The sequence below is a fragment of the Arthrobacter wenxiniae genome, assembly GCF_013376105.1.
GTDB lineage: Bacteria > Actinomycetota > Actinomycetes > Actinomycetales > Micrococcaceae > Specibacter > Specibacter wenxiniae.
In genome coordinates, this window is the sequence record NZ_JAAMFM010000027.1 from 1 (window position 1) to 55,515 (window position 55,515).

Below are 55,515 nucleotides of genomic sequence, written 5' to 3' on the forward strand. Positions count from 1 at the left end.
TGGTTTGTGGCCGCGCGGGGGGCCCCGGGGTGGGGCCCGCCGCGCGGTGCGGTGCTAGCTCAGTGCATCCTTCAGGACGAACTTGCCGCCCTGGATGACCAGGATCTGGAAGCCGCCGCTGCTCAGCGTGTGCTCCGGGGTGAACTTCAGCGGTCCGGAGAAGATCTGGAAGCCGTTGATGCCCTCCAATGCCTTGATGACGGCGGCGCCGTCGGTCCCCTTGGCCTGGGTGACGGCCTCGGCCGCCACGCGGACGGCATCGTAGGACTGCGTCGAATAGGGTCCGGGGGCCGCGCCGAACTTCTTGGTGTAGTCGGCAATCCAGGTCCCGGCGCCCTTGATGGTGTCGGGGGTCTGGGTCATCGTGGCGAACACGCCCTCGGCATTGGCGGCACCGGCAATCTTCACCAGGGACGGGTCGACGCTGCCGTCGGCCACCATGATCTTGCCCTTGAAGCCGGCGGACTTGAGCTGGTTGATGATCAGCCCGCCCTCCTGGTAGTAGCCGGTCCAGTAGAGCATGTCCGGGTTGGCGCCCATGATGTCGTGCACGGCCGAGGAGTAGTCGCTCTCCCCCGCCGTCACGGAGGTGGCCAGGGCAACCTTCAAGGTGCCGTTCGCCTGCAGGTCCTTCTTGGTCTCGGTGGCGATGTCCTTCGAGTAGCTGGTGTTGTCGTCTACCAGGGCCACACTCTTCACGCCGTCCTTGACCATGAACTTCACCGCAGCGGCGGCCTGCTGCGTGCCGGTGCCGTTGATCATGAACACATTGGGCAGCTTCTGGTTGACCAGGTCCTGCGAGTTGGCCGCCGGGATGATCATGGGGATGTTGGCCTTGGCAAAGATGGGCAGCGTGGGCAGCGTGGCGCCGGAGCAGTATCCTCCGACGGAGATGACGGCTCCGTTGGAGACGGCCTTGTTGGCGGCGGCGGCCGCCTGGGTGGGATCGCAGGCGCCGTCTTCCAGGTCCAGGGAGAGCTGGCGGCCCAGGACCCCTCCCTTGGCGTTGATCTCATCGACGGCCATCTGCATGCCGTTCTTCATGTAGACGCCGGTGGGCGCACTGGAACCGGACATGGGGATGACGGCGGCGAGCTTGATGGGGCCCGCGTCAGCGGTTTTGGCGGCCCCGCCGCCGAGGATTCCGCCGCATCCGGTGGTGGCCAGCAATGCTGCGGCCACTGCGCCGACGGCCAGAGCCTTGGGAAGTCGAAGTTTCATTGCCTGCATCTCCTTTGACGTGACAATATGCCGTCGGCGGTCCACATGCGGGCACCCGGACACGGCGGAATTGTTAGATAAATCACACTGCGCAAGTGAGTAAAATATGACATGTCACGGAGGGGCTGTCAACAGTTTCGTCGGCGTCCGGCGCAATCGAGACCCGAGCGAAACATTCCCCGCGGCCGTCGCAGGCCCGCGGGCGGGAGCAGGAACAGGCAGCCACTTTCGCGCACCAGCGGCGGACGGGAATCAAGGCCCGGTGCCCACTCCGCCACCGGGCCTGTCTGCTTCCAAGGCCTAAAGTGGGCGGCATGACCGGGGAAATGATGGATGCGGCGTACATCAGTCACACCGGCGGCGCCGGCGTGATTGAGTTTGGCGCGCTGTCGCTGCCGGGGGTGGCCGGCGGCACCGCGCTGGTGCGGTGGTCATCACCTCCTCAAGCCGGGACGGCCCGGGGAAAGCTGGTCCTGCTCCCCTGGCGCCCCGTTCGTCGCAGGATGTCAGCGCCGCTTTGCGCCACCCACGCGTCTCAGCGCCGTCCGCGCTTTTGCGCCCGGGCCTTCCCGCCGGGCCGGCCGCCGCCGCGGAGGTTCGGGCCGCCGCCCTTGCCGCCGCCCTTGCCGCCGCCCTTGCCAGCGCCCTTGCCGGCCGTCGCATTGCCCGTGCCGCGCGAAGCCTTGGCACCCTTCTTCGGCGCCTCCGCCTGCTTGGCCAGCACGGACGGCTGGCGCGAGCTGTTGGCGCTGCGGCCGCGCACCACGCCGATGAATTCCTCCAGGACGGCGTCGAAGCCGTCCGGCAGCGGCGAATCGGAGTGCAGCCAGGCGAGGCCGATTCCCGATTCCGGGACACCTGTCACCACGCGGGCACGCAATGCCTTGCGGCTGAAGTGGCGGGCCACGGACATCGGCAGGATCAGGATGCCCAGTCCGGCTTCGACCAGGTCCAGGGCTTCCTCCACGGAGGCCAGGGGCGGCAGCGGCTTGCGGGTTCCCGCCTGGATTTCCGTGGAAATGTCACGCCAGGCCGGGAAGTCGTCGGGGTCGGCCAGCAGGTACTCGTCGGCCAGTTCCTCGACGGCAATTTCCTCAAACGCCGCAATCGGGTGGTCCTTGGGCGCCACCACCACGGACAGCTCCGTATAAAGGGGAATGACGTTCAGCCCGGACATGTCCACCGGCAGCCGCACGAACGCCATGTCCGCGTTCCCGGCCCGCACGGCGTCGAGCTGGGTGGATTCAAGCACCGGCTGGGATGTCAGCGCCACGTCCGGCATGCGTTCCTTCCAGCGGTGGATCCATTTTCCGGGCGTCACGCCAGGGACAAAGGTCACGGTTAGTTCGCGGGGTTCTGGCACCTGTTTACCCTAACGCACTGCGTTGTCGGGCGGCAGTGGCCGGTACCCTTGAACCATGAGCATTGAACCGTCGCCCCAGGCCATGAAGTCCGCCACCGCGGCCAGGAAGCTGGGCATCCACCTGCCGGCCGCCCCTGCCGAGTTCCAGGAGAACGCAATCAGCCGGGAGGAATTCAAGGTTTTGCAGGAGAATCCGCCGGCCTGGCTGGAGGAACTGCGCCGCAACGGCCCGCACCCGCGCCAGGTGGTGGCCCAGAAGCTGAACATCTCCGTCGGCGGCCTCAACCGTTCCGACATCACCGAGCCGCTGACGACGGCGGAGATCACCGCGCTGCTGCAGGCTCCCCCCGCGTGGCTCGTGGAGGAACGCGCCGTTTTCGCAAAGGCCCGCGCCGAGGCCAAGCTGGCCAAGGAGCGCGAGGCGGCCCGCCGCCCGAAGGGCTGAGTGCACCCGCCGGTGCCAAAAGGGACGGCGCCTGCGGAATGGGACGGCCGTGGAGCACCGTCCCTTTCCGCAAGCGCCGTCACTTGTCAGGGAGGCCAGGGATTTACGGGTTGTAGACCTGGCTGGTGCGGCTGAGCACCTCGCCCCTGAAGAACTCCGGGTGCCGCTTGTACATGAAGAACATCAGCACGACCCCCAGCAGGATCACGCCGCAGCCGAGGATGAACACCAGGCCCAGCCCGCCAATGTTGGAGCCCGATCCGTAGGACGGGTCCATGGAGTCGTAGGCGGTCTTGAAGAACATGACCAGCAGGATCACCCCGCCCAGCAGCGGCGCCAGGAACTTGCACAGGAAGTTCCGCACCCCGTGGAAGGCTTCGGCGCGGAAGTACCAGACGCAGGCCAGCGCCGTAATGCCGTAGTAGAAGCAGATCATCATGCCCAGGGCGGTGATGGTGTCCCAGAGGGCGTTCTCGGACAGCGACCGGGTGATGACGTAGAAACCCGCGGCGGCGACGGCTGCCGCGACGGTGGCGTAGCCCGGTGACTTGTGGGCGGGGCTGATCCGCCCAAAGCTCTTGGGCAGCGCCCGGTAATGGCCCATGGACAGCAGCGTCCTGGCCGGGGAGACGAAGGTGGACTGCAGCGACGCGGCCGAGGAGCTGAGGATGGCCAGCGACATCAGGATCGCAAACGGACCCATGACCGGTCCCGCCAGCACGGCGAAGATGCTGCCCTGGTTGGCCGGGTTTCCGGCGCCCAGGCCGGTGGTGCCAATGCCCGCAAAGGACAGGGTGGCCAGGGAAACCACCATGTAGATCACCATGATGACCACCACGGTGACGGTGGCGGCGCGGCCCGGGGTCTTTTCCGGGTTCTTCGTCTCCTCGTTCATGGTCAAGGTGACGTCCCACCCCCAGAAGATGAAGATGGACAGCGAGACGCCGGCCGCGAACGCGGAGAACGAACCCACGGCAAAGGGGTTGAACCAGTCGGCGGAGATGGCCGTCGCGTCAAAGGCGGTTCCGTTGGCGACATGGGCGAAGGCCGCGATGGCAAACCAGCCCAGCACGAGCAGCTGGAACGCGACCAGGATGTACTGGAACGCCTTGGTGGTTTCCATGCCCCGGTAGGAAATCCAGCAGGCCCCGGCAATGAACACCAGCGTGGTGGCGATGTTCAGGGGCAGCACGCGGGTCAGGTCCGCCAGCGACGGGTTGGCGAAGATCTGCGCGAGCATCAGGAAAAAGAAGTCCACCGCCACGGCCGCCAGGTTGGACAGCACAATGATGGTGGCGGCAATCAGGCCCCAGCCGCCCATCCAGCCCAGCCACGGGCCGAAGGCGCGCGTGGCCCACGTGAAGGAGGTGCCGGCGTCGGGCATGGCATTGTTCAGTTCGCGGTAGCCCAGGGCCACCAGCAGCATGGGGATGAAGCCGACCAGGAAGATGGCCGGCAGGTGCACGCCCACCTCGGACACCGTGGGCCCCAGCGCCGCGGTCAGCGTGTAGGCCGGGGCGATGCAGGAGATGCCGATCACGACGGCGCCAATCAGGCCCACCGAGCCGGCCTTCAGGCCCTTCTCGCTCAGCCCGCGGTCGCTGGTGGCAACGGGGGCAATTTTGGGAATGGTCATGATCCCGTCCCGTCGGAACTGGTTTCGCGGTGGCGCGCCACGGGCGCGGCCAGTGCGCGAAGGGTGCGGCCGGCTGCGGCGCCGGGAACGGCCGTATTTCTGTGGGTGAGCATCAGGTCCTCCTCAGGACGTCTTTGTCGCTGTGTTGCATGGCATGCGGGCCGGGACCCGGCGGCGGAGCCGGCGGTCAAGCCCCGGCGGTGGAGCCCGGGGCCAGCTCCGCGATGAGCTTCCTGGCGGTGAACTGGCCCATGCGGACGGCGCCGTCCACATGCTGGTAGCCCTCGGCGGCGAGGTCGGAGCAGGACCAGTGGATGGGGCCCACGGGCGTGAGCTGGTCCGGGCCATAGCGGTGCAGGCCGCCGAGGTCGTAGCTGGCCGCGTAGGCGCCGCGGGTCCACTCCTCGGTGCCCCAGTCGGATTCGTAGTACACCACGGGCTCCGCCGCGGCGTCGCCGAGGAACTCGGCCAGGGACGCCGTGACTTCCTTCCGGCGCTGTTCCGGCGACAGGGTGAAGGCGTAGTCGGCCTTTTCGTCGGAGATGAACCCCACCAGGGTGCCGCGGGCGTCGCCGTGGTTGGTGTTGTCGTACACCTCCTGGACCAGCGAGGAGGCGGAAAAGCCGGTGCCGGAAAGCCCGTCCGCACGCCAGAAGGGCGTCTCGTAGACGGCGTGGACCTTGATGACGAAGCCCAGGGACTGGTGCTGGTGCATCTGGTGCTGGCGGCGGGGCAGCGGAGGCTCGAAGGAGACCCGGCTGTACAGGTTCGGCGGGACGGCCATGACCACGCGCCTGGCTGTGACCGTCGCGTTGTCGCTGACCACGGTGGCGAGCCAGCCGCCGTCGGCCTCTTCCCAGCGGACGGTGCGGGCCGGGGAGTTGAGGATGACGTTGCGCCCCAGCTTCTCCGCGATGGCGAGGGACACGCCCTGCATGCCGCCCACCACGCGCTTGTCGAGGATGAAGTTGTCGTCCACCAGGTTCGTGAAGGAGCCTGCCGAGGCGGCCATGAACACGGCCTGCAGCGCCGAAAAGGCGTGGGCGGGCTTGGTCAGCATGCCGCCGGCGATGAACAGGCCAATGTTGTTGCAGGCCTCCTCGTTGCCGGACTGGCTGCGCAGCCAGTGGTGGAAGGAGATGGTGTCCAGCTCGCGGGCCCGGGCGTGGTCCCACGGCCTTTCCGGGTCCATGGCGGCGGCGAGCCCGTCAAGGGTGTCGATGAGCTTGTTCATCTCGGCCTCGGTCTCCGCGTCCACCGGGAACATTTCGCCGGTGTAGCGGGTGCGGGTGCCGTCGGGGGCAATGTAGACGCTGTCGCCGTCGCGGTAGCGGGAATAGGTGTCCAGGCCCAGCTCCTCCAGCAGGCCGATCAGGGCTGTCTGGTCCGGGGAGACCCACTGGCCGCCAATTTCCAGCCAGGCGCCGTCGACCGTGTTGGACCAGGTGCGCCCGCCCACGCGGTCGCGCGCCTCGAGCACGGCCACGGACAGGCCCGCCTTGCCAAGTTCGTGTGCCGCGGTCAGCCCGGACGGGCCGGCGCCAATGATGACGACGTCGCGCTCAATGTTAGGTGTGTTGCCCATGGTTCCCTCTCCTGTGAACCGGCACGTGGGCCGCCTCACTAAATGAATAACGTTCATTTCCATTAGACTGTAATGGACGTCACCCGGAAAGGTAAAGGGGCGGCGCAAAATAAGTTGCGCCGGCCGGCGCAAGGGCAGCGACGGGGGCATCCTTTGACAGGCAGTGCAGGTCCAGGCAGGGCAGGTCCAGGCAGGGCGGCGGGATCGGGCAATACGCCCCTGAAGGCGTCCCCGGCAGGCAATTCCGGCGCCGGCCCGGTGCGACGCCGGGCGGGGCGCCCCTCGCAGGCCCTCCTGGGCCAGGGGCAAATCACCCGGGCGGCGCTGAAGCTGGTGGCGCGCGACGGCTACAAGGCGCTGACCATGTCGGGGTTGGCCAAGTCGCTGAACGTGGCGCCGTCGGCCCTGTACAACCACGTGGCCTCCAAGCAGGACGTGCTGCTGCTGGTGGAGGACGCCCTCATGGGACGCGTGGACGTGTCCGCCTTCGCCCGGATGCCGTGGGCGGAGGCCGTGCGGCTCTGGGCCCACTCGTACCGGGACGTTTTTTCAGCGCACCTGCCCTTGATTCCCGTCATCGCGCTGCTGCCCGTGACGAACGCGCCCCAGACCATCAAGATGTACGAGGCGGTGACCGACGGCTTCCTGCGGGCAGGCTGGCCGCAGGAACGGATTGTCGACGCGATTGTGGCCCTGGAGTCCTTCATCTTCGGCTCCGCGTACGACGCCAACGCTCCTGCGGACATCTTTGCCACGGGCGAACTGGCGGAGGAGGCACCCCACTTCAGCGCCGCCGTCTCGCTCCGGCGCAATCCTGCGGGGCACAACGACGCCGACGCCGCCTTCGCCCTGGGCCTGGACGCCCTGGTGGCCGGGCTGGCCGCGACGCTGGCCGGCTGAGAAGCCGCTGATGCCGGCTGAGGACGTGCCCTCTCGTCCCGACTAGCCACGCCGTCGGCGAATCCCTAGGCTGAAGCTGCAGGCCTTGACCGGCCCGACCAATAAGGAGCAGACCATGGGTTTCAGCATCAGCAACGCCGCACTTCGCCTGGTGTCCGGTGCGTTCATCCTCAATTCCGGCGTAGGCAAGCTCGGCCTGACGCCGGAGCACGCCGCCGGGCTGCAGGCCTCGGCCGCGCGCGTCATCCCGCAGGCCGCAACGCTGAAGCCGGAGCAGTTCGGCCGCTGCCTGAGCTATGCGGAGATCGGGATCGGCTCGGCGCTCCTGCTCCCGTTCGTCCCCACCCGCCTCGCCGGACTGGCGCTCGGCGCCTTTTCCGGCGGCCTCTTCGCCAACTACCTCAAGTCCCCCGGCATGACGGAGCCCGACGGCATCCGCCCCACGCCCGCCGGCACCATCCTGGCCAAGGACATCTGGCTCGTGGGGATCGCCGCGGCCTTGATCTTCCACCGCAAGCGGCGCTAGTCGATGCGTGGGCGGGCCGCCGCGGTAGACTCGCGGAAGGCACGTCCGGCGCCTCCGCCGGCACCATTGTCACCAGGAGCGCACGCTGTCCACCCCACCTTCCCCACCCGCTCGGCACCGGCGGCCCGGCCAGCCCACGCCCGCGGCGGCCAGGCAGCTGGCCAGGGACGGCGTCGTGCTTTACAAGGGCCGGCTGGCGCTCCTCAACAGCACGCTGACGCGGGACCAGGCCACGGCGGCGGACCTGCTGGCGGTCCGCGCCGCCCTCGACTCCTGCGCCGTCCCCTACCTCCTGGTGCGGGGCAACGGACACGTTCCGGTGCTGGCCGTCGACAGCTCCCACCGGCACGCCCTGAAGGCCGCCCTGGTCCGGCACTTCGCCGACGAGCCGTTCTATGCCCGCAGCCTGGGCGCGGGGAAGTCCACCCTGCTCATTGCGGACGGCGAACTGCCCCGGGGACGCAAGGCGCGCATCCTGCGCCTGTTCCGCCCGCGGCTGGAACCGGCCGGCGGCCTCTATTTTGGCGCCTCGGCGGGCGTCCAGCTGGAACTGTGGAAGTTCAAGAAGGGGTGCATCGTGCTGCCGGTCGAGAACTCGCTGACCCGCCGCATGGTCCGGGCCCAGGACGTCAAGCACGGCACGGTGGAACTCCACGGCAAGTCCTGGCCCACCATCGAGGACATGTTTGCCAGCCACGCCTTTGACGTTCCGTTTCCGGTGGACATAGTCTTCAGCTGGGTGGACGGCAGCTCCGAGGACTACCAGGCGGCACGCCGTGCACAGGAGGCGGGCGCCGTGCTGGGCGAGGGCGACGCGCACGAATCCCGGTTCCGCCAGATTGACGAACTAAAATATGCTCTGCGCTCCATATACATGTTTGCGCCCTGGATCCGCACCATCTACATCGCCACGGACTCACCGGCCCCGGCCTGGCTGGGCGACCACCCGCGGATCCGCGTCGTGCGCAGCGCCGAGCACTTCGCGGACCCGTCCGTGCTGCCCACCCACAACTCCATGGCCGTGGAGTCGCAGCTGCACAACATCGAGGGGCTCTCCGAATACTTCCTGTATTCCAATGACGACATGTTTTTTGGCCGCCCCCTCGGCCCGGACATGTTCTTCACCCCGGGCGGGATCACCCGGTTCATGCTCTCACCCAACAGGATCGGCCTGGGCGGCAGCGACGCCTGGCGCAGCGGCTTTGAGAATTCCGCCAGGGTCAACCGGAAGCTGCTGCGGGAGCGGTTCGGCCGCGTGGCCACCCGGCACCTGGAGCACGCGGCGGCACCATTCCGCAAGTCGGTCATGCAGGAACTGGAGAAGGAATTCCCGCAGGAATTTACAGCCACCGCGTCCAGCCGCTTCCGCGCGGCCGGGAACATTTCGGTGACGAATTCGCTCTACCACTACTACGCCCTGTTCACCGGCCGGGCGGTGGAGCATGCCGGGGCCAGGAGCGTCTACGTGGACACCACCACCCGCGCCGGCCTGGGCTCGCTGGCGCGGGTCCTGGCGAAGCGCAACGCGGACTTCCTGTGCCTAAACGACGGACACAACCCGGAGGTGGGCGCCGGAGAACGCCGCGAACGGGTCACGGACTTCCTGGAAAAGTACTTTCCCCTCAAGGCGCCTTGGGAGAAATAGCGTCCGCGCCCTCCGCCGACGCCAGCCCCAGGGCCGCCAGAATGAGCTGCTCGGGACTTTCCGTGCCGGGCTCGCCCGCCGGACCCCGGACTGCCTCCCTGTTGTTGGCGGACACGGCCTCCACCACCTCGCTGCGGTGGATGCTGACGTCCCGCGGGGCGTCGATGCCGATACGCACCCCCTCGCCGCGGCCGCCGTCGAGGATGGTCACCGTGATGTTCCCGCCGATGATGATCTTCTCGCCGATCTTGCGTGTCAATACCAGCATGCAGTTCCTTCCATGGATGTGCTGACGGGTTGAAGAGCTAAAGTTCGGCCGAGGCGGCCGGGTAGCCGTCCACCCAGCCCACCGGAACGCCAAGCTGGTTCACGGTCCCCGGGGTGGCCGTGTCCGTCGAGCCGAGCACTGCCACGGCGTCGGGAGCGGCGTGCCACGACGCCTGCCGGACCCAGGCCTGGGTGTCGTCGGGCTTGTGCGCGGCGTCCACCACCAGCCACAGCTGGTTGGGCCGCACCGAGGACAGCGCCTGCGGGCCGGAGGACCCCTGGTCCCCGATACTGAATGCTATCAACAGCGGCTTGCCGGCCACGGCCGCCAGTGCCTGCACCCGTGTCACCTCCGGGCTGTCGATGAGGACGTGCCCCACCCCGTTCGAGCGGAAGTCCCCGGCGGTGCGCAGCTCGGCCCCGCCGTCGACGGTGCCCGCCATGGCCCACGCGGTGCGCAGCGGATGGTCGCGCAGCCCCACCAGCACCACCAGGTCCCCGGGTGCCGTGCACAATTGCGGCACGCCGTCGGCGTCCCGTCCGTCGCCAACGGGCAGTGCTTCGAGGGGCAAGGCTTCGAGAGGCAGTGCTCCGAGAGGCAGGGCTCCGAGGGACGGGGCTTCGGATGGCCCGGATTCCAGGGCAGGCCGCGCAAGGGCATCGTCGCCGATTCGTTCCGCCATCCGGCCCAGGATCTCGTCAAAGTCGGGTTTCTGGGTGGACACCACCGGGGCGGCGGGCCCGGCGGAGGGGCCGGCCCGGTCGGCGCCGTCGGCATCGGCCAGCAGCTCGGCCAGGCCACGCCTCGCGGCGCCCGGGCGGCGCTGCGGCCCTTCCGCATCGCGGGAAACCCGCGGCCTCGACGCCGGGCGCCCGTCCACCTCGACGGTCACCTCAAACGACGTGGTGGCGCCGATGCCGAACAGCCCGCCCGTCTGGATGCGTTCGGCGCGGATGATCCGGGCCCGGTTGCCGTACGTGTCGAAGAGCTGCCAGCGCAGGCCCTCCATGCTGTGGCCCCTAAGCTGAAATAGACTGGGCACTGCGCACAACTCCTACCGTGTCGATGGTCGGGTTCCCGGCCGTTGCCTCCGTGTAGGAAAGCACGGGGAGGCCCCTGGTGCGCCCGGACACCAGCCGCCAGATGGCCGGCCGCAGGGCTGGGGCGCAGACCAGGACCGGGCTGCGGCCCGCCGTCTCGGCGGCGGTAAACGTCTCCGTCACGGACACCAGGAAGGACTCCAGCCGCGACGGGTCAACCACAATCTGGGTGCCGAGCTCGGACGGGCGCAGGCCCTCCAGCAGGGACTGCTCAAGTGTTGGGTCGATCATCAGCACGGCCAGCGAGCTGCCGTCCAGGCGCCTGTCCGCGATGACCGGACCCAGGCCGGCCCGGGCCGCTTCAATGAGCGATTCCGGGTCGGTGCCCTTCTTCGCCTGCAGCGACAGGGCCTCGTAGATGCGGGGGAGGTCGTTGATGGGCACCTGTTCCTCCAGCAGGCCCTGCAGCACGCGCTGGACCTCGCCCAGGGACAGCAGCCCCGGGACCAGCTCGTCCACAATCGACGGCGAGACCTCCTTGACGCCGTCGGTGAGCACCCGCACATCCTCGCGGCTGAGCAGGCGGGCGGCGTTGGCGCTGACAATGGCGGAGAGGTGGGTGATGAGCACGGACACGCGGTCGATCACGGTGGCGCCGGCCATTTCGGCGCTGTGCCGCATTTCCGCCGGGATCCACTTCCCGGCCAGGCCAAACACGGGCTCCACGGTGGGGGTGCCCGGCAGGGACCCCAGCTGCTCGCCCAGGGCCAGCACCCGTCCCGCCGGGGCCGTTCCCCGCCCGGCCTCGACGCCGGCAATGCGGATCACATAGGTCGACGGCGGCAGCTCCACATGGTCGCGGGTGCGCACCGGGGGCACCACCATGCCCAGCTCCATGGCCACCTTGTGCCGCAGCGCCTTGATGCGGGCCAGGAGGTCGTCCGCGGAGCCGGAGACAAGGTCCACCAGGTCGGTGGACAGCTGGATTTCCAGGGCCTGGACCCGCATCTGCCCCATGATGTCCTCCGTGGTTTCGGCCTGGGGCACGGGCGCCGCCGCCATCAGGGCCGCGGCGGCCGCCTTCTCCTCGCCCGCCTTGACCCGCTGCCCCATGAACAGCAGCAGCCCCCCCACCGCCAGGAACAGGAACACGGGCATGCCCGGGATCACGGACATGATGATCGCGGCGACACCGGACACAAGCAGGGCCGAGCGTGACTGGGTGAGCTGCAGGGCCGCCGTCGTGCCCATGTCGGAGGAGGCGTTGGAGCGGGTGACGATCATGCCCGTGGCCACGGCCATCAGCAGGGCGGGGATCTGGGAGACCAGGCCGTCGCCCACGGACAGCAGCGAATAGGTGTTGACGGCGTCGGTGATGTCCATCCCGCGCTGGAGCATGCCGATGGCGATGCCGCCCACCAGGTTGATGATGATGATGATGATGCCGACTATCGCGTCGCCCTTGACGAACTTGGAGGCACCGTCCATGGCGCCGTAGAAGTCGGCCTCGGCGGACACCTCCACGCGCCGTTCCTTGGCCTCGACGTCCGTGATCAGGCCCGCGTTCAGGTCCGCGTCGATGGCCATCTGCTTGCCGGGCATGGCGTCCAGGGTGAAGCGGGCACCCACCTCGGCCACGCGTTCGGCGCCCTTGGTGACCACCACGAACTGGATGACCACCAGGATCAGGAAGATCACCCCTCCAATGATCAGGTTGCCGCCGACCGTGACCTGCCCGAACGCCTGGATCACCTGACCGGCGTGCGCCTGGCCCAGCACCAGCCGGGTGGAGGCGACGTTGAGGCCCAGCCGGAACAGCGTGGCCACCAGCAGCAGGGACGGAAACACGGAGAAGTCCAGGGGCTTCTTCACAAACATGCTGTTCATCAGCACCAGCAGCGCAAAGACGATGTTGATGATGATCAGGATGTCCAGCAGCATGGCGGGGATGGGGACCACCAGGAGCAGCACAATTCCCACCACGCCCATGGGGATGGCCAGCTTGGAGAAGTTGCGGTTCACGCGGGGATTCCTTTGCTCAGGGTCGGGCTGTTCAGGGTCGGGCTGTAATTGGTGGTGCCCGCGGGGATGGCGGAGCCGTTGGGCAGGATCTGGTGTGTCCCCGCCGCGGAGCCGCGCTTTTTCAGGGCCATGACAAACGCGAGCACGGCCGCCACCTGGTTGTAGAGCTCCACCGGAATCTCCGCGCCAAGTTCACAGGAGCCGTGCAGGGCACGGGCCAGCGGGATGTCCTGGACCACGGGAACCTTCCTGGCCTCGGCCTCGGCCCGGATGCGCGCCGCCACCCGGTCCGCACCCTTGGCCACCACGCGGGGGGCGGACTTGCCCGGCTCGTAGCGCAGCGCCACCGCCACGTGCACGGGGTTGACGAGGACGACGTCGGCGGTCGCCACCGCGCTCATCATGCGGCTGCGTGCCATGGCCAGCTGGCGCTGGCGTCGGGCGGATTTGATCAGCGGGTCGCCGTCGCTGGACTTGTTCTCATCCTTGACTTCCTTCTTGGTCATGCGCGTCTTCTTGCGGTTGCGGCGCGAGACCACGAAGACGTCGGCCAGGGCCAGCAGCAGGCCGGCTGCCACGGCATACTGCACCAGCGCAGCCACGCCGCCGCCGGCCGCGCCAAGCAGCTCCGTGACCTGCAGCCCGCCCGCCTGCAACAGCACGGGCACCATGCCCTGGACAACGGTGTAGAGGACCAGCCCGACGACGGCCGTTTTCAGCAGCGCCTTGGCCCCGTTCCACAGCGCCTGCGTGCCCACCACGTTCTTGATCCCCTTGAACAGGTCAAACTGCTCGAACTTGGGCTTGAACTTCTTGAACCGGATGCCGCCCTGGACGGCGGCCGCCGCCGCGACGGCGGCAACCACCGTGAACAGCATGGGACCGAGGATGCCCGCCAGCGTGCCCAACGCCGTCTCCAGGGCGCGCAGCGCCACTAGCGGGTCGGGGTGCGCTGCCATCCGGGCGGCGGTGAACATCTGGTCCGCCAGGGCGTTCGAGCCACGGGCAATCACGCCGGGAAGCATGATGACGGCCGCCCCGACTCCCACCCATGCGGTCAGGTCCTGGGAACGGGACAGCTGGCCCTTTTCCCTGACCTCCTTCATGCGTCGTTCGGTGGCCTTTTCGGTCCGCTCACCTGACTCAGCCACGGGCACCTGCCCTCGCGAGGTAGCCCAGGACGGTGCTGACCATGGCCGGAACCACATGCCCCAGCCCCATGATGAGCAGGCCGCCCAGGGAAAGAGTGAGCATGATCTTCAGGGGGAAGCCCATGGCAAAGGCGTTCAGGGCCGGCGCCACGCGCGTCAGCAGGCCCAGCCCGGCGTCGGCCAGGAACAGGACCACCAGCAGCGGCCCGGCAATTTGCACGGCGGCCAGGAACATCCCGGTCGTGGCGGTGGCGATGAGTTGTGCGGGGTGCGCCGGATCAATGGCCGCGCCCACGGGGATCGCGTCGAAGGAGCGGGCCAGCCCGCCGATGATCAGCTGGTAGCCGTCGGAGGCAAGGAGCAGCGCCAGGGCGGTGAGCTGGAACAGCCGGGTGAACTGGGCGCCGTTGACCATGGACTGCGGATCGAAGGCCTGGGCCATGGCGAAGCCGCCAAAGGTGTCCACCATGGCACCCGCCGTCTGGATGGCCGCAAACACCAGGTACACCAGGAACCCCAGCGCCGCCCCGGTCGCGACCTCCAGCAGCAGGGCCAGGATGAAGGGGCCGGTGTCGCTGACGGTTTCCGCCACGGGGAGCCGGGCGGCCATGGCGACGGCCAGGCCCAGGGCCAGCATGCCCTTGATGCGCAGCGGGATGGCGTTGTAGGAAAACGGCGGGGCAATGACAATGAACGCCGTGATCCGCACGGCGGCGAGCAGGCAGGTTTCCAGCCAGGCGGGGTCGATCGGGATGTTCATCGCTCAGCCCCTCAGCAGCAGGGGGATTTTGTCGAAGAGTTCGTGCGTGAACGTGACGATCTCGGTGATCATCCAGTGTCCGCAGATCAACAGCGCCAGGGCGACCCCGACCGCCTTGGGCACGAAGGACAGCGTTGCCTCCTGGACCTGGGTGATCGACTGGAGCAGGGAGATGGCGAAGCCGACCACGAGGGCCGTCAGCAGGATCGGGGCGCACAGCTTGGCGGCCACCCAGAGGGCCTGCACGGCAATGTTGAGGACCTCGGAAGTGTTCATGGGCCGCCTCCATAGCTTCTCACCAGGGCGGTGATGATCAGCCCCCAGCCGTCCACCAGGATGAACAGCAGGATCTTGAACGGCAGGGAGATCATGACCGGCGGGAGCATCATCATGCCCATGGACATCAGGGCCGACGCCACGACGATGTCGATGATCAGGAACGGGATGAAGATGACAAAGCCGATGATGAACGCGCTGCGCAGCTCGGAGATCATGAAGGCCGGAATCAGCGTCAGCAGCGGCACCGCATCCGGGGTGGCCGGGTTTTCCCTGCCCGCCGAGCGCGTCATCAGCGCAATGTCCGCCTCGCGCGTCTGCGGCAGCATGAAGTGGCGCAGGGGGCCCGAGGCGGCGTCGAACGCCGCCGCGATGTCCATGTGGCCGCCGAGGTAGGGCTGGACGGCGGCAGTGTTGATGGCCGCCAGCGTGGGGGACATGATGAACAGGGAGAGGAAGAGGGCCAGGCCCGCCACCACCTGGTTGGGCGGAATCGACTGCAGGCCCAGGGCGTTGCGGGTCATGGCCAGGACCACAAAAATCTTGGTGAAGGACGTCATCATCAGCAGCAGCGCCGGCGCCACGGACAGCAGCGTGATCCCAAGCAGGGTGACGATGGCCGAGCTCGGCTGGCCGTCGAGGCCGTTGACCGTGACGTTGACGCCGCCGGTGCCCGGAACCGTGGGGTTGGTGGGCGGGGTCGGTGCAACGGGATCGCCCGGCGCCATGACGGAAAGGGCGTGGGCGGACGCGGAAAAGACCAGCTGGAAGGCCACGAGGGCCGCGAGCAGGAGCCCCAGCATCACCGCCGCCCTGCCCCACCGGCGCAGGGTGACGGAGTCGGGCTTCACAAGTTCAGGCCCTTGCGCACGGCCGCCCCTGCCTGCTGCCAGGTCTTGGGCGAAAGGATGGAGCCGGATAGCGCCTCCTGACGGGGGCGGTGGTGGCGCGCGCGCAGGGCCCGGGACCCGGCGTCGTCCATCCCCCGCGGGCCCATGCCGGCAGCGCGCATGGATTCGTCAAAGGCAGGCTCGTCGACGGGGATGGGCGCCGGGGCGTCGTGGAGGACGTTGATGGAGTGTTCGGTCACGCCCAGAAGGAAGCGGCGGCCGTCCGCGTCGACCACCACCACGGAGGCTTTCTGGCCGACACTGCGCCGGCTGACCACCGCAAGGTCCGCTTCCGCGCCGGCACGGCTGCCCTTGGACCAGCGCTTTTGCACCATCCACAGCAGGACCACCACAACGCCCAGTGAAAGCCCCACCCGCAAGACCAGCAGGAGCGTGTCCACCTAGCCGACCGTCTCCGCGGAGTCCAGGATCTTTGTCAGGCGCACGGCATACTCCTGGTCAACCACCACTACCTCGCCGTGCGCAATGAGGCGTCCGTTGAGCAGGATGTCCGCCGGTGCCCCGGCGGAACGGTCCAGGTCCACCACGTCGCCAGGTTCCAGGCCCAGGACGTTGGCGACAGTCATGCGGGTGCGCCCGATCACCACGGACAGGGCCATTTCGACGTCGTGGATGCGGCCCATCTTGTGGGCGCTGATGTCCGTCCCGCCGCTCGACGGACGGCTTGCCGCCTGGTCGATCCGGATCGCGAACCAGGCAAAGGGCTCGGTCCGGCCCGGTTCGGAGATCCGGAACACGGAGGACTGCGGATCGGTGAAGAGCGCCGTGGAGTCGTCCTGGGCCACGTCGCCGAGGACGCCGGAACCGAGGGTTTCGGCCGCGGCCTCCAGTGCCGGCCGCAGCACGTCCGCGGCGGAGACGGAGGATGAACCACCCGCCGCCCGGATGGCCGCTTCGGTGGCCGTCGGCAGCGAAAGGGCGAGTTCGGCGGAGACCGCTCCCAGGTAGTCGACGGTCAGCGTCGTCATGCCTGAGGTTGGAATTTCCCCGTTGGTGACCGGCCAGGGCAGCGGCTCCAGGGGGCCGTCAGCGGGCAGCAGGCGCGCAAGGGCATCCACGGCTCCGGTGTGAAGTGTTGGGGCGGATGTCACGGGGCACTCTCCTCGATTGAAACTACTTGCCCGGCCTGCCGGGTGCCATGCGTTACGCCAACGGCGCGCGCCACGGGTCGCCCTGCCACGGTCAGGTCAAAGGGCCTGCCGGTGGGATGCCGCAGCGGCAAAACGTCGCCCACGGCCAGGTTGAGTATGGCGCCGGGCAGGACAGGGACCGGGGCGAGGGCCATTTCGACGTCGACGGGGGTTCCTGCCAGATGGCAGCGCAGCTGCCTGGGGGCGTCGGCCGGGCTGCTCATGGGATTGCTGGTGCCCAGCTGGTCAAGCAGCGGGTCGGCGGGGAGCGCGATGGAGGTGTCCCAGGTGGTGTCCCCGACGGTGACAATGAGCGTGGCGACGATCATCAGCGTGTCGGTTGCCGCAGCCTGGGCGAATTGTGAGTTGAAGAGGATGTCGTGGACCGTGGGCGGGGCGGACAGGAGCGACCCGAAGGAATAGTCCAGGTCTTCAAGCGCATCCTGCATGAACTGTTCCACCAGCGAGTGCTCAATGTGCGTGAACTTGCGGTTCGGCACGGGGGCGGACAGGCTGCCGCCCACCATGCGCGTGATCCAGTGGAAGACCGCCTCCGTGGGATATTGAATGACCCCCTTTGCGTCCTGGCCCTTGATGGCGCAGATGACCACCGCGGTCGTGGTCGGCAGGGACGCGGCGTACTCGTCATACGTGACCATGCTGATGTTTTCGGCCACCACCGTCGTCGCGGCGCGGATCGTGGAGGTCAGCAGCGTCCCCCACTGCCTGGCGTACGTTTCAAAGGCAAGCTCGAGGACGCGGCTGTGTTCCCTGGCGAGGGTGGTGGGCCGCCCAAAGTCGTACACTTCCACGGCACGCGCCAGCCCGTTGCCGGGCAGGGCTGGATTGAGTGAAAGTACAGGCACATCAGCCACTATCGGCAGCGCCCGGGATGCCGTTAGGGCTGATTCACCTTTACCTTCAGCGCCTTCGGGATCAGGGCCCGCACGTCCTCCGTCTGCTTGGAAAGGACTACGATGTCCACCCTCCGGTTCAGCTCGCGCAGGGCTTCGGTGGAGTCGTCGTTGACCTGGCGCGAGGCGCCGTATCCGACGGCGCCGATGGTGGATCCCGGGATGTGGCTGTGCTCCACGAGGTAACGCAGCACCCCGACGGCGCGTTCGGAGGACAGCTCCCAGACGGAGGGATAGCCGGTGATGGCGTTGGCCGCGTGACCCTCCACGGAAATTTCCAGCCTGGCCTTTTCCAACACCGGTGCTATCGCCGTCAGGACCCGGTCGGCGCGCACGGACAGGGCCGGGCTGTCGGGCAGGAAGAAGGTCTGGGAGCCGACCAGCTTGACGGTCAGCCCGCGCTCGTCGACGGAAAATTCGACGTTGGCGGCCAGCCCGGCCCGGGCCAGGCGGGCGTGCATCTCATCGCGGAGGGCGGTCAGCTTGGCCACCTCGGCGAGTGCCTTCGCCATCTTGTCGTTGGTGAACGAACCTTCCTTGCCAACATCCTTCGGCGCCACAATCACCCCGGCGGCCGTGTCGATCTTGCCGACATTGACCTGCCCGAATCCGGTGGCCAGGGAGTCCTTCAGCTGGCTGAACTTTGCGTTGTCAACCGACGACATGGCGTAGAGGACGATGAACAGGCACATCAACACCGTCACCATGTCCATGTAGGAGGCCATCCACCGTTCGTCCGCGTGGTGTTCGGGGGAGCCCCGGCGGCGGGACCCGCGGCCGCCCCGTCGCGGTGTCACGCCGCCGACTTCAGGTGGTCGTCGCTCCCGGGCCTGGCCTCCGACTTGGCGCTCCCGCGGCGGTGTTCCGGGACCAGGGCCGTGAGCCGCTCACGCAGCAGTATGGGCTGCGACCCTGCCTGGACGGCGAGGACGCCTTCCATCAGCAGCGTCATCCGGTCCGCCTCAAGCTCCGAGAGCCGGGCAAGCCGGGCGGCGATGGGCAGCCACATGAAGTTGGCGGACAGCAGGCCCCAGAGCGTGGCGACGAAGGCGCTGGCAATCATTGGACCCAGCGTGCTGGGGGTGGAGAGGTTTTCCAGCACGTGGGTGAGCGAGACCACCGTGCCGACAATGCCGATTGTGGGGGCGTAGCCGCCCAGCTGCTGGAAGAAACGGTAGGCGACGCCGTCCGTCTTCATCTTCGTGTCGATGGCGTCGTCAAGCATGTCCCGCAGCTCGTCGCCGTCCGTGCCGTCGGCAATGTTTTGCAGCGCGTCGCGCAGGAAGGCGTCCTCCGTTTTGGCCGCGTCTTCCTCCAGGGAGAGCAGGCCCTGGCGGCGGGCCTTCTCGGCCAGGGCAACCACCGTGTCGATGCTCTCGATGGGCGGGGCCGGCTTGGCGGTGAAGGCCTTGGGCAGGGACTTGAAGGCGTGCAGGAAGTCCTTGGTGGTGGAACCGGCCAGGCCCACGGAAATGGTGCCGACGAAGACCAGCATCATCGGCGGCACCAAGATGATGCTGCCGACCGTTGAACCTTCCATGGTGAGCATGGCGACGAGGGCGCCGAAGGCGACCAGGATGCCTATGAGCGTTGCCGGATCCATGGCCTACTGCCCGCCCGTGATGGTTCCGTCGCCCGGGTCCGACGGGTGGATGACGCTCAGGTGCGACGTCCTCCTGGCCGGTGCCGGAGCCTCGTTGTAGGCGGTGGCGATGACCTGGGCGCGAAAGGCCGCGATCTTTTCAATGATCACCGCCATGGGCTCGGTGACAATGAACCGTGCGCCGTCGGCCATGATGAGGATCGTGTCGGGGGATTCGAAGATACGGGCGATCAGGTCCGGATTCACCGCGAAGTGCCGGCCGTCAAGGCGGGTCACAGTTATCATGGGTTTATCCTTTTCACGGCTTTCATGGTGTCAACCACGTACACCGCCCACTGTCGGCCGTCCCGCCCCGTGCGTTAGGAGCGGGACGGCCGCTGTGGCTACCGCTTGAGCTGGGTCAGCTCCTGCAGGACCTCGTCCGAGGTGGTGATGATGCGTGCGTTCGCCTGGAAACCGCGCTGGGCCACGATCAGGTTCGTGAATTCCTGGGACAGGTCCACATTGGACATTTCGATGTAGCCGCTGGTGAGTTCGCCGAATCCGCCCTGCCCGGCCGCGCCAATGGTTGCGGCGCCGGATGAGGCGGTGGCCCGGTAGCTGGAGGAACCGATTTTTTCCAGGCCGCCGGGGTTGCTGAAGTTCGCCAGGGCCACCTGGCCAATCACCATGTTCTCGCCATTGGTGAACGTGCCCGTCAGGGTGCCGTCGGTGCCCATGCTGAAGGAATCCAGCGTGCCGGCGGCGTTGCCGTCGTGGCTCGTCACGGCCACGGTGCTGGCGCCGGCGTTGCCTGTCAGGGCGGCCAGGTCCACGGTGATTGCGCCGCTGGTCAGCGTGGTGCCGGCCGGGAGGGCTCCGTTGGTGAACGTCAGGGGCTTGGCCGCGCCGCCGTCCGCACTTGCCTCCCACCCGGTTGCCGTCATCGTGAACGTCAACGCAAGGTTGCCCTTGGCGCCCCTGGCGTCAAATGACTGGACGTCGCGGACCACCGTGGCACCCACCGCCGCGTCGCTGGGCAGGTTGCCGCCCAGGACCACCGATTGGGTGGCGGCCGGGGGTGCCACGATGTCCTTGGCGATGCGGATGTCGCCGAGCGCGCCGCTGGAGTTGACCTTCCCGCCCACGGCGGACCAGCCCTGCAGCAGCGCGCCGTCGGGGGAGACCAGCCGTCCCCGGGAATCAAAGTCGAAGGCGCCGGCACGGGCGAAGGACTGCTGGCCGCCCTTGCTGGTGATGAAGAAGCCGTCCCCGGAGATCATCATGTCCGTGGCACGGCCCGTTGCCTGGGCCGAGCCCTGGGAGAAGTTCGTGGAAATGGCGGCGACCTGGACGCCCAGTCCCACCTGGGCGGCGTTGGTGCCGCCGGTTGCGGCCTGCGCGGCCGAGCCGGACCGTGCCACCTGGGACAGCGTGTCCTGGAACTGCACGCTGGAACCCTTGTACCCGGCCGTGTTGACGTTGGCGATGTTGTTGCCGGTGACGTCGAGCATGGTCTGGTGTGCGCGGAGGCCGGAAATGCCTGAATACAATGAACGAAGCATGGGTGGAGCCTTTCTGTGCCGGATGGGTGCTGCGGGTTACGGAGCTGTGCTGCCTGAAGGTGTGGCGGCCGTGGAAGTGACGCTGGAAATGGAGTCCAGCGGCACGCTGAGGTCCCCGACCTTGACCGCGGGGACGCCCAGGGCGAAGGACACGGAATCGGCCACGCCGCTGTGTGCCGTCCCGTTCGCGTCCGTCCACGCAATGTCGCGCCCGATCATGGCCGCGGCCGCGGTGCGCATCTGCAGCGAAAAGTTCTCCGTTGCCGTCTTGTCCATGCTGGTCAGTTTCTCCATGGTGGCCAACTGGGTGGTCTGGGAGATCATCTGGTTCGTGTCCATGGGCGACGACGGATCCTGGTTGCGCAGCTGGGTCACCAGCAGGTTCATGAAGACCTCGGAGTCCATGGCCTGCTTTGGCGTGCGTGCCGCGGCAGTGCTGTAGACACCGTTGGCCGCCGGTGGCGGCAGGCTGCTGGCGACACCGGTGGGCGGGGTGATGGCTTCAGTAGTGATGGTGGGCTCCTGTTCTAAACCGTGATGTCGAGCGATGTCGGGTGCAAGGGGGCCGGGCCTGTCTCGTGGCGGGGCGCGGCCGGTGGTTCCGGGCCTGCCGCGGCGTCCAACGGCCCCTGACCCGCCTGCCCCGTGGCCGGGCCGTTTTGGCCGGCGTCCTGGCCGGCGTGCTGTCCGGCGTTCTGTCCGGGGTTCTGTCCAAAGGCGTGCGCCTGCCCCCCGCTCCCGCCGTTCAGGGACGACGACAGGGTCACGGACGACTGCAGGCCCTGTCCCGCCAGGTCCCGGCGCAGCTCGGTCAGGATCAGGCGCAGCCCGTCCCGTCCCGCGTCTGTCGCGGCCGCCAGTTCGATCCGGACACCGTCGGCGGACAGGTGGGCGCTGACGGTGACCGGCCCGAGCGACGCCGGCACCACCTGCACCGTCATGACCCGCTGCCCGGCCTGCCCCGTGGCCAGCTGGAAGATGGGGCGCGCGAGCTGCTCCGCCAGCGGCGGCGCAGCCTGGTGTGCGGGCGCGGCGGGCGCCGCCTGCGTGGCTACGGCCGCCGGCGGGACCGCCGGCAGGTTGACGCCGGACACAGCCGGGAGCCCGCCTTGCTGACGGCCGTCCTGCTGGCGGCCGTCCGCCGTCTTGTCCCCGCCGTCCTGACGTACGACGCCGGCCGCGGGCGCCAGGCCGGCCGCCCCCGTCGTCGTTGCGGCGGCTGTGGCTGCGGCGGCTGTGGCGGCTGCCGGGCCGCCGGAGGCTGCCGCGGACAGGGCGGCCGCCGCGGGTGCGGCCGCGGAGGGCTGGCCGGCACCCGTCCCGGCTGGGGCGCCGGGCGCCGTGCTCCCGGCTGCCGGGACGGCGGGACCCGGATGCCGTGGCGCGGGCTTTCCGTCGCCGGACGGGGCCGCCGCCCCGGTTGCGGCCCTCCCGGCCGTGCCAAGGTCCGCCGCGGTGGCGGCGCCGGGCGTCACGGCACCCGCGGCGGCATGGCCGGTCCCGGGCACTGCGGGAGCCGGCACCCCGGGAGCCGGCGCGGCAGAATCCGGCGCGGCCGCGGACCCGGCGGACGGTGCGGACCCGGTGGACGGTGCGGACCCGGCTGCGGAAGCAACGGTACCGGCAGCACCAGTACCGGCAGCAGAGGCCCCGGCAGCCACAGTCCCGGCGCCCGGGGCTTTCTGGACGGCTGCGGGCGCGGAACCGGCGGCGGCGGAAATGGACGTGCCGGAACCGGCGGCGCCGGGAACGGACGTGCCGGGAACGGGCAGCCCGCCCGGCCAGGCCAGGGCCGCTGCGGCCGTCGGCACACCGGCCATGGCGCCGGCGTCGGCGTCGGACGTATCGGGCTCCGCCCCCGGGCGGCCGCCGCCCTTCGGTGTGCCGGAATCCTGTGCGGCGGCGCCGGGCGCGCTGCCGCCGCGCGGCTTGCCGTCGCCGCCGCGCGGCTCCCCGGCGGCCGCCCCCACGGCGTCGTCCAGGTGCTCGGAAAAGCTGGGGCCCGGCTGCTTCGCCACCGCGTCGCCCGCACCGCGGCCGGGCGCCCTGGCCGGGGCGGCCGGCAACGGCCCCCCGCCCGCCACGGCGGTCACTCGCCGGCCTCTCGGCGGGACAGGGCCAGTTCATCGAGGAAGCCCTGTTCGGCGTGCAGCTCGGCGGTGGCGTACTCGTCCTGGTGCCGCTCGGCCAGCTTTTCCAGCGGGCTGGCAGCTGTTTTCGCCTCGAGCAGCGCGGCCTGGGCCGAGTCGGCGTCCGACTCCAGTGTCGCGGCGAGGGCCTGCAGGTCCAGCAGCAGGCTGCGCGAGGCGGCCCGCGACGCAGCCGCTGCGGCAAGGGCGGAAGCCGAGGCGGGGTCGGAGCCGGAGTCGGCCAGGGCGCCGCGGGTTGCTGCCAGCCGGCGGCCGTGGGCCGTCCGCCGGGCGTTTGCCTGCCCCAACGCCGCCGCGGCCTGGTCTTCCTGCAGCTTACGCAGGCGGAGAAGTCCTGCGAGCCGGAATGCCTTGGTCATGAAAGCCCTCCAAACAAGTTGACTAGTGAACGCAGTTCTGCCCACGATTCCCCGGCGGAAACCTGGTGTTCAAGATCCTGCTGCAGGAAGCGGTTGATCGGTGCGGCATGCAGCAGGGCCGCGTCCACCAGGGCATTGGTCCCGGCCTGGTAGGCGCCCACGTCGATCAGGTCCTGCGCGGCCCGGCGCGCGGCCATGACGCGGCGCAGCGTGGCCGCGTCGGCCTTTTGTTCCGGGGTGCACACCTTCGAGGCCACGCGGGAGATGGAGCCAAGGGCGTCGATGGAGGGAAAGTGCCCGGCGACGGCCAGTTTCCGGTCCAGGACCACGTGCCCGTCCAGGATGGAGCGCACCGCGTCGGCGATGGGCTCGTTGTGGTCGTCACCGTCCACCAGCACCGTGTACATCCCCGTAACGGAGCCGTGCATGTCCGTGCCGGCACGCTCCAGGAGCCTGGCCAGCACGGAAAAGGTCGACGGCGGGTACCCTCGGGTGGCGGGCGGTTCGCCGGCGGACAGCCCGATCTCGCGCTGGGCCATGGCCACGCGGGTGAGCGAGTCCATCATCAACACCACGTCGGCGCCGGTCTCGCGGAAGGACTCGGCGATCCGGGTGGCCGTGAACGCCGCACGCAGCCTGACGAGCGCGGGCTCGTCGCTGGTCGCGACCACCACAATGGACCTGGCCAGGCCCTCGGGGCCAAGGTCGTCCTCCAGAAATTCCCGGACTTCGCGCCCACGCTCGCCCACCAGGGCAATGACCGAGACGTCGGCGTCGGTGCCCCGGGCGATCATGGACAGCAGCGATGACTTTCCCACGCCGGATCCGGCGAACAGGCCCATCCGCTGCCCCCGCCCAACAGTTGTCAGGGTGTCCACCACCCGCACGCCCGTGCTCAGGGGGATGCGGATCCGGGCCCGGTCCATGGAGTTGGGTGAGACGTTCGCGGCCGGCACACCGGGGCCCGCGGCCAGCGGCCCCTTGCCGTCAATGGGCCGGCCCAGCCCGTCCAGAACCCTGCCCAGCAGGCCCCGGCCCGTGGGGACCAGCAGCGGTTCAATCCGGGCCCGGACCAGATCGCCCTGCGCCAGCCCCTCCATGCGGCCGAGCGGCATGATGGTCAGGGTGTCCCGCCCGACGGCGACCACCTCGGCGTCGGTGTTCCGCCCCCCGGGTTGGGAGCCGGTGATGGTGACCAGCCCGCCCACGGCGCAGCGCAGGCCCCTGACCTGCGCGGTCAGGCCGATCACTGCGGACACCACCCCCACCCGTTCGGGGGCGGCGGCGCGCAGGGCGGCCTCCAGGCGGGCGGCGCCGTGCCCTGTCAGCGCGACGGGCCAGGCGGTGCTCATGCGGGGTCCTCCAGCAGGGCCTGCCGGGCGCGGTCCAGCGCGGCGGACAGGCGTGCGTCCAGGTAGCCGTCCGCGTATTCGACCACCGCGTCGCCGGGGGCGGTGCCGGGGTCGGCCACCGGATCCAGGCCGGCGTCCGCCAAGGCTTCCGTGCCGATGGCGGACAGGTCCGCCGGGTTCAGCCGCACACGGGGCGGGCCGGGCGCATCCTGCACCGCCTGGACACGGGCCAGGATGCCCTTGGAACGCGTGTCGCCGTCGTCGAGCTCCCTGCCCAGCACCGCCTCGGCCAGGGTCAGGGCGCAATCCAGGAGCGTTTGTTCCGCCTCCGCGAGCACGGGCGCCGTGCGGGCCGCCAGCGCGGCGGCCGCGGCGGCCAGGGCGGCCTGCTGTGCCGCGGCACGCGCCCGAAGGTCGGCCAGCAGGGACTCGTGCGCCGCCTCGAGCTCGGCACGCCGGAGGGCCCCCTCCTGACGGGCGCGGTCCTGGCCCGCCGCGTAGCCCAGGGTGTGCCCGCGCCGGTAGCCGCGGTCCACCGCCTCGGTCCGGAGCCGGGACTGTTCGGCGGTGGGCACGGCGGGGAACACGAGGGGTTGCAGGGACTCAGGCCGGCCGGTATATGCCGTGGGGCTAGTAGACATAGTCGTCATCGTCCGCATCCCCGCGGTGCACGGAAATCTCCCCGGTCTCCTCGAGTTCGCGGATGATCCGGCCGATGTCGGCCCGGGCCTGCTCCACGTCCGAGGCCCGCACCGGGCCAAGCGCCTCAATTTCCGCGTCGAGGAGGACGCGGTTGCGCTCGGAAATGTTGCTGCGGATGGCGTCCTGCACGGTCGCGGGGGCGCCTTTCATGGCCAGGGCCAGCGCACCGGCCTCCTTGCCGCGCAGGGCCTTCTGGATGTCCTGGCTGTCAAGCTTGACCAGGTCCATGAAGGTGAGCATCCGCGAGCGCACTTCCTCGGCCAGGACGGGGTCCCGCTCGGTGAGTTCGTCCAGCAGGGCACGCTCGGTGACGGCGTCAGAGCGGTTCAGGATGTCCACCAGCGGCTGGACGCCGCCGATCACGGCCATTTTGTCGCGCGTGCCCACCACAGTCAGGGCGCGCTGCTTCAGGGCCCGGGCCAGGATCCCCACAAATTCAGGCGTGGCCGGCCCCATCGTGGCGATGGCCTGCGCCACGTCGGTGCGGACGTCGCCGGGCAGCACGGCCAGCGCGGCGGAGGCCCTGTCCGGGCGCATGTGCGCCAGCACCAGGGCGATCGTGGCCGGCAGCTCGCCTTCGAGCAGGCCTGCCAGCTGGCCGGGATCGGCGTCGTCAAGGAATTCGAAGGGCTTGCCGGCGATCTTGGTGGAGAGCCGGTTCATGACCCCAGCGGCGCGTTCGGCGCCAAAGGAGGCCTCGAGCAGGCCGGCGGCGTAGTCGCGCCCGCCCAGGGCGGCATGCCGCCCGCTGGTGACGAGGTCGTGGAATTCGTCAACCACGGAGTCGGCCACGTCCGCCTGGACGCGGCGCATGTTGACGATCTCGGCGGCCACGGCTTCGGCCTCGGCCTCGGTCAGGTGCGCCATGACCGCGGCGGCCGCGGGCTGGGAGAGCTGCATGAGCAGTGCGGCGGCCTTCTGCACGCCGGTCAACTCCTTTGTCTCGCTCACACGCCGGCCTTCTCGTCCATGAAGGAGCGCAGCAGCGCCGCGGTGCCTTCCGGGTCCTTGGCGGCCAGCGCGTTAAGCGATTTCCGCTTGGTGGAGGACTCGCTTGGTTCGCTGATGGGCAGCAGCACCGGTTCCGGGATGGCCGGCAGGGCGCTGGTTTGCGGCGACACGGTGACCAGCGGATCCAGCTGTCCCAGCTCGTCCTTGCGCTCACCCAGGTCCACCAGCCGGCGCACCTGCCGGCGGTTTTTCCGGGCATACAGCACCAGGGCCAGCAGCAGCAGGAGCAGCGCGCCCGCGGCGATCAGCAGGTTCTGCACCGTCTTGGCCGTGGCGGCGGAATTCGCCTCAGCCGTGGCCGCGTCGAGCGCGGCCTTGGCGGCGTCGGCCTGCGCGGTGGAGAAAGGCACCACCTTGAGGCTGACGACGTCCCCGCGGGTCCTGTCAATGCCGGCGGCGGCCGCCACCATGTCCGTCAGCGTGGCCGCATCCACCTTTTTCGCCGCGTTGGTGTCCACGGCAACGGCCAGGGACTGCCTTTGCAGGGTCCCGGCCGGGATGCTGGTGTTTGCCGTGGTCTTGTCCACGGCGTTGTTTTTCGTGGTGGTGGTCGATTCGTTCGTGCCGGCCGACGACTGGCCGGAGGGGACGGCGATGTTGTCCGGGCCCAGCACGCCGGCGCCGGTGCCGGCGCCCCCGTTGGACTTGTTGGTGCTGGAGGACTCGTTGAGGGCGGGTGCGCCGGTGGGCGAGGCGAATGATTCCTTCACCACCTCGGAGGAGGACTTGTCCATGGCAGCCGTCAGCGAGACTGTGGAGTTGCCCGGCCCGAGCACGCGGTCCAGCATCGCCTGGACGGCCGACGTCGTCCGCCTTTCGTATTCCGTGGCCTGCTTGTCCGCCCCGCCGCCCAGGGCGGTCCCCGCCGCGGAGAGGACATTGCCCTTGGCGTCCACCACGGAGACGTTGGCCGGCGTCAGGCCCTCCACGGAGGAGGAGACGAGGTGCACCACGGCGTCCACCTGGTCGGGGGAAAGCTGGCCCGAGCCGGAAGACTCGACAAACACGGAGGCGGTGGGGTCTGCCTTCGTGGAGCTGAAGACGGTGCTTTCCGGGATGGCCAGCTTGACCGACGCCATCTGCACGCCGTTCATGGCCATGACGGTCTTGGCCAGCTCCCCCTCCATGGCGCGCTTGTACGTGACATTTTGCTGGAATTCCGAGGACGTCACGCCCATCGTGTCCAGCAGCGAGTACCCGGCGGTGGTGGCGGCCGGGAGCCCTGCCCCGGCCGCCTTGAGCCGTTCGTCATAGACCTTGGCGTCGGGGACCAGGATGGTGGTGCCGCCGTTGGTCAGCTGATACGGCACATTGTCCGTCTTAAGCTGCGCGACGATTGCGCTGGCGTCGGCCGCGGCCACGCCGGAGAACAGGGGCGAGTAGGTGGGCTTGGTCAGCCAGGTGCCCAGGGCCACGGCGCCGAGCACCAGGACTGCGATGCCGATGACCGCCAGGGTGCGCTGGGCCGTGGTGAAGCCCTTCAGCGTCCCGGAGGCGCGGGCCATGGCTTGCGAAAGGACCGGTGGCATCAGGCCTGCATCCGCATGATCTCGTTGAACGCGTCGACGCCCTTGTTGCGCACGGCGGCAACAAGTTCCAGCGTCACCTGCGCGCGGGCGGCGGCGATGGTGGCGTTGTGGATGTCATCCAGGTTGCCGGTGACGGCCTGGACGGCCAGCGTCTTGGCATCGCTGGAGAGTGCCTGGACATTGTCCAGCGCCCCCGCCAGGGCGGCGCCGAAGCCGGTGCCGCCGGTGGCCGCAGGGACCTGGCCGGCGTTGTGCACATAGCCGGTGGCTGCCGTTGCCTGCACGCCGATGATGGGTGTGGGGCTCATGGGTTATTTTCCAATCTGCAGTCCGGCTTCATACATGACCTTGGCGCGGTCCACGACGGCCGCATTGGCCTGGTAGCCGCGCTGGGCCATGATGAGCTGGCCCATCTGCGAGGCCAGGTCAATGTCCGGGTAGCGCACATAGCCCTTGGCGTCGGCCAGGGGGTGGTCGGGTTGATAGACCATCCGGCCCTGGGCATTGCCGAACGCGGCGCCGGCCACGTAGACGCCGGAGTTCCCCTGGCCCGCCTCGGCCAGCACATAGCGGGCACGGAAGGCGTCGCCGCTGGTGGCCGTCACTGTGTTGACGTTGGCAAGGTTGTCCGAGACGGCGTCGAGCCACTTGCGGTGCAATGTCAGGCCTGTTGCGGCGATCCCAATTGCGTCGGTCATTACTGTGTCCTCAATGCCGTGCGCATGGAGGTGAACTCGCCGTTGACGGCCTGGGCCGCGAATTGGTAGCGGAGCGTCGTCTCGACGTTGGAGAGCGTCTCGGTGTCAAGGTTGACGTTGTTGCCGTTGGTCTGCGTCGGCTCCAGGGACAGCGCCGTGGTGGCCGTGACATGGCCGTCGCCCGCCTTCACGGAGGCGGCCAGGGCGTCCTCAAACATGACGCGCTTGGCCCGGTATCCGGGCGTGTTGACGTTGGCAATGTTGTCGGCGATCGCGTTTTGGCGGTCGGAGAGGGAATTGAGGGCGCTCGTCAGCGCAACGGTGACCACGGAATCCAGCACAGCGTACTTCCTCCACGAAACGGGCCGGTCCATGGCCTGGTGACGAGCAGTCCGTGCTCGAGTGCAACTATCGGCAGCCCTTTCGCGCATGTAAGGTGTTTCGTGCAGCGCATTTTTCGTGCGCGCGGCAGGTTACCCGGTCACATCGACGTACACGGAACGGGGCTGCGCCCGCACTGGCTGCGCGCGAGCCAGAAGCTCTGCAGTCTCCCTCACGGCCGCGCCCAGGAGCTGGGCCGCCTCGGCCTGTGCCGCCGCCAACCGCCGGGCACGGGCAGCCAGCTCCACTGGCAAGGGGCCCGGATCGGCGGAGGGCACCCACGAGGCAGTGTCGTGCTGGAGCCCGGCGGGCTCGGCACGGGCCAGTACGCAAGCCAGTGCCACATCGGCTTCCAACCTTTCCAGCAGCACGGGCCAGATGCTCATGCCAGGGCCGCCTGGTTTGACAGCTGCGGGGCAGGAAGGATTGTGGAGGGTGCCGCCGCAGCCTCATGCCATGTCTGGCGCAGTGGTTCCAGCAGCTCAATGCATTCGCGGGTCAGCTTCACGTTGCGGTGGATATTGGCGTACATCAGTGCCGTCCCGGCGTAGTTGTAGATGCCCAGCAGGTTCCCGGCGCCGTCCCACATTCCGGTATTTAGGGAACCGGCCAGTTCGGCGATGATGTCCTGGGCGTGGACCAGCATGACATGCGCAGTCTGCCAGTCCTGCGACTCCTGGGCGTCCTGTGCCCGGGAGAGGTCCAGCAGCAGCCGGTCATAGAGCATGGTGAGCAGGCGTGCAGGGGAGGCGGAGAGAATCGCCTCGCGCTGGTAGCTGTTCAGGGCCCGGGCTTGGTGGAGCGTCACTTGGAACTCTTTCCGTTGGCGGACAGTGCGTCAAGCTGTGAGTTCAGCCAGCTTTGTTGAGACTGCAGCTTTCCCAGCTGCACCTCCATGCTGTTGTACTGCGCCTGCAGCGTGGACCTTTTCGCTGCCAGGCGGCCATCCCAGTCGGAGATCTGGCTGTTGAGGCTGTCAATGGTTTTTTGTCCGCCCTGGATCCGCTGGGTCAGCGTCCCGTTGACGGGATCGGAGACGGACGCCGCGGCCGCCGCAACCCTGCCCGTGATGGTCTGCAGCGCCGTGGTCACGCCGCCGGGGTCCTTGGCGTAGGCGGCTGCGAACGCGGCCGGATCGAACGTGATGTCCCCGTCCTTGGTGGTGTTGATGCCGATGCCCGACGGCGATTGGCCGGCCACCGGGTCTGACACGGCCCCGTACAGCCTGTCCCGGGCCATGGTGACGCTGCTTTGGCCCGTGAACACGCCCCCTGTGACCGTGGAGGAGCCGTTGGCCCCGACCGTGGTGGAAACGGCTGTCCCGGACTTGATGGACCCCAGCAGGGAACTGATGCCGGCAACCAGGCTCCCGGCGGCGGCGGAGACCTTGTCCGTGTCACTGGCGACGCTCACAGTGGCGGGGGTGTCGGTGCGGGCGTTGACCGTGATGTCCAGGCCCGGGGCAATGCCGGTAAAGGTGTTGCTGGCGGAGGTGATGGTCGTGGCGGCGGCAGTGCCGGCCCAGAGCGTTACCTGGGCATCCTGGCCCTGGCTGAGCACAGCGGATGTGGCGGCGTCGGTGAGCTTGGGGGCCGTGCCGCCGTCCACCTCGGCTGCATTGCCAAAATAGGCTGTGAAGGCGGCGGCTGCGCCCGTCTGGCGGGAGGTCAGCTGAAGCCGGTAGGTGGTGTTGCCGTCGGTGTCCTTGCCGGCGGCGACCGTCACGGCTGAGATCCCGGCGTCGGAGTTGTTGATGGCCAGGGCCATGTCGTCCAGGGAGGCGGATCCGGCCGTGACCTCGGTCTTTGTGCCGTCGGCCTTGACAAAGGTCATGGAGGTGCCGGGCGCAGCCGCCATGGCTGCGCTGACCACCGAGTGGGACTGGGCCAGCTGTGTGACGCTCAGGTCCAGGCTGGTGACGGAGGCACCGGAGGACGCGGAGGCTGTGATGGCGGGGGAACTGGATGCGGCCTTGACGAGGGCCAGCCCGCCGGGCTTGGTGAGGTCGGCAGCCTTCGCGGCCAGGGAGGCGAAGCCGGCGTTCACCGTTTGCATGGCCGCCATGAGCGCGGTTTGGGTGCCCGCCTGGCTCTTTAGCTGGGTTTGCGGGCCGGCCGCCACTTGGATGAGGGAGTTGATGATGGACGCCGTGTCCAGGCCGGACACCAGCCCGTTGATGCCGAGGGTCATGGCGTGGCTCCTGAGGTCGGTGGATTCTTGCGGACCGGCGGGCGGACAGGCGCACTGGCCTGCCCGCCCGCCGCCGGGTCACGGCCCGGATATGCCGGGCCGTGAGAGTGTCGGCCTAGCCAAGCAGCTTCAGCACGGACTGCGAGCTCTGGTTGGCCTGGGCCAGCATGGCAGTTCCTGCCTGGGAAAGGATGTTGTCCTTGGTGAACTTCGCCATTTCGGAGGCCATGTCAACGTCTGTGATGCTCGACGCGGCGGCGGAAAGGTTTTCCTGGCCGACGTTGAGGGTGTCTATGGCCGAGTTGAGGCGGTTCTGCACGGCACCGATGTTGGAGCGTGCTGCCGAGACTGCCGCGATCTTCGTGTCGAGCAGGTCGATCGCCTTCTGCGCCCCCACGGAAGTGCTGAAGTCCAGCCCGACAACGCCACTGCCGACAGCAGTGCCTGTGGAGTCGACGAAGCCACCCTTGGCGTCCGCGCCGGCTGCGTCCGTAGCCTTCACGGTGCCGCCGTCCTTGGCAGTCACGACGACACCGATCCCCGCGCCATTGCCGTCCTTGACGACCGTGGCCGAGAAGCTCGCAGAGAAGTCCGCGTTCTTGTTCAGGTCCGCCGCGAAGGCATCGACGTTGGTGTAGGTGTTGGCGGAGAGGTCGACCGTGGCGGTCTTGGAGCCTCCGGCCGTCGAAGAGGTGAAGGAGTAGCTGGCGTTCAGGCCTGACGGTGCTCCGGTGCCGGTGTCGAACGCCGCCACGTTGAACTGCGTGCCGGTAGAGGATGCCTTCAGGCCTGAAGCCATCGAGGAGAGGTCGACGCCGGAGAGGTCCATGCTGATCTGGTTGGACTGCCCGGACCCGGCACCCACCTGGAATTTCAGGTTCGCCGAGCCGTCCAGCAAATTGATGCCGTTGAAGTTCGTGGACTTGCCAAGGCGGTCCAGTTCGTCGGACAACTGGCCGGCCTCGGTGGAAATGGCCGTGCGGGCCGCAGTGTTGTTCGAGTCGTTACCGGCTTGCACGGCGAGGTCACGCATGCGCTGGAGGATGTTCTGGGCCCCGTTCAGACCGCCTTCAGCTGTCTGGATGACGTTGATGCCGTCCTGGGCGTTGCGCGCTGCCACCTGGTAGCCGTTGACCTGGGACTTCAACCCCTGGGAGATGGACAGGCCGGCCGCGTCGTCGGCGGCGCGGTTGATGCGCAGGCCGCTGGAGAGCTTCTCCATGGATGAAGACAGGGCCTTCTGGGTGTTGTTGAGGTTGCGGTAGGCGTTGTTGGCCGCGGTGTTTGTATTGACGATCATGCCCATGATGTGAATCCTCCGTGAGTGTGGGTACGTAACTGGCCGCCCATCCGTGGGCAACTGCCAGCAACTCTCGGCAACTCTTTCCGGGCCGTTAGGAGCTTGGGTCCGCCAATTCCGCGAACCCTGCCTCTCCGGCTGTGCTCAGCCCAGCGCCGGCATGGTCCGGGCCACGCCATCCCGGGCCAGGCCATCCCGGGCCGTGTGGCCCAGCACCCTCGTGGCGCCGCCCAGTGTGCGTGCGCCCAGCTCGGTGAGGTATTCCTCGCGGCGGGAGGCGGCCACGCGGGCGTGCGGCGCGGACCCCGCATCCGCCGTGGCCAGGTAGTGGCGCTCAATGCCGTCCCGCAGCAGCCGCATCGCCTCGGTGCGCTGCTGGGACACGGCGGAGTGGCTGGAGCCGAGCTCCTCGGACAGGTCCTTGACGCTGCGGTCGCCGTAGTAGATCTGCTCCACGATGTAGCGCATCTTTTCCGGCAGCGCCGCAACTGCCGCGCCCAGGAAGTCCTCGTGCTCGGACTGCAGCACGGCCTCCTCCGGCGTTTGTGACGTTGCCGCGACCATTTCCGCGATCACGTCGCTCAACGGCGTGACGCTGCGGGCGGCGTCGAGCTGGGACGCCTCGACGGTGGCGCGGTCCACGCCCATGGCAGCGGCCAATTCGGCGGCGGAGGGCAGGCGGCCCAGGGCAGCGGACAGCGTTTCCTGCATGACGGCAAGCTCGCTCATGCGTGACCTGGCACCCCGGGTGGCCCAGTCCTCGCGCCGCAGCTCATCGGCGAAGGCACCCTTGATGCGGCGCCGGGCGTAGGCCCCGAAAGGCACGCCAAGGCTCGCGTCAAAGGACTCCGCGCACTGGATGAGCGCAATGGCGCCGACCTGCGTAAGGTCCGGCCTGGACAGGTGACTGGCGCGCATGCAAATTTCAGAAACCAAATACCCAACCAGTGGCAAATTTTGCACCACAAGTTGGTCGCGTTCTTCGCGATTCAAAGTATTTCCCCCTCGGCAACTTATGACAGAACGTCGCAACCGACACCCCCCCAGGTGTGCCACATGCGAATATCACAAGTGACACTTCAATGTAAACCACATTGGCAAGGGGTTGCAGTCCCCGGGTAGGCTAATTTCATATCGATTTGGCAACATTTATGTCTCAGTTCGCCGGAGTTCAGGGGCCTCCCAGCCAAAACGTGTAGGACTGGGCCTTACGGAACGTACAGGGTGCGCCGATAGGTTAGTGGAGACACCCTTCGGCCCGTTGAAAGGACCTATCACGTGGGGCCTGAAGAATTAACCACCCTGCTGTGGCGCGAACGCGAGCTGCTGGACCTGCTGGTCTTCAAGCTGGATGAGGAGCATTTGATCCTCCAGTCCGGCAAGACGCGCTGGCTGGACCATGCCACCCGCGAAGTTGAGCACGTCATGGACCGCCTCCGGGCGGCATCGCTGGAGCGGACGGCCGTGGCGTCCTCCGTCGCCGTCGAATGGGGCCTGGCGGACAACGCGACCCTGCAGGACCTCGCCGCCGCAGCCGCGGACGGACCCTGGGGCGAGATCCTGTCCGCCCATTTTGCGGCGCTGACCACGCAGGTGGACCAGCTCCGCAGCCTGCGCGACACCAACCTGCAGTTTCTGCGCGCCGGCCTGCGCTCCGCGCAGGAAACCGCTGCCGGGCTGGCTCCGGATGCGGGCACCTACAACCATCTGGGACACACCCGCCAGGATGCGGGCTCACGCTTCCTGGACCAAAGCGTTTGAGATGCGTAAGGACACACGTTGAGTACTTTTAGCGGCCTCACCACGGCACTGTCCGGACTGAACGCGGCCCGGACCGGGCTGAACGTCGTCGGACAGAACCTGACCAACGTCAACACCGCCGGCTACACCCGCCAGCGGGCGGACCTGGCCTCAGTCGGCGCCCCGGCCAGCGGCTCGCTCTACAGTTCCGGCGTCAAGCCGGGCCAGGGCGTCGCCGTCTCCGGCATCGCCCGCCTGGGCGACGCCTTCCTGGACGCACGGGTGCGGACCGCCTTCTCGAGCGCCGGCTACACGAATGTCCGCGCCAACGCCGTCAGTGACATCCAGGCCCGCATGAAGGAGCCGGGGACCGACGCCGTCTCCGGCCAGCTGACATCCTTTTGGGCATCGTGGCAGGCCGTCAGCAACACCCCCGGCGACGCCGGCCCCGCGGCCACCCTGCTCCAGGGTGCCACAACCCTGGCCCAAAGCATTGGGGACGGGTACAGGGGCCTGGACACGCAGTGGTCGCAGACCCGGTCCCAGGCGGACATGCTGGCCGGTGAAGTGAACTCCACGTCCGCCCAGGTGGCCGACCTCAACGACAAGATCCGCTCGTCCGCCGCATCGGGGGTTCCCAGCAGCGCGCTCATCGACCAACGCAACACCCTCACGGCCAGGCTCTCCCAGCTGGTGGGAGGCACCGTGCGGGACCTGCCCGACGGCGGCAACGAGATCCTGCTCGGCGGCAACGTCCTGGTCTCCGGCAGCCAGGTCAACGCGGTGAACGTCACGGGTCCCACCAGCATGGGCGCCGCCAACGTGTCCGGCGCCGGCCCCGTCCAGCTGGAATGGGCCAAGCGGCCCGGCATGCCCGTTGACCTCGACGGCGGCCAGCTGGCAGGCACGCTCTCAGTGCTGGCCCCCGCCAACGGCGGGACTGGCGGAGTGATCGCGGAGACGGCCGCCGAATACAACCGCCTGGCGGCGAACCTGGCCGACCAGGTCAATGCGGTCCACACCACCGCGTACACGGCCGACGGCACCCCGGGAGGACCATTCTTCAGCTACACGCCGGGGCAGGCAGCCGCCACCCTGGCCGTCGTCCCCAAGGACGTGACCGGCGTTGCCGCCTCCGCCAGCAACGTGAATGGCAACGACGGGTCCATGGCGGACAAGATCTCCCAGCTTGGCATCGGCCCCGGCTCCCCCGATGCGCAGTGGACCAAGACCGTCCTGACCACGGGAACGGCGGCCCGCACGGCCCTGCAGCAGGACGTTGCGGCCGGCACTGCACTGACCAACGCCGTGACCGTCCAGCAGTCCAACGCCTCCGTGGACATCGACGAGGAAAACGTCAACCTGCTTGCCTACCAGCATGCCTACCAGGCGGCGGCCCGCGTCATGACAGCCATTGACGAGTCGCTGGACGTCCTCATCAACCAGACCGGAAGGGTGGGACGCTGAGAATGATGACACGGGTCACCATGCAGACCATGGCCGCCGCGGCGCAACGGAACCTGCAGGCCAGCTCCGCCAAACTGGCACAGTTGCAGCAGTCCGCCACGGACCTTAAGACGTTCTCCAACGTCTCCGACAACCCCGCCGCCGCCGCGGACGCGATGGCAGTCCGCGCCCAGCAGGCCGCGGCCGCGCAATACGGCCGCAACATCTCGGACGGGTCCGCCTGGCTGACCACGGCGGACAACGCGCTGGCCAGCGCCACAACGCTCCTGCAGAACGCCAAGGACCTGACCCTGCAGGGCGCCAACGGCGCCATCAACCAGGACGGGCGCGATGCCATCGCCGCGCAGCTCGACTCCATCGGCAAGGACCTGCTGAGCAAGGCCAACACCCAGTACATGGGCCGGAGCATCTTTGCCGGCAACTCCAGCGCAGGCGCGGCCTATACGGACGGGAATCCGCCGGTCTACAACGGGGACGCCAGCACGGTGGAGCGCCGCATCAGCCCCAACACCACCATCCAGGTGGACGCCAACGGCGCAGCCATCTTCGGCCCCGATAAGAACGGAGATTCTGTGTTTGGGCTTCTGAAGACGATCGCGGACACGCTGCGCGGCGGCGGCGACGTCTCAGCGCACATCGACGCCATGGACAAGGCCCTCAGCACCGTCATCAACGGCAGCGCCGAGGTCGGCGCCCGGCATGCGCAGCTGCTGCGGGCGCAGGACGCCAACGCGAACGCCGTCGTCGACCTGGAAAACCAGCGCTCCGGCATCGAGGACCTGGACCTGTCCAAGGCCTACCTGGACGTCAAGACCCAGGAAGTGTCCTACCAGGCGGCTCTGGGCGTGACGGCAAAGGTGCTCCAGCCCACGCTCATGGACTTCCTGCGATGAGCACCACCGCGCCGCAGCTCCCGTCCGCGCTTCACTTCACGGCGCCCCCGCCGGGGCTGGAGCCGCGCGTGGACTTCACCTTGGCCGCGATTGAGGGCGCCACGGGGCTGTTTTCCCTGACGGCCGCGGACGCCACGGTGCGCCTCTTCGTCCTGGACGCTGCCGCGCACCTGCCGGACTACGCCCCCCGGCCGGACCCGGCCGACGTCGAACGCCTGGGCACCGCCGCGCCCTCGGTGCTCGTGGTGGTGAACCCGGGCACGCAAAGCACTGTCAACCTCGCCGCCCCCATCCTGCTCAACGCCGGTACCGGAGCCTGCCTGCAGGTCATTCTCGAGGGCCCGCAATGGCCGCTGCGCGCGCCGCTGAACGCCGCCTGACATGGCAAGGGTCCCGACAGGCCCGACCGCCGGCGGTCGGGCCTGTCGGGACCCTTGAACGGCGGCTAGTTCAGGTAGCCGTTCGGGTTGAGGACGTACTTGGTCGCGGCGCCGGCGTCAAACTCGGCATAGCCGCGCGGCGCGTCGGTCAGTGGGATCGCCTTGGCGTTGACGTTCTTCGCGATGTGCACCTTGTCGTGCAGGATCGCCATCATCAGGCCCCGGTTGTACTTCATGACCGGGCACTGGCCCGTGGTGAACGCGAGCGACTTCGCCCAGCCGGTGCCCAGGCTCAGCGACAGCGAACCCTTTTGCGCGGCGGCGTCGATGCCGCCCGGGTCGCCCGTGACGTACAGCCCGGGGATGCCCAGGGAGCCGCCGGCGGCGGTGATGTCCATGAGCGAGTTGAGCACGGTTGCCGGCGCCTCGTGGCCCGAATCCGAACCGTGGCCCTTCGCCTCAAAGCCGACGGCGTCCACGGCGCAGTCAACCTCCGGGACACCCAGCAGCTGCTCGATCTGCGCCCCGGGATCACCCTTGGTCAGGTCGATGGTTTCGCAGCCGAAGGCTCGGGCCGCAGCGAGCCGGTCCGCGTTCATGTCACCGACAATGACGACGGCGGCCCCCAGCAGGTGCGCCGACGTCGCCGCGGCGAGGCCCACGGGGCCGGCCCCGGCAATGTAGACGGTGGAGCCCACGCCCACGCCGGCGGACACGGCGCCGTGGAAGCCGGTGGGGAAGATGTCCGAGAGCATGGTGAGGTCCATGATCTTCTCCAGCGCCTGGTCCCGGTCAGGGAACTTCAGAAGGTTCCAGTCGGCGTAGGGCACCAGGACGTATTCGGCCTGGCCGCCCACCCAGCCGCCCATGTCGACGTAACCGTAGGCGCTGCCCGGGCGGTCCGGGTTCACGTTCAGGCAGATGCCGGTCTTGCGCTCCTTGCAGTTGCGGCAGCGGCCGCAGGAGATGTTGAACGGCACCGAGCAGATGTCGCCCACCTTGATGAATTCGACGTCCGGGCCCACCTCGACCACTTCGCCGGTGATCTCGTGGCCCAGCACCAGGTCGGTCGGGGCGGTGGTGCGGCCGCGGACCATGTGCTGGTCGGAGCCGCAGATGTTGGTGGCGACGGTTTTGAGAATCACGCCGTGGGGCACCTTGCGCCCCACATTGGCCGGGTTGACGCCTGGTCCGTCCTTCAGTTCAAACGTCGGGTAGTCGATCTCAATGATCTCGACCTTTCCCGGTCCCTTGTAGGCAACAGCCTTGTTTCCTGACATGGAATGCTTCCTTCCTCGCACTTCGGGCAGCCAGGTCTGGCAGCCCGATTCCACAAGAACCCCCCGGCGCGCACCAAAAAAATCCGTGGCAGCTTCGTCACCAGTGTCCTGGTGCGCGAATTTCACTGGAAAAATCCGGGGTTGTCGCCAGCCTAGTCCGGAAGGAAGGAATATGTAAGGGGACAGCGTTTCGGGGTCCCGGGGAAGCGTCGCCCAGTCCGTTGGAGGTGACAACACGTCCCACGCGGCGTCACCTCCAGCGGCGAGCGAGCCGTTCACAGCACGTCCGGCAGACCTTTGACGTAGGCCGCCTGGCCGCCGTGCTGGACGCAGTCGTTCACAATGCTGACAAGGCGCACCCCAAGTGTCACGGCAGGGTTCCAGCGGCTGTCCACCACCCGGTCGAGGTCGGCGTCGGCCAGCCCGCGGACGTAGTCAAGGCTCTGGCCCAGGACCGCCTCGTGGTATTCGCGCAACAAGTCCGTGGAGTCCACCCGCACCCTGTCCACCTGCGCCGCGGAGTGGCCGTAGCCGGTATCGGCCGCGTCCAGCGCGAAGCCGAACCTGCCGGCGTAGCCGCCGGAATGCCACACGGACGGCATGCCAGCCGCCGCGGCAAGCTGTTCGTCCTGGCCGCGGCTCAGGTGCCACACCAGCCAGGCGACGGAGTTGCCCGTCCCGCCGGGGCGCCAGTTGATCCGCGCGACGTCCATCCCATCCAGGACGCCGTCCACAATGTCGCCAATCCGTCCGAACGCATCCACCAGCAGCTGTGAAGACTTCATGGGTGCCATGCTTTCACTGCGGGATGGGCACGTCCAGTGTCCGGGTGCCGGCTTCTGCCCGACCTGTTACAGCGGCAGGCCCGCGCCCGGCTTCAGGTTCTTCATGACCAGGGTGGAACTGACGCGCTGCACGCCGGGCAGCACTGTCAGCTCGTCGTCGAAAAACTGCTGGTACGCCGTCAGGTCCTCGGCCATGACCCGCAGGATGTAGTCGGGATCGCCGAAGAGGCGCTGGGCGGAGGTGATGTGCGCGTTGGCGCTCACCCGGGCCTCAAACTCATCCACCGTTGCCCGGTCAACCCGGGCCAGGGTGACAAACACCAGGGCCTCAAAGCCCAGGCCCACCGCCGCCGGGTCGATGACGGCACGGTACCCGCTGATGGCGCCCGTAGCCTCCAATTCCTTCAGACGGCGGTGGCACGGAGCCACCGTCAATCCCACCTGGGCGGCCAGCGCCGTGGCGGACATGCGCCCGTCATTTTGGAGCCTGCGCATAATTTCTCTGTCAAGATCGTCAATCACGGCAAAATCTTATCGCACCATGGTGCTAATTCGATAAAATCGGTAAGCACTTTTGCCGTCCCATTGCCTAAGATTGCTCCCATCACCAACGTCGACAGGAGCACCCGTGGATCCGCAGGCACTCATTGGCTTCCTCATCATTGCCTTCGCACTCACCTGCACGCCGGGTCCGGACTGGGCATACTCCATCGCCGCGGGCCTGGGCCGGCGCAGCTTTGTGCCCGCGGTCGCGGGCCTGTGCAGCGGTTACGTCCTGCACACCATCCTGCTCGCCGCCGGGATCGCCGCCGTCATGGCTGCCATTCCCGCCCTGCTGCTCTGGCTGACTGTGGCCGGCGCGGTGTACCTGTTGTGGCTTGGGTTTGTGACCGCGCGGTCCTGGCGCAGCGCCGGGCTCAGCGCTGCCGGTTTCAGTTCTGCCGGTTTCAGTGCTGCGGGCCCAGGTCCGGCGGGGCCGCTCAGCGGGCCCGCCACCGGCCCCGGCGGCCGCCGCGCCTTCCTTCAGGGCGTGGGCACGAGCGCCGTCAACCCGAAGGCGCTCCTGTTCTTCGTGGCCCTGACCCCGCAGTTCATCCGGCCGCACGCCGCATTTTCCGTCCCCGCGCAGTCGGCCGTCCTGGGCCTGTCCTTCGTGGCGTGCACGGCCGTCATCTACACGCTGGTCGCGGCCGGTTCCCGGAAGCTTCTTCGTTCCCGCCCCGGCGGGGCCCGCGTCATCACGCTCTGCAGCGGCGTCATCATGCTCGGACTGGGCACCATGCTTCTGGCGGAGCAGGCAGTCCCGGTGGCGGACGCCGCCGGCCGGCTGTTCGCGCACGGCTGACGCCCCCGGCGACGCGGAAACGTGGCCTTCACCCGGACGCCTGCGAATTACCCCTGCGCCGCCCGCCAGGCGGCCAGTTCGGCCAGGAGCTCCTCCTTCCGGGCGTCCCGGGCGAACGAGGACCGGATGGAGTTGCCGGCCAGCCGTTCCAGGGTGTCCGCGTCAAAGCCGAACTCGTCCACCAGCGCCGCAAAGTTCGCCCCCGCGTAGCCGCCAAAGTAGGCGGGGTCATCGGAATTGATGGAGACGTTGAGCCCGGACGCGAGCATCTGAGGCAGGGGGTGCGCGGCCAGGGTGTCCACGGCGCGCAGCCGCACATTGGACAGCGGGCACACCGTCAGCGGCACCTGCCCGGTGGCCAGCCGCTCGACGAGCCGCGAATCCTCCACGCAGCGAATGCCGTGGTCAATGCGTTCCGCGCCGAGCAGGTCCAGCGTGTCCCACACGTAGCTGGGCGGGCCCTCCTCGCCGGCGTGGGCCACGAGCCGCAGACCGGCGTCCCGAGCCCGGTCAAAGAGCCGGATGAACTTCGACGGCGGATTGCCCACCTCGGCCGAGTCGAGCCCGATCCCGATGATGGGCGCGTCCATGGCCAGGAGCTGTCCCAGCACGTCCAGGGCGTCGTCTTCGGGCCGGTCGCGCAGGAACGCGGCGATCAACCCGGTGGTGATGCCAAACTCGTCAAAGCTGTCCGCGAGCACCGAGGAGATGCCGGCGACCGCCGTCGTCAGCGGGATGCCGCGCGCCAGGTGGGCCTGGGGGTCAAACATGACCTCCGCGTGGCGGACGCCGGCTTCCCGGGCCCGGCCCAGGTAGGCGCGGGTCATGTCCGCGAAGTCGGCCTCGGTGACAAGCACGGCCATGTTGGCGTAGTAAAGGTCGAGGAAGGATTGCAGGTCCGTGAACTGGTACTGGGCCCGCAGCCCGGCCAGGGTGGGGTGGGGCAGCACCTTGCCGTTGCGGGCCGCCAGCTCCAGGATCAGCTCCGGTTCGAGCGTGCCTTCGATGTGCAGGTGAAGCTCGGCCTTGGGCAGGATGGGGGCGCCGTCGGGGGTTTCCATGTCCGCCAGTCTACGGCGGCGGCCCCACCGGGCGGGCCGCCGCCTCCGGTGCGTCCGACGATTTAGGCTTCGGGCGGTTCGGAACGCGACAAATGCCGCCGCGTGTTGCAACATGGCATGTAACAGCCCTTTGGAAACCTTTGAGCTCAACGAAACTGGTTCACTTCAATGACAACTCCGCTCACCCCGCCCCCCGAGCCCGACGACGCCCTGGTCCTGACCCCTCCCGAGGCGCCGGAGATCGTGACGCCGGAGCAGGCGCCGGGCATGATCCCGGTCGAGGCCGCACGCCAGGCTGAAATCAACGTCCAGGCCAAGGAGTTCATCGCCGGCATCGCGGCCCTGGACGCGCGCAGCCCGGAGTTCAGCCGCAGGGTGGAGGGGCTGTCGTCCCTGGCCGCGCCGGCCATGAGGTCCTCCGCGGACACCTCCAGCCGCATGCTGGAACGCTCCGCCACGTCCGTCTCCAGCGCCAAGCGCAGCGGCAACAGCGCCCAGGCGCATGTGGCCCAGACCCTGGGCGAGCTCCGGGCCACGGTGGAATCGCTGACGCCGAACAACGCGGACCTCGGCGCGGGCCGGAAGATCCTGGGCATGATCCCCAAGGGGAACAAGATGGCCAAGTACTTCCAGCGCTACGAGTCCGCCCAGGGGCAGCTGGACGCCATCATCAAGTCGCTCATGGCCGGCCAGAACGAGCTGGGGACGGACAATTCCGACCTCGCCCACGAAAAGGTGCAGCTGTGGGACACCATGCAGGTCCTCAGTGAAACGGCCGTCTATGCCAAGGCGCTCGACGACGCGACCGCGGACAAGATCGCCCAGCTGCGCCGGTCCGGGCAGGAGGAGCAGGCCCAGGCACTGGAGGCCGACGTCCTCTTCCCGATCCGCCAGCGCCACCAGGACGTCCTGACGCAGCTCTCGGTCTCCGTCCAGGGCTACCTGGCCATGGACCTGATCCGCAAGAACAACCTGGAGCTGATCAAGGGGGTGGACCGCGCCCGGACCACCACCATCTCCGCCCTGCGCACCGCCGTGATCGTGGCCCAGGCCCTCGCGAACCAGAAGATGGTGCTGGACCAGATCGACGCCGTCAACACCACCACGAACAACATGATCCTGCAGACCTCGGAGATGCTCAAGGACCAGACGGTGCGCATCCACCAGCAGGCCGCGAGCTCCGGCGTCAGCGTCGAGACCCTGAAGAAGGCGTTCGACAACGTCTACGCCACCATGGACGCCATCGACTCCTTCCGGGCGACGGCGGCGAAGAACATGGACGGGACGGTGCACGCCCTGGAATCCGGCCTGGAACAGGCCAAGCCGTACCTGGACCGCTCACGGAAGGCGGAGGACGGGGAGAAGTAGGCCCCGGCGGCCGCACTCCGGCGGCAGGCCCCGGCGATTCAATTCAAGCCAGCCCCAACGACTGTGCTTGAATGACGAAATGACACCCGAAGCAGCCGATGCGACAGCCACGGCCTCCAAGCTGGCTGCAATTTCGTGGATCGCCGACAAGTCCCGCCCCTCACGGCCCGCACTTGCGGCCCTGGCCGGGCAGGATCGCTCAACCGGGCGCAACGGCGTCCGCGTCGCACCCCTGTTTGTGGTCTCGCCGGACAGTCAGGGGCGAAGGGTCATAGCCGTCGGAAACATGCAAATCCTGGTCGAGGCGGACAGCGGCGAAGTCGCGCTGAAGGCGGGCATTGCGGCACTTTGGCTCGAAGGGGCACACGCACACCGGTTCACGGCCGTGGATCCCGACGACGTCGGGTCCTTCCCCCTGGCGAACAGCGCGCTGGCTGGCGTGCTCCAGAAATTCACGGTTCCTGGCGGCTCCGCCGATGCCTTCGACCAGCACCACCGTGCGGCCCAGATCGCCAAGGACATTGCCGAGGCGTCCCGCAACGCGGTGGCCGACCTTCGCGAAGTGCGGTATCAGGTGGAGACGCAGCTGGTTGCCAGCAGTTCTTCGAAGCCCTCGGCAGTCGGGCACACATCGGTGGTGGAAAGCCTCCTGCAGCGCAATATTGTGTGCAGCCGCGCATCCGACCAGGCGCGCGAATGCCTCCGGGAGGGCCTGTGGGTGCACGTGACCGACCCCGAGGCCTATCACGCCTACCGCCGCCTGCAGGAGCCCGCGATCATCAATCCCGCGGCCCCGGCCACCGCCGGGACGCGGACGTGGATGCGGTTGCACGACGCCGGAATGCGCCAGTGCCAGGAGCTCCGCCGGCAGCTCGAGGCCGAGTCATCCTCCATCAGGGATCTGCTCACGTCGGCCGCCAGCATTTCGAGTTCGCGCGAAGCGGACTCCCAAAGCCGCTTCAACCTGCTGGTGGCGGTCATTTCGTTTGCCTTGGGCGTGCCGGCGCTGGTGCTTGCAGTCTATGGGGCCGACCTGATCATGCCGCTCACCACGGGGCAAAGGACCTGGGCGTACGTTCCCGTCCTTTCCGGCCTGGTCATCGCCGCCCTGCTCACGTACTTCAGGGCCCCCAAGGGCGAGCACCGGCTCACGTGGAGAATGGGCGCAGCCGGCATCCTCGCCGTCATCGTGCTGTTGATTGTTGCCGGACTCATTGCCGCATCACTCGGGCCGCGCAATTAGCCCCTGCCGCCCCGCCCGCCCCAGCCACCATCCCTGAAAGCAGTCACAGTGCACAGCCGCCGCAGACCCCGCGCCACCGATTTCATGAGGTCCTCTGTGCTGGCGTCCGTCCTCTTGGTGGCCACGGCGTGCGGCGGCGCCCCGGCGCCCGTGGCGGCACCGCCGTCGTCCTCCCCCAGCTCCCAAAACCCGGAACGCCCGACGCCGGCACCCACCTCCCAGCCCGCCCCCGCCCGGGCGCCGGCCTCCCCGACGGCCAAGGCCCCTGCTCCAAGCGCCAGGGCGGCCGTGCCCGCAGCCAACACCGGGCCGGCCTTCGCCGCCAGGGCGCTGGACGTCCTGGCCGGGCTCCCCGTCAAGGGCCGTGCGCCGAAAACGGGCTACAGCCGGGCGGAATTCGGCCCGGCCTGGGCGGACGTGGACAGGAACGGCTGCGACACCCGCAACGACATCCTGGGCCGCGACCTGACCGCCAGGACGTACAAGCCCGGAACGCGGAACTGCGTGGTGCTCACGGGGGTGCTGGCGGACCCCTACACGTCCACCGTGATCGACTTTGTGCGCGGGCCGAACAGCGCCGCGGTGCAGATCGACCACGTGGTGGCGCTCAGCGACGCCTGGCAGAAGGGCGCCCAGCAGCTGTCCGTGCAGGAACGCACGGCCTTCGCCAACGACCCGCTGAACCTGCTGGCCGTGGACGGGCGCACCAACCAGCAAAAGGGCGACGGCGACGCCGCCACCTGGCTGCCGCCGAACAAAGGCTACCGCTGCGAGTACGTGGCGCGGCAGATTTCCGTCAAGGCAGCCCACCGGCTGTGGGTCACGCAGGCCGAACACGACACCATGGCACGGATCCTGCGCAGCTGTGGCGGCATCCGGGTGCAGGCCGCCCCCACAGCTGCGGCGCCCGCGCCCGCGCCCAAGCCCGCACCCGCGCCCGCGCCCAAGCCGGCACCGGCCCCCCTGGTCCAGCCGCCGTCGAACGTCTTCTACCAAAACTGCGCGGCCGTCCGGGCGGCCGGGGCGGCCCCCATCCGGAGCGGCGATCCGGGCTTCCAGTCCAAGTTTGACCGCGACGGCGACGGGATCGGCTGCGAATAGCGACCCGGCTGCGCCAAGGCCTTCCATGAGTCTCGTCGCCCACTGGAAACTGCTGCCGGAATGGCTAAAATTAAGCCATGGCCCCCAGCGGTGAGCAGCCGGTGACCCCGGCACTGTGGATCCGCCACGACAGCGAGATTCTGCCGTTGTGGTGGGACCGGCTGTGCTCGCAGATAGGACCCCAACCGGCCTCGCGCTACGCCTCCGGACTCTTCGACAGCGACCGCCGCCGGCCCATCGCCCAGTGGTACAACCCGGCCCTCGGGGCCGCGCTCCTGGTGGCGATTGAAACCGGCCCGGAATGGCCCGTGCAGCGCTTTGCCGTCTTCTACGCCCCTCCGGGCGGCGGCTTCACCAAGATCCACATGGACAACCACGAGTGGTTCACCCGCACGCCGCAGAAGTCGCCCACCGAGGATGAGGCCTTCGCCGCCGCCATCGCCTCGGCCGAAGCCTTCCTCCAGGTGGAGATGGACTTCATCTAGCACCCGAAAGCTAGCACCCGAAAGCTAGCACCCGAAAGCTAGAACCCGAACGCCATCCGCGCCGCCAGAAACACCATGACGAGTGCGATCCCGCCGTCGAGCACGCGCCATGCGGCCGGCCGGGCAAACACCGGCCGCAGCAGCCTGGCCCCGAAGCCGAGCGCACTAAACCAGAGCACGCTGCCCAGCGCCGCGCCGGCGCCAAACCACCACCGCAGTTCGCCGTGCTCGTTGGCCAGCGTGCCCAGCAGCAGCACGGTGTCCAGGTAGACGTGCGGGTTCAGCCACGTCAGTGCCAGCACCGTGGCAAGCACGGCCCTGGGGCCCGGCGCGCCCTGCTGCCCGGAGGCCGTCAGCGTGCCGGGGTGGAAGGCGCGCCGGGCGGCGAAGGCGCCGTAGGCCAGCAGGAAGGCCGCCCCTGCCAGCCGGATCACCACCACCACGGCCGGCACCGCCCGCACCACCTCGCCGATGCCGAAGATCCCGGCGGCAATGAGGACGGCGTCGCTGACCATGCACACCAGGACCACCAGCCCCACGTGCTCGCCTCGGAGCCCCTGGCGCAGCACGAAGGCGTTCTGGGCGCCGATGGCGATGATGAGGGCCAGCCCGGCGCCGAGGCCGGTGCCCGCCGGGGCGAGGATGTCCAATGGAGTCACACCCATGAAACTACTAGGCTGGTGCAATGCAGTACAGCTAATTATTTTTAGGATACATAAGGAAATCTAATGTTGAATTTTCAGACTGAGCAGCTGCGCACCTTCCTGGCCGTCCTGGAACACGGCACCTTTGACGCCGCGGCCGGTGCCCTGCACGTCAGCGCCTCGGCCGTCTCCCAGCGCATCAAGGCCATGGAACAGGCGGCCGGCCAGGTGCTGCTGCAGCGCACCACCCCCATCCAGGCCACGGTGCCGGGCGCCGTGGTGCACAGGCTTGCCCGGCAGCTGCGCCAGCTGGAGGCCGACGCCGCGGCGGAACTGGGCGTGGCCGGCGCCTCCTCGGCGCCCATCCCGGTGGCCGTCAATGCCGATTCGCTGGCCACCTGGTTTATCGACGCGCTGGCCGCCGTGCCGGCAGGCTCGGGGCTGACCTTTGAGGTGCTGCGCGAAGACGAGCAGCATTCCGCCGGCCTGCTGCGGTCCGGGGAGGTCATGGCTGCCGTGACGGCCGCGCCCGACCCCGTCCAGGGCTGCTCCGTGGTGCCGCTCGGCGCCTTGCGCTACCGTGCCGTGGCCTCGGCCGCCTTCCTGCGGCTGTGGTTCCCCGGCGGTTTCAGTGCCGGGAAGCTGGGCGACGCGCCCACCATCCAGTTCGACCGCAGCGACACCCTCCAGTCGCACTTCCTGGCCTCCGTGACGGGCGGCTCCCCCGCCGGCCGGCAGCACTTCATTCCGGACACCTTCCAATTCGCCGCCGCAGTCCGCGCCGGGCTCGGCTGGGGGCTCATGCCACAAGCGCACTGCGCGGGCGGGCTGCGCGACGGCAGCCTGGTGGAGCTCGTGCCCGGCCGTGTCACCGCGGTCCCGCTGTACTGGCAGCGCTGGAAGATCCGGTCCGCCGCCCTGGACCTCCTGAGCGCCGCGGTAAGGACAGCGGCCGCTGCCGCCCTTTCGTAGCCTTCGGCGCCGGAGGCGGCCTGCGACATGGCGCACGGCTCCCCGTGGCGGACTTGTCACGGCCCCAATCCGCCCGCATCATTACAGATGAAGCAACCGCCAGGCCGCCCCAACCCAAGGACCCACGCATGACTTCCCCCAGCACGGCCCGCCGCAACCAACTGGTGCTGGTGGCCGGCCAGCTCCTGTCCGGGGTGGGCGTTGCCTCCGGCATTTCCGTGGGCGGCATCCTGGCCGCCCAATTGGCGGGCACGACGGCGGCATCCGGCTTTGTGCAGACCGCCTCCACGCTGGGCGCCGGGCTGGTGGCGGTGCCGCTGGCCAACCTGGCCGTACGCGCCGGCCGCCGCTGGGCGTTGAGCACCGGCCTCGCGCTGGGCGCCGTGGGAGCCGCCCTGGTCCTCCTGGCCGCGGGCCTGGGCCAATTCTGGCTCATGGCCGCGGGCATGCTGTTCTTCGGCGCAGCAAGCGCATCCGGCCTGCAGGCCCGGTACGCCGCGGTGGACGGCGCCCCTCCCGAGAAGGCCGGCAGGGCCATGGCGATCGTCATCTGGGCCACCACCGTGGGCTCCGTGGCCGGCCCCAACCTGTCCGAACCCGGCCGCCTCCTGGGCATCCGCCTTGGCGTGGTTCCCCTGTCCGGACCGTTCCTCTTTTCGCTCGTCGCGTTTGTCACGGCCGCGCTCGTCATCGCCACGTTCTTCCTTGGCACCCCCCACCCGGCCGAGGCCCATTCCGGCTCCCGCCCCGCCCCCCAGCCTGGGGACGCAGCACCGCCGGACGACGCCGGGCACCCGGCTGCCGCCGTCGTCGTCCGCCCCCCGCGGGGCAGCACTCCCCGGCGGCACGGGGCCTGGGCCGCCCTGCGCCTGGCCTCCCGCAACCCCCGCGCCCTCTCCGCCCTGGCCGCCGTGACGGGCGGCCACATGATCATGGTGGGCGTGATGGTCATGACGCCCGTGGCCATGGACGCGCACGGCCACTCGCTGGAGATCATCGGCATTGTCATCAGCGTCCACATTTTGGGCATGTACGCCGCCAGCCCGGTGTTTGGCTGGCTCGTGGACCGGGTCGGCGCGGGGCGCGTTGTGGGGCTGGGTTGCGGTATTTTCCTGGCGGCGATCGGGCTCGGCGCGGCCGTCTCGGACAGCAGCGATCCCGTGTTCATGTCCGTCGCGCTCGCCACCCTGGGCCTGGGCTGGTCCGCCTGCCTCATCGGCGGCTCATCCCTGCTCACCCAGTCGGTGCCGGAGGACATCAGGGTCCCGCTGCAGGGCGCCAATGACATGATGATGAATTTCGGGGCCGCCGGCATGGCCGCCGTGGCCGGGCCCGTGCTGGCCGGCGGCGGCTTTCTCTGGGTCAACCTGGTGGCCCTGGCCGTCCTGGTCCCCATGGTGGTCCTGGGGCTGCGCGCCCGCGGCACCGCACCGGAGGCCACCCCCGTGGACATGGTCGCAGCGGACTGAACGCCGGCGGAAAATAGTTGTCCACAGATGTGGCGTTTGGTGGTCCTGACTGCCCGCTTGTCAGTGCCTTCTTATAGAATCGAGGTACGGAGAAGATGAAGAAATCGAAATAATTGACGGATTTATATTCGTAAAATGGTTCACTGATGATCAGGGCGGGTGGGCAGCGTGGCGGCACCGGAGTGGTTGGAGCAGGGATCCGGCAGTGCGGTCCCCGTTCCCGCCCGCAAAGACCAGCCCGGCCGCGGCGACCAGGCCGCCCGAGTGAACCGGCCCGCGTCGGCCCCGGAGCCGACGTCGGCGGTGCCGGAGGGGTTCGCGGGGGCCTCGTTGTCGTCTGGGGAGGGGTGTTCCGTGCTGATTTCCACGGCCGGACTCCTCCTGGAGCAGTGCGCGGGCGCGTTCGATCCCATGGTGCTCGCCCAGCTGGATGCTGCGCTGGCCCACGAACTCGCTGCCGATGCCCGCCGGCGGGCCGACGACGCTGCTGAACGGCTCGAACAGCAGATCCGGACCGGGTCCGCGGCGGCGAATCTGGCTGACCTGGCCCAGTACGCCTCCGCCGCCAAGGGAACTGCCACAAAGGCGCAGGTCCAGGCGGCGGCAGCCACGGAGGTCGTCCTCGCCCTGGGCGGCGCTCTCGGCCGCACCGCCGCCTGCACCACGGACAACCCGACCGGCCCCACGGACAACCCGACCGGCCCCGGTACCGCCGCAGAGGGCTACGACGCTGCCGTGGTGGACAAGGTGGACCCCGCCGCCCTCGTGGACGTGATAGCCCGGTTGGAGGAAGTGAAGAATGCAGCGGCAGCGGCGCAGGCCCAGGCGGAGGCCGTGTTTGTTGCCCAGCAGCAGCTGGTCCAGGCCCGGGCCGGAATGCCGCGCGAGAAGATCGGCCGGGGCGTGGCGGAGCAGGTGGCCCTCGCGCGGCACGAGTCGCCCTGGCGTGGACGGCAGCTGTGCGGGCTCGCGTATGTCCTGGTCCGGGAAATGCCCCTCGCCATGGCCGCCTTTGGCGTCGGAACCCTCAGCGAGTACCGGGCTGGAATCCTCGCCCGGGAGACAGCATGTCTTTCGGCCGGGCACCGCGCTGCGGTCGACGCGATGGTTTGCGGTGACCCGGAACGGCTTGCCTCGATGGGAAGCAGGGAACTGGCGGCTGCCGCGAAGAGGGCAGCCCTGTCCCTGGACGCGGCCGCAGTCGCCAAGCGGTTCGCGCGCGCCGAATCGGAACGCTTCGTCTCCCTGCGCCCCGCCGCCGACGGGATGACCCTGCTCACCGCACTGGTCCCGTTGCGCCAGGGCGTGCGGATCTACAACCTCCTGACCAAGGTCGCGGACGGCGCCAAGGCGGCAGGGGACGAACGCGGCAAGGGCCAGCTCATGGCCGACGCCCTCCTCCACCGCCTGGTCAGCCACACCCCCTGCACCGAACACTCCGGCGGCGCGAACGCCACACGCGGCACCGATGGCACCGGCGGCAAGCTGGCGGATGCGGTTGCCGAAACGTCCCCTCCGGGCCGGGTCCGGATGTGCACCACGGTGTCGGAGCCCGACCTCGCCCTGCAACTGGTCATGACCGACCGTGCCCTCTTTGACGGCGCCAGCGACCCCGCCTTGCTGGTGGGCTACGAGCCCATCCCGGCGCCTGCCGCTCGCGCACTCGTCAGCGGCACCGGCAACAACGCCGACGACGCATTGACCGGCGGGTCGAACAGCGAAGGTGGCACCCGCACCGGGAACGACGACGGCATCGGTCCTTCGGGCGGGAAGCGCCCGGGCGGCGGGTCCCCATTTTCGCCCAGGGTGTGGCTGAAACGGCTTTTCACCCACCCGGAAACGAACGCGTTACTGGCCATGGACTCCAAGGGACGGCTTTTCCCGGAGGGCATGAAGGAATTTCTGCGCCTGCGCGATCAGACCTGCGCCTCCCCGTACTGCGACGCGCCGATCCGCGACTACGACCACATCAAGTCCTGGGCTGCCGGCGGGGAGACCAGCGTAGCGAACGGCCAGGGGCTTTGCAGGGCCTGCAACCAGGCCAAGGAGGCACCCGGCTGGACCGTCACGACCGGCCCAGGCACGCCTCCGCCTCGCACCATTCCGCCTGGCGCCGCTGGCTCCGAGGGAACCGCCGGGCCCAACGGCGCGGCCGAACCCCAGACCATTGTCACCACACCCACCGGCCACAGCTACGTCTCCACCGCCCCGCCGCTGCCCGGACCCGTGGGCAGCCAATTCAGCCGGCTCCGCACCCGGCGGCGCTGAGGCGGCATTGCCTGCCCAGACGGGCCGCCCGCAGGCCCGCCCGTCACAGCACTACACGGCACTACACAGCACAGCAGGAAAGTGTCGACTACACACCCACAATGTGCCGCAACGCCGCGTCCAGGGATTCGTGCCGGAACCTGTATCCGTCCTTTGCAACTTTTGCGGAGGAGACCCGCTGGTCGGCGAGCGCCAGTTCCTTGGCGCCCTGCCGGCCCAGCAGCAGCCGGGGCCCCAGGGCCGGCACCCTGACCGCCGACGGCCGGTGGAGGACCCCGCCGAGAATGCGGGCATACTGTTCGGCGGTCACTGGGTGCGGGGCCACGGCGTTGACGGGCCCAACCAGCGACTCCGACAGGACGGCGTGGGCAAAGATCCCGGCCACGTCGTCAATGCCGATCCAGCTTTGCCACTGCTCCCTGCCCAGCGGCCCGCCCACGCCGGCCAGGTAGAGCGGCAGCAGCCGCTGCAGCACCCCGCCGCCGGCCGACTGCACCACGCCCGTGCGCACGTTGACCACCCGCAGCCCGGCGTCGGCGGCCGGACGGCAGGCAGCTTCCCAGTCCAGGCACACCTGTGCCAAAAAGTCGGTGCCCGCGGGGTCGGTCTCCTCCAGGGCGCGGGAGGACGGCTGGCCAAAGTGGCCTGCGGGATGGTGGGGCGCCGCCCCGTAGTAGCCGACGGCGGAGGCGCTCACCAAGGTGCGCGGAACGCCGTCGGACGCCAGCTGGGCAAGCTTTTCGCTCAGCAGCGACGTCCCCTGGATTCGGCTGCGGTAGATGGCGTCCTTGGTCTTGGCCGTAAAGCGGCCGCCGATGGGATGCCCGGCGAGGTTGACCACGGCATCGCAGGCGGCCAGTTGGCGGGCATCCAGCGTTCCAGTGGAGGGGTCCCAAAAGATCTCCCCCGGACCTCGCGGCGTACGGCGCACCAGCTTCACCACTGTGTGCCCGCCGCCGCCCAGCAGTGCGCACAGCTGCGTGCCAATCAACCCGGACGCGCCGGTCACGGCGATGGTGAGCGCGCGTCCGCCATGCTGGCGGTGGAAGTCCAGCTCGCCGGAAAGCTGGCGGGCCCGGAAGTCAAACATCCGCCCGAGTTCGGCCTCCAGGCGGCGCACCGCCCACGCGCCGGCGGCCACGGGCGGCAATTCGTAATCCACCGTGTCCGTCATGAGGGTGCTGCCGGCAACAGGGCCATCGGCAAAGTCATGCCTGTGCGTCCAGCTGGTCAGGGGCCCGCTGGTCATGACGTCGGTGAACCGCTCCCCCGGCACCAGTTCCGTGTGCAGGGCCTCCCAGCGCAGCTGCGGCCGCACCGCATTGAGGCCGCGCAGCCTGGCCGGAAGCAGCCCCTGGACCGTGCCCGACGCGGCACCCAGCCACAGGCCCGCCCCGCCCGGGGCACCCACGCCCATGGCCGCCGTCGAGCCCGGCTCAATCCCCTGGCTGGGCTCGGCCAGCACCATTCCAAAGAACGACGGCGTGAGCCTCACCAGGGCGCCGGGCCGGGCAAACCACCGGAAGACGTCGGCGCGCGGGAAGGGAAGTGCGGTGGTTCGGCGAAACGTGTGCATGGTTCTCCCGCTGATTGGGGCCGGCATCATGGGCCTGCCGACAACTCCTGCCGCCTTCCACGTTACCCGGCCCTGAACCCGTGCGGGCAGCCTGCCGGGGGACCAAAGGCGGCGTCCACGCCGGACACGCGGCCGGGCGCCCGGCCGGGCGCCCGGCCGGACTCCAGCCATTCGAGCAGCTGCCGCACCGCCGTCTCGGGGCCTTCGGCCACCACCTCCACGGTGCCGTCGGCCCTGTTCACGGCACTTCCGTCCAGCCGCAGCTCGCGCGCCTTGCGGGCCGTGAGGTAGCGGAATCCGACCCCCTGGACGCTGCCGTGGACCACGGCCGCCAGCCGGACGGGCCTGCCTGCTGCACCTGCGTCTGCCATGGCGTGTCCTTCCCTGTTGGCCATATGCTCCCACAGGTCGACGCCCGCGGGGGAGGGCAGCCGGCCATTTTGTCGGTCCCGCTTGCTAGATTCAAGGGACTGCAAGCCAAACCGCCGGAAGGTGCCGCAATGTTTTTCCTCCCCTCCCCGCCCGGCATTCCGGACGACGGCGGCAGCCCCTTGATTTTTTCGGCCTCCGACCTCGTGGTGGCCAGTGAATGCGAATACCGCACGCTGCGGATCCTGGATGAGAGGCTGGGCCGGGCAGACAAGCCCGGCTTCCCTGAGGACCCCATGCTGCGCAGGGCCGCCGAGCTCGGCGACGTCTACGAGGAAAAGGTCCTGCACGAGCTCATCGCCCAGCACGGCCAGTGGGACCCGGCCACGGGCCGGGGCGTGAAGGCCGTGGAGCGGGCCGCCGACCCCGACGGCAGTCCCGCGGCACCCACCTGGGACGGCTTGGCGGCGAAGCGGGAAGAAACGCTGGCTGCACTTCGGGGCGGGGCCGACGTCGTCTTTCAGGCAACGTTCTTTGACGGATCGTTTGTCGGTTTTGCCGACTTTCTGGTGAGGCAGGATGACGGCTCGTATGCGGTGTGGGACACCAAGCTGGCCCGGCACGCACGGGTCAGCGCCCTGCTGCAGCTGGCCGCGTACGGCGACCAGCTGCAAAGCTACGGCATTCCCGTGGCGCCCGTGACCACCCTGGTGCTGGGCGACCGCAGCCGCAGCGGCCACCCGATGCGCGACCTGCTGCCGGTGTTCCGCGAACGCCGCGGCAACTTCCTGGCCCTGGTGTCCGGCCACCGGAGCCAGCCCCGGCCGGTCGCGTGGCTTCAGGACGGCATCAGCCATTGCGGCCGCTGCGACTACTGCGCCGAGCAGGTCCGGGAGCACCGCGACCTGCTGCTGGTGAACGGCATGACCGGTGCCCAGCGCCGCAAGCTCATGGCCCAGGGCGTCGCCACCATTGACGCCCTCGCCCGGATGCGCCCGGACGCCGCCACTGGGCCGCTGGCCCGCCTCCGCGACCAGGCCCGCATGCAGCTGGGGCTCGATCCAGCCGACGGCACGCGGACCTTCGCCAAGGACGGCAGCGGGCACGCAGTCAGCTACAAGGTGCTCCGGGACAGCGTCAGCCGACTGCCCGACGCCAGTCCGGGCGACATCTTCTTTGACTTTGAGGGCGACCCGCTGTGGCAGGACCCCGTGACCGAAAAGTGGGGCCTCGAGTACCTGTTCGGCTCCATCGAGGCGCCGGTCCCGGGGACGGACACCCCTCCCGTGTTCAGGCCGTTTTGGGCACATTCGCGCCTCGAGGAACGGGCGGCGCTGCTCGACTTCATCGCCTACGTGGAGGCGCGCCGGGCGGTCCATCCGGACATGCACGTCTACCACTATGCGCCCTACGAAAAATCGGCCCTGCGCAACTTGTCCGTGCTGCACGGCGTGGGGGAAGACGCCATCGACAACTGGCTGCGCACCGGCCTGCTTGTGGACCTGCTGGACACGGTCCGCCAGTCGGTTCGCATCTCGGAGGACTCCTACTCGATCAAGAAGCTGGAACCGCTGTACATGGGCGACCACCTCCGCAGCGGGGACGTGAAGGATGCGGGCGCCTCCGTGGTGGCCTACGCCCTCTACTGCGCCGCGCGCGACGACGGACTGGCCGGGGACACGGCCAGGGCCAAGGAGGCGCGGCAGATCCTGGCGTCCATCAGCGACTACAACGAGTACGACTGCCTCTCCACCCTGCGCCTGCGGGACTGGCTGCTGGGGATAGGCGCGGCCGTCCAGGTCCCGGCGTGGACGGCGGGCAGCGGGAAGCTGGACATTCCCGAGGCGAAGGAAGGCGGCTACGAGCCCACGCCCGAGGAACTGCTGCTGGAGGCCTACCTCAACGGGCTGGCCATGGAAAAGGGGCACGTCCTGACGGCTGACGAGAACGCCGTCGCCATGGTGGCCGCGGCCGCCAGCTACCACCGCCGCGAGGACAAGCAGTTTTGGTGGGGCCATTTTGACCGGCTCGAAAAACCCGTGGACGCCTGGCCCGAGGAACGCAACATGCTTGTCATCCAGGACGCCGAGGTCGTGAAGGACTGGGACAAGGCAACGCCGCGGGCCCGGACCCTGACCCGGACCCTGCGGATTTCCGGCTCGGCCACGGAAGGCTCGGACTTTCGGCCCGGAACGCAGTGGTTCGGCATGTTCAACGCCCCGCTCCCGGAGGGGATGGCGGAGGAGGGCGCGGACCCGTCCCGGCGTGGCGGCCTGTTCAACCTCACGGTGGTGGAGGACTGCTCCGATCCCTCCACGCCGGAGCTGACATCCCTCCTCGTGACGGAAAAGTCCAGCCAGAGGGTGCCGGCCCACCACCAGCTGCCGATGGCGTTGACGCCGAACAAGCCTGTGGCCACCAGGAGCATCCGCGAGGCACTTTCCACGCTGGCCGCCA

The 55,515-nt window shown here is 68.9% G+C and carries 58 protein-coding genes (1 of these 58 only partly in view); 17 read left to right on the forward strand and 41 right to left on the reverse strand.

The window, feature by feature from the left end; all coding sequences use genetic code 11:
- Positions 1-54: 54 nt before the first annotated feature.
- Together G6034_RS15070 and G6034_RS15075 are read right to left on the reverse strand one after the other, a co-directional pair.
- Positions 55-1,221 carry a branched-chain amino acid ABC transporter substrate-binding protein gene (locus G6034_RS15070; RefSeq protein WP_218063954.1) on the reverse strand — a complete coding sequence of 389 codons (1,167 nt, stop codon included), beginning with the start codon at positions 1,219-1,221 and terminating at the stop codon, positions 55-57.
- Positions 1,222-1,756: 535 nt separating this feature from the next.
- Positions 1,757-2,584, reverse strand: coding sequence for a substrate-binding domain-containing protein (locus tag G6034_RS15075; RefSeq protein WP_343038086.1), 828 nt, complete (start codon positions 2,582-2,584; stop codon positions 1,757-1,759).
- An 82-nt stretch (positions 2,585-2,666) separates the two neighbouring features.
- Between G6034_RS15075 and G6034_RS15080 the strand changes: the two genes are divergently transcribed.
- Complete coding sequence (locus G6034_RS15080) at positions 2,667-3,029, forward strand: DUF5997 family protein (protein WP_176635988.1); 363 nt, start codon at positions 2,667-2,669, stop codon at positions 3,027-3,029.
- A gap of 103 nt (positions 3,030-3,132) precedes the next feature.
- On the opposite strand, the gene G6034_RS15085 is transcribed toward G6034_RS15080, so the two are convergent.
- Together G6034_RS15085 and G6034_RS15090 are read right to left on the reverse strand one after the other, a co-directional pair.
- Complete coding sequence (locus G6034_RS15085; protein ID WP_176635934.1) at positions 3,133-4,665, reverse strand: APC family permease; 1,533 nt, start codon at positions 4,663-4,665, stop codon at positions 3,133-3,135.
- A 187-nt stretch (positions 4,666-4,852) separates the two neighbouring features.
- Positions 4,853-6,250, reverse strand: a complete 1,398-nt coding sequence (locus G6034_RS15090; RefSeq protein WP_246296047.1) for a flavin monoamine oxidase family protein — start codon at positions 6,248-6,250, stop codon at positions 4,853-4,855.
- A 219-nt stretch (positions 6,251-6,469) separates the two neighbouring features.
- Between G6034_RS15090 and G6034_RS15095 the strand changes: the two genes are divergently transcribed.
- The 3 genes from G6034_RS15095 to G6034_RS15105 all read left to right on the forward strand — a co-directional run bounded on the left by G6034_RS15095 (position 6,470) and on the right by G6034_RS15105 (position 9,321).
- Positions 6,470-7,150, forward strand: coding sequence for a TetR/AcrR family transcriptional regulator (locus tag G6034_RS15095; protein ID WP_246296049.1), 681 nt, complete (start codon positions 6,470-6,472; stop codon positions 7,148-7,150).
- A gap of 115 nt (positions 7,151-7,265) precedes the next feature.
- Complete coding sequence (locus tag G6034_RS15100; RefSeq protein ID WP_176635937.1) at positions 7,266-7,676, forward strand: DoxX family membrane protein; 411 nt, start codon at positions 7,266-7,268, stop codon at positions 7,674-7,676.
- An 85-nt stretch (positions 7,677-7,761) separates the two neighbouring features.
- The gene (locus G6034_RS15105) at positions 7,762-9,321 is read left to right on the forward strand and encodes a stealth family protein (protein ID WP_176635989.1); all 1,560 of its coding nucleotides are present in this window, start codon (positions 7,762-7,764) and stop codon (positions 9,319-9,321) included.
- Here G6034_RS15105 and G6034_RS15110 read toward each other — a convergent pair.
- The 29 genes from G6034_RS15110 to G6034_RS15250 all read right to left on the reverse strand — a co-directional run bounded on the left by G6034_RS15110 (position 9,299) and on the right by G6034_RS15250 (position 33,668).
- The gene (locus G6034_RS15110; RefSeq protein ID WP_176635938.1) at positions 9,299-9,589 is read right to left on the reverse strand and encodes a carbon storage regulator; all 291 of its coding nucleotides are present in this window, start codon (positions 9,587-9,589) and stop codon (positions 9,299-9,301) included. The two genes, G6034_RS15105 and G6034_RS15110, sit on opposite strands and share 23 nt — an antisense overlap.
- Positions 9,590-9,626: 37 nt before the next feature.
- The gene (locus G6034_RS15115) at positions 9,627-10,598 is read right to left on the reverse strand and encodes a hypothetical protein (RefSeq protein WP_218063955.1); all 972 of its coding nucleotides are present in this window, start codon (positions 10,596-10,598) and stop codon (positions 9,627-9,629) included.
- A gap of 10 nt (positions 10,599-10,608) precedes the next feature.
- Positions 10,609-12,618 (reverse strand): flagellar biosynthesis protein FlhA, encoded by a 2,010-nt coding sequence (locus G6034_RS15120; RefSeq protein ID WP_218063959.1) that lies wholly within the window; start codon positions 12,616-12,618, stop codon positions 10,609-10,611.
- A 29-nt stretch (positions 12,619-12,647) separates the two neighbouring features.
- Positions 12,648-13,802 carry an EscU/YscU/HrcU family type III secretion system export apparatus switch protein gene (locus G6034_RS15125; protein WP_176635940.1) on the reverse strand — a complete coding sequence of 385 codons (1,155 nt, stop codon included), beginning with the start codon at positions 13,800-13,802 and terminating at the stop codon, positions 12,648-12,650.
- Complete coding sequence (locus G6034_RS15130; protein WP_176635941.1) at positions 13,795-14,562, reverse strand: flagellar biosynthetic protein FliR; 768 nt, start codon at positions 14,560-14,562, stop codon at positions 13,795-13,797. Before G6034_RS15130 ends, G6034_RS15125 begins: the two co-directional genes overlap by 8 nt.
- Positions 14,563-14,565: 3 nt before the next feature.
- Positions 14,566-14,838: a flagellar biosynthesis protein FliQ gene (gene fliQ / locus G6034_RS15135; protein ID WP_176635942.1), complete on the reverse strand. Its 273-nt coding sequence runs from the start codon at positions 14,836-14,838 to the stop codon at positions 14,566-14,568.
- Positions 14,835-15,641, reverse strand: coding sequence for a flagellar type III secretion system pore protein FliP (gene fliP, locus G6034_RS15140; protein WP_176635990.1), 807 nt, complete (start codon positions 15,639-15,641; stop codon positions 14,835-14,837). Before fliP ends, fliQ begins: the two co-directional genes overlap by 4 nt.
- Before the next feature lie 44 nt (positions 15,642-15,685).
- A complete protein-coding gene (gene fliO, locus G6034_RS15145) occupies positions 15,686-16,129 on the reverse strand; it encodes a flagellar biosynthetic protein FliO (RefSeq protein ID WP_176635943.1) in 444 nt (147 codons plus the stop codon).
- Positions 16,130-16,840, reverse strand: coding sequence for a flagellar motor switch protein FliN (gene fliN, locus G6034_RS15150; RefSeq protein ID WP_176635944.1), 711 nt, complete (start codon positions 16,838-16,840; stop codon positions 16,130-16,132).
- Positions 16,837-17,745 carry a flagellar motor switch protein FliM gene (locus G6034_RS15155; RefSeq protein WP_343038089.1) on the reverse strand — a complete coding sequence of 303 codons (909 nt, stop codon included), beginning with the start codon at positions 17,743-17,745 and terminating at the stop codon, positions 16,837-16,839. Before G6034_RS15155 ends, fliN begins: the two co-directional genes overlap by 4 nt.
- Before the next feature lie 32 nt (positions 17,746-17,777).
- The gene (locus tag G6034_RS15160; RefSeq protein WP_176635945.1) at positions 17,778-18,590 is read right to left on the reverse strand and encodes a flagellar motor protein MotB; all 813 of its coding nucleotides are present in this window, start codon (positions 18,588-18,590) and stop codon (positions 17,778-17,780) included.
- On the reverse strand, positions 18,587-19,396 hold the full coding sequence (locus tag G6034_RS15165) for a motility protein A (RefSeq protein WP_176635946.1): 810 nt from the start codon (positions 19,394-19,396) through the stop codon (positions 18,587-18,589). The genes G6034_RS15160 and G6034_RS15165 overlap by 4 nt, the downstream gene beginning before the upstream one ends.
- A 3-nt stretch (positions 19,397-19,399) precedes the next feature.
- On the reverse strand, positions 19,400-19,681 hold the full coding sequence (locus G6034_RS15170; RefSeq protein ID WP_176635947.1) for a flagellar FlbD family protein: 282 nt from the start codon (positions 19,679-19,681) through the stop codon (positions 19,400-19,402).
- Positions 19,682-19,779: 98 nt separating this feature from the next.
- Positions 19,780-20,940 (reverse strand): flagellar hook protein FlgE, encoded by a 1,161-nt coding sequence (locus G6034_RS15175; RefSeq protein ID WP_176635948.1) that lies wholly within the window; start codon positions 20,938-20,940, stop codon positions 19,780-19,782.
- Positions 20,941-20,976: 36 nt separating this feature from the next.
- The gene (locus G6034_RS15180; RefSeq protein ID WP_425485534.1) at positions 20,977-21,489 is read right to left on the reverse strand and encodes a flagellar hook assembly protein FlgD; all 513 of its coding nucleotides are present in this window, start codon (positions 21,487-21,489) and stop codon (positions 20,977-20,979) included.
- On the reverse strand, positions 21,468-23,033 hold the full coding sequence (locus G6034_RS20195) for a flagellar hook-length control protein FliK (RefSeq protein ID WP_176635950.1): 1,566 nt from the start codon (positions 23,031-23,033) through the stop codon (positions 21,468-21,470). Before G6034_RS20195 ends, G6034_RS15180 begins: the two co-directional genes overlap by 22 nt.
- Complete coding sequence (gene fliJ, locus G6034_RS15190) at positions 23,030-23,449, reverse strand: flagellar export protein FliJ (protein ID WP_176635951.1); 420 nt, start codon at positions 23,447-23,449, stop codon at positions 23,030-23,032. The genes G6034_RS20195 and fliJ overlap by 4 nt, the downstream gene beginning before the upstream one ends.
- Positions 23,446-24,801: a FliI/YscN family ATPase gene (locus G6034_RS15195; protein ID WP_176635952.1), complete on the reverse strand. Its 1,356-nt coding sequence runs from the start codon at positions 24,799-24,801 to the stop codon at positions 23,446-23,448. The genes fliJ and G6034_RS15195 overlap by 4 nt, the downstream gene beginning before the upstream one ends.
- Positions 24,798-25,442 carry a FliH/SctL family protein gene (locus G6034_RS15200; protein ID WP_176635953.1) on the reverse strand — a complete coding sequence of 215 codons (645 nt, stop codon included), beginning with the start codon at positions 25,440-25,442 and terminating at the stop codon, positions 24,798-24,800. Before G6034_RS15200 ends, G6034_RS15195 begins: the two co-directional genes overlap by 4 nt.
- Complete coding sequence (gene fliG / locus G6034_RS15205) at positions 25,432-26,454, reverse strand: flagellar motor switch protein FliG (RefSeq protein ID WP_176635954.1); 1,023 nt, start codon at positions 26,452-26,454, stop codon at positions 25,432-25,434. The genes G6034_RS15200 and fliG overlap by 11 nt, the downstream gene beginning before the upstream one ends.
- Positions 26,451-28,043: a flagellar basal-body MS-ring/collar protein FliF gene (fliF, locus tag G6034_RS15210; RefSeq protein WP_176635955.1), complete on the reverse strand. Its 1,593-nt coding sequence runs from the start codon at positions 28,041-28,043 to the stop codon at positions 26,451-26,453. Before fliF ends, fliG begins: the two co-directional genes overlap by 4 nt.
- Positions 28,043-28,351, reverse strand: coding sequence for a flagellar hook-basal body complex protein FliE (gene fliE / locus G6034_RS15215; RefSeq protein WP_176635956.1), 309 nt, complete (start codon positions 28,349-28,351; stop codon positions 28,043-28,045). Before fliE ends, fliF begins: the two co-directional genes overlap by 1 nt.
- Positions 28,352-28,354: 3 nt before the next feature.
- Positions 28,355-28,741, reverse strand: coding sequence for a flagellar basal body rod protein FlgC (locus G6034_RS15220; protein ID WP_176635957.1), 387 nt, complete (start codon positions 28,739-28,741; stop codon positions 28,355-28,357).
- Positions 28,741-29,082, reverse strand: coding sequence for a flagellar basal body protein (locus tag G6034_RS15225; RefSeq protein WP_176635958.1), 342 nt, complete (start codon positions 29,080-29,082; stop codon positions 28,741-28,743). Before G6034_RS15225 ends, G6034_RS15220 begins: the two co-directional genes overlap by 1 nt.
- Before the next feature lie 132 nt (positions 29,083-29,214).
- Positions 29,215-29,508, reverse strand: coding sequence for a hypothetical protein (locus G6034_RS15230; RefSeq protein ID WP_176635959.1), 294 nt, complete (start codon positions 29,506-29,508; stop codon positions 29,215-29,217).
- On the reverse strand, positions 29,505-29,930 hold the full coding sequence (gene fliS / locus G6034_RS15235) for a flagellar export chaperone FliS (RefSeq protein ID WP_176635960.1): 426 nt from the start codon (positions 29,928-29,930) through the stop codon (positions 29,505-29,507). Before fliS ends, G6034_RS15230 begins: the two co-directional genes overlap by 4 nt.
- The gene (gene fliD, locus G6034_RS15240; protein WP_176635961.1) at positions 29,927-31,312 is read right to left on the reverse strand and encodes a flagellar filament capping protein FliD; all 1,386 of its coding nucleotides are present in this window, start codon (positions 31,310-31,312) and stop codon (positions 29,927-29,929) included. Before fliD ends, fliS begins: the two co-directional genes overlap by 4 nt.
- A gap of 115 nt (positions 31,313-31,427) precedes the next feature.
- A complete protein-coding gene (locus tag G6034_RS15245) occupies positions 31,428-32,618 on the reverse strand; it encodes a flagellin N-terminal helical domain-containing protein (RefSeq protein ID WP_176635962.1) in 1,191 nt (396 codons plus the stop codon).
- 138 nt (positions 32,619-32,756) lie between these two features.
- Complete coding sequence (locus G6034_RS15250; RefSeq protein ID WP_425485533.1) at positions 32,757-33,668, reverse strand: sigma-70 family RNA polymerase sigma factor; 912 nt, start codon at positions 33,666-33,668, stop codon at positions 32,757-32,759.
- Positions 33,669-33,890: 222 nt separating this feature from the next.
- Here G6034_RS15250 and G6034_RS15255 point away from each other — a divergent pair, with 222 nt between their 5' ends.
- Genes G6034_RS15255 through G6034_RS15270 form a run of 4 tightly spaced genes read left to right on the forward strand, consistent with a single transcriptional unit; the run spans position 33,891 to position 37,092 of the window.
- The gene (locus G6034_RS15255) at positions 33,891-34,373 is read left to right on the forward strand and encodes a flagellar export chaperone FlgN (RefSeq protein WP_176635964.1); all 483 of its coding nucleotides are present in this window, start codon (positions 33,891-33,893) and stop codon (positions 34,371-34,373) included.
- An 18-nt stretch (positions 34,374-34,391) separates the two neighbouring features.
- Complete coding sequence (gene flgK, locus G6034_RS15260) at positions 34,392-35,819, forward strand: flagellar hook-associated protein FlgK (protein WP_176635965.1); 1,428 nt, start codon at positions 34,392-34,394, stop codon at positions 35,817-35,819.
- 2 nt (positions 35,820-35,821) lie between these two features.
- On the forward strand, positions 35,822-36,712 hold the full coding sequence (gene flgL / locus G6034_RS15265; protein WP_176635966.1) for a flagellar hook-associated protein FlgL: 891 nt from the start codon (positions 35,822-35,824) through the stop codon (positions 36,710-36,712).
- Complete coding sequence (locus tag G6034_RS15270; RefSeq protein ID WP_176635967.1) at positions 36,709-37,092, forward strand: flagellar assembly protein FliW; 384 nt, start codon at positions 36,709-36,711, stop codon at positions 37,090-37,092. The genes flgL and G6034_RS15270 overlap by 4 nt, the downstream gene beginning before the upstream one ends.
- A 65-nt stretch (positions 37,093-37,157) precedes the next feature.
- Here G6034_RS15270 and fdhA read toward each other — a convergent pair whose 3' ends face one another.
- The 3 genes from fdhA to G6034_RS15285 all read right to left on the reverse strand — a co-directional run bounded on the left by fdhA (position 37,158) and on the right by G6034_RS15285 (position 39,679).
- On the reverse strand, positions 37,158-38,372 hold the full coding sequence (gene fdhA / locus G6034_RS15275; protein WP_176635968.1) for a formaldehyde dehydrogenase, glutathione-independent: 1,215 nt from the start codon (positions 38,370-38,372) through the stop codon (positions 37,158-37,160).
- Between the two features lie 275 nt (positions 38,373-38,647).
- Positions 38,648-39,157, reverse strand: coding sequence for a mycothiol transferase (locus G6034_RS15280; protein ID WP_176635969.1), 510 nt, complete (start codon positions 39,155-39,157; stop codon positions 38,648-38,650).
- 66 nt (positions 39,158-39,223) lie between these two features.
- On the reverse strand, positions 39,224-39,679 hold the full coding sequence (locus G6034_RS15285; RefSeq protein WP_343038092.1) for an Lrp/AsnC family transcriptional regulator: 456 nt from the start codon (positions 39,677-39,679) through the stop codon (positions 39,224-39,226).
- Positions 39,680-39,785: 106 nt separating this feature from the next.
- Between G6034_RS15285 and G6034_RS15290 the strand changes: the two genes are divergently transcribed.
- Complete coding sequence (locus G6034_RS15290; protein WP_176635970.1) at positions 39,786-40,502, forward strand: LysE family transporter; 717 nt, start codon at positions 39,786-39,788, stop codon at positions 40,500-40,502.
- 47 nt (positions 40,503-40,549) lie between these two features.
- Here G6034_RS15290 and G6034_RS15295 read toward each other — a convergent pair whose 3' ends face one another.
- Positions 40,550-41,563 (reverse strand): adenosine deaminase, encoded by a 1,014-nt coding sequence (locus tag G6034_RS15295; RefSeq protein WP_176635971.1) that lies wholly within the window; start codon positions 41,561-41,563, stop codon positions 40,550-40,552.
- Positions 41,564-41,731: 168 nt separating this feature from the next.
- On the opposite strand from G6034_RS15295, the gene G6034_RS15300 reads away from it, so the two are divergent.
- From G6034_RS15300 to G6034_RS15315, 4 genes are all read left to right on the forward strand, one after another.
- A complete protein-coding gene (locus G6034_RS15300) occupies positions 41,732-42,931 on the forward strand; it encodes a toxic anion resistance protein (RefSeq protein WP_176635972.1) in 1,200 nt (399 codons plus the stop codon).
- A gap of 79 nt (positions 42,932-43,010) precedes the next feature.
- Positions 43,011-44,174 (forward strand): hypothetical protein, encoded by a 1,164-nt coding sequence (locus G6034_RS15305; protein WP_176635973.1) that lies wholly within the window; start codon positions 43,011-43,013, stop codon positions 44,172-44,174.
- 84 nt (positions 44,175-44,258) lie between these two features.
- Positions 44,259-45,275, forward strand: a complete 1,017-nt coding sequence (locus tag G6034_RS15310; RefSeq protein WP_176635974.1) for a GmrSD restriction endonuclease domain-containing protein — start codon at positions 44,259-44,261, stop codon at positions 45,273-45,275.
- A 77-nt stretch (positions 45,276-45,352) separates the two neighbouring features.
- A complete protein-coding gene (locus G6034_RS15315) occupies positions 45,353-45,760 on the forward strand; it encodes a hypothetical protein (RefSeq protein WP_176635975.1) in 408 nt (135 codons plus the stop codon).
- A gap of 38 nt (positions 45,761-45,798) precedes the next feature.
- Here the strand turns inward: G6034_RS15315 and G6034_RS15320 are convergent, their stop codons facing one another.
- Positions 45,799-46,425 (reverse strand): LysE/ArgO family amino acid transporter, encoded by a 627-nt coding sequence (locus G6034_RS15320; RefSeq protein ID WP_176635976.1) that lies wholly within the window; start codon positions 46,423-46,425, stop codon positions 45,799-45,801.
- Between the two features lie 63 nt (positions 46,426-46,488).
- Between G6034_RS15320 and G6034_RS15325 the strand changes: the two genes are divergently transcribed.
- On the forward strand, positions 46,489-47,376 hold the full coding sequence (locus tag G6034_RS15325; RefSeq protein ID WP_176635977.1) for a LysR family transcriptional regulator ArgP: 888 nt from the start codon (positions 46,489-46,491) through the stop codon (positions 47,374-47,376).
- A gap of 128 nt (positions 47,377-47,504) precedes the next feature.
- Positions 47,505-48,845 (forward strand): MFS transporter, encoded by a 1,341-nt coding sequence (locus G6034_RS15330; RefSeq protein WP_176635978.1) that lies wholly within the window; start codon positions 47,505-47,507, stop codon positions 48,843-48,845.
- Between the two features lie 140 nt (positions 48,846-48,985).
- Here G6034_RS15330 and G6034_RS15335 read toward each other — a convergent pair whose 3' ends face one another.
- A complete protein-coding gene (locus G6034_RS15335; protein WP_176635979.1) occupies positions 48,986-49,213 on the reverse strand; it encodes a hypothetical protein in 228 nt (75 codons plus the stop codon).
- Here G6034_RS15335 and G6034_RS15340 point away from each other — a divergent pair.
- Positions 49,200-51,113 carry an HNH endonuclease gene (locus G6034_RS15340; protein ID WP_343038093.1) on the forward strand — a complete coding sequence of 638 codons (1,914 nt, stop codon included), beginning with the start codon at positions 49,200-49,202 and terminating at the stop codon, positions 51,111-51,113. The genes G6034_RS15335 and G6034_RS15340 overlap by 14 nt on opposite strands.
- An 88-nt stretch (positions 51,114-51,201) precedes the next feature.
- Here the strand turns inward: G6034_RS15340 and G6034_RS15345 are convergent, their stop codons facing one another.
- Positions 51,202-52,689 carry a TIGR01777 family oxidoreductase gene (locus G6034_RS15345; RefSeq protein WP_176635980.1) on the reverse strand — a complete coding sequence of 496 codons (1,488 nt, stop codon included), beginning with the start codon at positions 52,687-52,689 and terminating at the stop codon, positions 51,202-51,204.
- 62 nt (positions 52,690-52,751) lie between these two features.
- The gene (locus G6034_RS15350) at positions 52,752-53,060 is read right to left on the reverse strand and encodes an acylphosphatase (protein ID WP_176635981.1); all 309 of its coding nucleotides are present in this window, start codon (positions 53,058-53,060) and stop codon (positions 52,752-52,754) included.
- 129 nt (positions 53,061-53,189) lie between these two features.
- On the opposite strand from G6034_RS15350, the gene G6034_RS15355 reads away from it, so the two are divergent.
- A protein-coding gene (locus G6034_RS15355) for a TM0106 family RecB-like putative nuclease (RefSeq protein ID WP_176635982.1) crosses the window boundary here: on the forward strand, positions 53,190-55,515 show its 5' portion. The gene runs 1,340 nt beyond the window's last position; the window shows 2,326 of its 3,666 coding nt (coding positions 1-2,326); it begins with the start codon at positions 53,190-53,192; its stop codon lies off the right edge, out of view.

Bases quoted from the DNA above. Each gene is read 5' to 3' on its own strand.
- G6034_RS15070 (WP_218063954.1), bottom strand. From the start codon at position 1,221: ATGAAACTTCGACTTCCCAAGGCTCTGGCCGTCGGCGCAGTGGCCGCA.
- G6034_RS15080 (WP_176635988.1), top strand. From the start codon at position 2,667: ATGAAGTCCGCCACCGCGGCCAGGAAGCTGGGCATCCACCTGCCGGCC.
- G6034_RS15085 (WP_176635934.1), bottom strand. From the start codon at position 4,665: ATGACCATTCCCAAAATTGCCCCCGTTGCCACCAGCGACCGCGGGCTG.
- G6034_RS15090 (WP_246296047.1), bottom strand. From the start codon at position 6,250: ATGGGCAACACACCTAACATTGAGCGCGACGTCGTCATCATTGGCGCC.
- G6034_RS15100 (WP_176635937.1), top strand. From the start codon at position 7,266: ATGGGTTTCAGCATCAGCAACGCCGCACTTCGCCTGGTGTCCGGTGCG.
- G6034_RS15110 (WP_176635938.1), bottom strand. From the start codon at position 9,589: ATGCTGGTATTGACACGCAAGATCGGCGAGAAGATCATCATCGGCGGG.
- G6034_RS15115 (WP_218063955.1), bottom strand. From the start codon at position 10,598: ATGGAGGGCCTGCGCTGGCAGCTCTTCGACACGTACGGCAACCGGGCC.
- G6034_RS15120 (WP_218063959.1), bottom strand. From the start codon at position 12,618: ATGGGCGTGGTGGGAATTGTGCTGCTCCTGGTGGTCCCCATCCCCGCC.
- G6034_RS15130 (WP_176635941.1), bottom strand. From the start codon at position 14,562: ATGAACATCCCGATCGACCCCGCCTGGCTGGAAACCTGCCTGCTCGCC.
- fliQ (WP_176635942.1), bottom strand. From the start codon at position 14,838: ATGAACACTTCCGAGGTCCTCAACATTGCCGTGCAGGCCCTCTGGGTG.
- fliP (WP_176635990.1), bottom strand. From the start codon at position 15,641: ATGCTGGGGCTCCTGCTCGCGGCCCTCGTGGCCTTCCAGCTGGTCTTT.
- G6034_RS15165 (WP_176635946.1), bottom strand. From the start codon at position 19,396: ATGGATCCGGCAACGCTCATAGGCATCCTGGTCGCCTTCGGCGCCCTC.
- G6034_RS15170 (WP_176635947.1), bottom strand. From the start codon at position 19,681: ATGATAACTGTGACCCGCCTTGACGGCCGGCACTTCGCGGTGAATCCG.
- G6034_RS15175 (WP_176635948.1), bottom strand. From the start codon at position 20,940: ATGCTTCGTTCATTGTATTCAGGCATTTCCGGCCTCCGCGCACACCAG.
- fliJ (WP_176635951.1), bottom strand. From the start codon at position 23,449: ATGACCAAGGCATTCCGGCTCGCAGGACTTCTCCGCCTGCGTAAGCTG.
- G6034_RS15195 (WP_176635952.1), bottom strand. From the start codon at position 24,801: ATGAGCACCGCCTGGCCCGTCGCGCTGACAGGGCACGGCGCCGCCCGC.
- G6034_RS15200 (WP_176635953.1), bottom strand. From the start codon at position 25,442: ATGTCTACTAGCCCCACGGCATATACCGGCCGGCCTGAGTCCCTGCAA.
- fliF (WP_176635955.1), bottom strand. From the start codon at position 28,043: ATGCCACCGGTCCTTTCGCAAGCCATGGCCCGCGCCTCCGGGACGCTG.
- fliE (WP_176635956.1), bottom strand. From the start codon at position 28,351: ATGAGCCCCACACCCATCATCGGCGTGCAGGCAACGGCAGCCACCGGC.
- G6034_RS15220 (WP_176635957.1), bottom strand. From the start codon at position 28,741: ATGACCGACGCAATTGGGATCGCCGCAACAGGCCTGACATTGCACCGC.
- G6034_RS15230 (WP_176635959.1), bottom strand. From the start codon at position 29,508: ATGAGCATCTGGCCCGTGCTGCTGGAAAGGTTGGAAGCCGATGTGGCA.
- fliD (WP_176635961.1), bottom strand. From the start codon at position 31,312: ATGACCCTCGGCATCAACGGGCTGGTGTCCGGCCTGGACACGGCGTCC.
- G6034_RS15245 (WP_176635962.1), bottom strand. From the start codon at position 32,618: ATGGGCATGATCGTCAATACAAACACCGCGGCCAACAACGCCTACCGC.
- flgL (WP_176635966.1), top strand. From the start codon at position 35,822: ATGATGACACGGGTCACCATGCAGACCATGGCCGCCGCGGCGCAACGG.
- G6034_RS15270 (WP_176635967.1), top strand. From the start codon at position 36,709: ATGAGCACCACCGCGCCGCAGCTCCCGTCCGCGCTTCACTTCACGGCG.
- fdhA (WP_176635968.1), bottom strand. From the start codon at position 38,372: ATGTCAGGAAACAAGGCTGTTGCCTACAAGGGACCGGGAAAGGTCGAG.
- G6034_RS15280 (WP_176635969.1), bottom strand. From the start codon at position 39,157: ATGAAGTCTTCACAGCTGCTGGTGGATGCGTTCGGACGGATTGGCGAC.
- G6034_RS15295 (WP_176635971.1), bottom strand. From the start codon at position 41,563: ATGGAAACCCCCGACGGCGCCCCCATCCTGCCCAAGGCCGAGCTTCAC.
- G6034_RS15300 (WP_176635972.1), top strand. From the start codon at position 41,732: ATGACAACTCCGCTCACCCCGCCCCCCGAGCCCGACGACGCCCTGGTC.
- G6034_RS15305 (WP_176635973.1), top strand. From the start codon at position 43,011: ATGACACCCGAAGCAGCCGATGCGACAGCCACGGCCTCCAAGCTGGCT.
- G6034_RS15310 (WP_176635974.1), top strand. From the start codon at position 44,259: ATGAGGTCCTCTGTGCTGGCGTCCGTCCTCTTGGTGGCCACGGCGTGC.
- G6034_RS15315 (WP_176635975.1), top strand. From the start codon at position 45,353: ATGGCCCCCAGCGGTGAGCAGCCGGTGACCCCGGCACTGTGGATCCGC.
- G6034_RS15320 (WP_176635976.1), bottom strand. From the start codon at position 46,425: ATGGGTGTGACTCCATTGGACATCCTCGCCCCGGCGGGCACCGGCCTC.
- G6034_RS15325 (WP_176635977.1), top strand. From the start codon at position 46,489: ATGTTGAATTTTCAGACTGAGCAGCTGCGCACCTTCCTGGCCGTCCTG.
- G6034_RS15330 (WP_176635978.1), top strand. From the start codon at position 47,505: ATGACTTCCCCCAGCACGGCCCGCCGCAACCAACTGGTGCTGGTGGCC.
- G6034_RS15345 (WP_176635980.1), bottom strand. From the start codon at position 52,689: ATGCACACGTTTCGCCGAACCACCGCACTTCCCTTCCCGCGCGCCGAC.
- G6034_RS15350 (WP_176635981.1), bottom strand. From the start codon at position 53,060: ATGGCAGACGCAGGTGCAGCAGGCAGGCCCGTCCGGCTGGCGGCCGTG.